General features: G+C 54.8%; 48 protein-coding genes and 1 pseudogene. 14 read left to right on the top strand and 35 right to left on the bottom strand.

Going from position 1 to position 57,671, the window contains the following annotated elements; translation table 11 throughout:
- Positions 1-178: 178 nt before the first annotated feature.
- Together ACKWMY_RS24230 and ACKWMY_RS24225 are read left to right on the top strand one after the other, a co-directional pair.
- A pseudogene (locus ACKWMY_RS24230) lies at positions 179-676 on the top strand (IS1 family transposase).
- A gap of 605 nt (positions 677-1,281) precedes the next feature.
- Positions 1,282-1,407, top strand: coding sequence for a hypothetical protein (locus ACKWMY_RS24225; RefSeq protein ID WP_409487206.1), 126 nt, complete (start codon positions 1,282-1,284; stop codon positions 1,405-1,407).
- Between the two features lie 80 nt (positions 1,408-1,487).
- Here ACKWMY_RS24225 and ACKWMY_RS24220 read toward each other — a convergent pair whose 3' ends face one another.
- Positions 1,488-2,507, bottom strand: a complete 1,020-nt coding sequence (locus ACKWMY_RS24220) for a LacI family DNA-binding transcriptional regulator (RefSeq protein WP_409487205.1) — start codon at positions 2,505-2,507, stop codon at positions 1,488-1,490.
- 198 nt (positions 2,508-2,705) lie between these two features.
- Between ACKWMY_RS24220 and ascF the strand changes: the two genes are divergently transcribed.
- Both ascF and ACKWMY_RS24210 read left to right on the top strand, forming a co-directional pair.
- A complete protein-coding gene (gene ascF, locus ACKWMY_RS24215) occupies positions 2,706-4,145 on the top strand; it encodes a PTS cellobiose/arbutin/salicin transporter subunit IIBC (RefSeq protein WP_161712705.1) in 1,440 nt (479 codons plus the stop codon).
- A gap of 37 nt (positions 4,146-4,182) precedes the next feature.
- Positions 4,183-5,613 carry a 6-phospho-beta-glucosidase gene (locus ACKWMY_RS24210; protein WP_409487204.1) on the top strand — a complete coding sequence of 477 codons (1,431 nt, stop codon included), beginning with the start codon at positions 4,183-4,185 and terminating at the stop codon, positions 5,611-5,613.
- Between the two features lie 75 nt (positions 5,614-5,688).
- Here the strand turns inward: ACKWMY_RS24210 and potE are convergent, their stop codons facing one another.
- The 3 genes from potE to speFL form a co-directional block, all read right to left on the bottom strand.
- A complete protein-coding gene (gene potE, locus ACKWMY_RS24205; protein ID WP_021807501.1) occupies positions 5,689-7,005 on the bottom strand; it encodes a putrescine-ornithine antiporter in 1,317 nt (438 codons plus the stop codon).
- Positions 7,006-7,237: 232 nt separating this feature from the next.
- On the bottom strand, positions 7,238-9,400 hold the full coding sequence (speF, locus tag ACKWMY_RS24200) for an ornithine decarboxylase SpeF (protein ID WP_409487203.1): 2,163 nt from the start codon (positions 9,398-9,400) through the stop codon (positions 7,238-7,240).
- A gap of 288 nt (positions 9,401-9,688) precedes the next feature.
- The gene (gene speFL / locus ACKWMY_RS24195) at positions 9,689-9,793 is read right to left on the bottom strand and encodes a leader peptide SpeFL (protein WP_112363015.1); all 105 of its coding nucleotides are present in this window, start codon (positions 9,791-9,793) and stop codon (positions 9,689-9,691) included.
- 429 nt (positions 9,794-10,222) lie between these two features.
- On the opposite strand from speFL, the gene ACKWMY_RS24190 reads away from it, so the two are divergent.
- The 3 genes from ACKWMY_RS24190 to ACKWMY_RS24180 all read left to right on the top strand — a co-directional run bounded on the left by ACKWMY_RS24190 (position 10,223) and on the right by ACKWMY_RS24180 (position 12,441).
- Positions 10,223-10,654: a YhbP family protein gene (locus ACKWMY_RS24190; RefSeq protein WP_024529039.1), complete on the top strand. Its 432-nt coding sequence runs from the start codon at positions 10,223-10,225 to the stop codon at positions 10,652-10,654.
- Between the two features lie 30 nt (positions 10,655-10,684).
- Positions 10,685-11,740, top strand: coding sequence for a DUF1176 domain-containing protein (locus ACKWMY_RS24185; protein WP_211136501.1), 1,056 nt, complete (start codon positions 10,685-10,687; stop codon positions 11,738-11,740).
- Positions 11,741-11,805: 65 nt separating this feature from the next.
- The gene (locus ACKWMY_RS24180; protein WP_409487202.1) at positions 11,806-12,441 is read left to right on the top strand and encodes an NAD(P)H-binding protein; all 636 of its coding nucleotides are present in this window, start codon (positions 11,806-11,808) and stop codon (positions 12,439-12,441) included.
- Here the strand turns inward: ACKWMY_RS24180 and phnP are convergent.
- The 13 genes from phnP to ACKWMY_RS24115 form a co-directional block, all read right to left on the bottom strand.
- Positions 12,436-13,185 carry a phosphonate metabolism protein PhnP gene (gene phnP / locus ACKWMY_RS24175; protein WP_261160636.1) on the bottom strand — a complete coding sequence of 250 codons (750 nt, stop codon included), beginning with the start codon at positions 13,183-13,185 and terminating at the stop codon, positions 12,436-12,438. The two genes, ACKWMY_RS24180 and phnP, sit on opposite strands and share 6 nt — an antisense overlap.
- A gap of 217 nt (positions 13,186-13,402) precedes the next feature.
- Positions 13,403-13,963 carry a ribose 1,5-bisphosphokinase gene (gene phnN / locus ACKWMY_RS24170; protein ID WP_024529446.1) on the bottom strand — a complete coding sequence of 187 codons (561 nt, stop codon included), beginning with the start codon at positions 13,961-13,963 and terminating at the stop codon, positions 13,403-13,405.
- On the bottom strand, positions 13,963-15,099 hold the full coding sequence (phnM, locus tag ACKWMY_RS24165; RefSeq protein ID WP_199062516.1) for an alpha-D-ribose 1-methylphosphonate 5-triphosphate diphosphatase: 1,137 nt from the start codon (positions 15,097-15,099) through the stop codon (positions 13,963-13,965). The genes phnN and phnM overlap by 1 nt, the downstream gene beginning before the upstream one ends.
- Positions 15,096-15,800, bottom strand: coding sequence for a phosphonate C-P lyase system protein PhnL (gene phnL, locus ACKWMY_RS24160; protein ID WP_409487201.1), 705 nt, complete (start codon positions 15,798-15,800; stop codon positions 15,096-15,098). Before phnL ends, phnM begins: the two co-directional genes overlap by 4 nt.
- A 13-nt stretch (positions 15,801-15,813) precedes the next feature.
- Complete coding sequence (gene phnK / locus ACKWMY_RS24155) at positions 15,814-16,602, bottom strand: phosphonate C-P lyase system protein PhnK (RefSeq protein ID WP_024483394.1); 789 nt, start codon at positions 16,600-16,602, stop codon at positions 15,814-15,816.
- Positions 16,602-17,453, bottom strand: coding sequence for an alpha-D-ribose 1-methylphosphonate 5-phosphate C-P-lyase PhnJ (locus tag ACKWMY_RS24150; protein ID WP_409487200.1), 852 nt, complete (start codon positions 17,451-17,453; stop codon positions 16,602-16,604). Before ACKWMY_RS24150 ends, phnK begins: the two co-directional genes overlap by 1 nt.
- The gene (locus ACKWMY_RS24145) at positions 17,446-18,531 is read right to left on the bottom strand and encodes a carbon-phosphorus lyase complex subunit PhnI (protein ID WP_074028337.1); all 1,086 of its coding nucleotides are present in this window, start codon (positions 18,529-18,531) and stop codon (positions 17,446-17,448) included. Before ACKWMY_RS24145 ends, ACKWMY_RS24150 begins: the two co-directional genes overlap by 8 nt.
- Positions 18,531-19,112: a phosphonate C-P lyase system protein PhnH gene (gene phnH / locus ACKWMY_RS24140; protein ID WP_024529440.1), complete on the bottom strand. Its 582-nt coding sequence runs from the start codon at positions 19,110-19,112 to the stop codon at positions 18,531-18,533. The genes ACKWMY_RS24145 and phnH overlap by 1 nt, the downstream gene beginning before the upstream one ends.
- 3 nt (positions 19,113-19,115) lie before the next feature.
- Positions 19,116-19,559: a phosphonate C-P lyase system protein PhnG gene (phnG, locus tag ACKWMY_RS24135; protein ID WP_074028341.1), complete on the bottom strand. Its 444-nt coding sequence runs from the start codon at positions 19,557-19,559 to the stop codon at positions 19,116-19,118.
- Positions 19,560-20,288, bottom strand: a complete 729-nt coding sequence (phnF, locus tag ACKWMY_RS24130) for a phosphonate metabolism transcriptional regulator PhnF (protein WP_059199562.1) — start codon at positions 20,286-20,288, stop codon at positions 19,560-19,562.
- 242 nt (positions 20,289-20,530) lie between these two features.
- Complete coding sequence (gene nrdG / locus ACKWMY_RS24125; RefSeq protein WP_098928958.1) at positions 20,531-20,995, bottom strand: anaerobic ribonucleoside-triphosphate reductase-activating protein; 465 nt, start codon at positions 20,993-20,995, stop codon at positions 20,531-20,533.
- Between the two features lie 277 nt (positions 20,996-21,272).
- The gene (gene nrdD, locus ACKWMY_RS24120) at positions 21,273-23,411 is read right to left on the bottom strand and encodes an anaerobic ribonucleoside-triphosphate reductase (RefSeq protein ID WP_409487199.1); all 2,139 of its coding nucleotides are present in this window, start codon (positions 23,409-23,411) and stop codon (positions 21,273-21,275) included.
- Between the two features lie 311 nt (positions 23,412-23,722).
- A complete protein-coding gene (locus ACKWMY_RS24115) occupies positions 23,723-24,610 on the bottom strand; it encodes a LysR family transcriptional regulator (RefSeq protein ID WP_409487198.1) in 888 nt (295 codons plus the stop codon).
- Between the two features lie 104 nt (positions 24,611-24,714).
- Here ACKWMY_RS24115 and ACKWMY_RS24110 point away from each other — a divergent pair, with 104 nt between their 5' ends.
- Complete coding sequence (locus ACKWMY_RS24110; RefSeq protein WP_024529432.1) at positions 24,715-25,239, top strand: NAD(P)H-dependent oxidoreductase; 525 nt, start codon at positions 24,715-24,717, stop codon at positions 25,237-25,239.
- A 115-nt stretch (positions 25,240-25,354) separates the two neighbouring features.
- Here the strand turns inward: ACKWMY_RS24110 and ACKWMY_RS24105 are convergent, their stop codons facing one another.
- From ACKWMY_RS24105 to treR, 4 genes are all read right to left on the bottom strand, one after another.
- The gene (locus tag ACKWMY_RS24105; RefSeq protein ID WP_261160632.1) at positions 25,355-27,388 is read right to left on the bottom strand and encodes a glycoside hydrolase family 3 protein; all 2,034 of its coding nucleotides are present in this window, start codon (positions 27,386-27,388) and stop codon (positions 25,355-25,357) included.
- A gap of 500 nt (positions 27,389-27,888) precedes the next feature.
- Positions 27,889-29,553 carry an alpha,alpha-phosphotrehalase gene (gene treC / locus ACKWMY_RS24100; protein ID WP_409487197.1) on the bottom strand — a complete coding sequence of 555 codons (1,665 nt, stop codon included), beginning with the start codon at positions 29,551-29,553 and terminating at the stop codon, positions 27,889-27,891.
- Between the two features lie 18 nt (positions 29,554-29,571).
- On the bottom strand, positions 29,572-30,987 hold the full coding sequence (treB, locus tag ACKWMY_RS24095; protein ID WP_021179093.1) for a PTS trehalose transporter subunit IIBC: 1,416 nt from the start codon (positions 30,985-30,987) through the stop codon (positions 29,572-29,574).
- Positions 30,988-31,190: 203 nt separating this feature from the next.
- Entirely contained in the window at positions 31,191-32,138 is a 948-nt protein-coding gene (treR, locus tag ACKWMY_RS24090) for a trehalose operon repressor TreR (RefSeq protein ID WP_409487196.1), read from the bottom strand.
- Positions 32,139-32,550: 412 nt separating this feature from the next.
- Here treR and mgtA point away from each other — a divergent pair, with 412 nt between their 5' ends.
- Positions 32,551-35,259, top strand: coding sequence for a magnesium-translocating P-type ATPase (gene mgtA, locus ACKWMY_RS24085; protein WP_409487195.1), 2,709 nt, complete (start codon positions 32,551-32,553; stop codon positions 35,257-35,259).
- A gap of 90 nt (positions 35,260-35,349) precedes the next feature.
- Here the strand turns inward: mgtA and ACKWMY_RS24080 are convergent, their stop codons facing one another.
- From ACKWMY_RS24080 to ACKWMY_RS24070, 3 genes are read right to left on the bottom strand one after another with little or no spacing between them, the layout of a single operon-like run.
- A complete protein-coding gene (locus ACKWMY_RS24080) occupies positions 35,350-35,652 on the bottom strand; it encodes a hypothetical protein (RefSeq protein ID WP_098928952.1) in 303 nt (100 codons plus the stop codon).
- Positions 35,649-37,547: an S-type pyocin domain-containing protein gene (locus tag ACKWMY_RS24075; RefSeq protein WP_409487194.1), complete on the bottom strand. Its 1,899-nt coding sequence runs from the start codon at positions 37,545-37,547 to the stop codon at positions 35,649-35,651. Before ACKWMY_RS24075 ends, ACKWMY_RS24080 begins: the two co-directional genes overlap by 4 nt.
- Before the next feature lie 29 nt (positions 37,548-37,576).
- Positions 37,577-38,719, bottom strand: coding sequence for a tail fiber domain-containing protein (locus ACKWMY_RS24070; protein WP_409487193.1), 1,143 nt, complete (start codon positions 38,717-38,719; stop codon positions 37,577-37,579).
- A gap of 405 nt (positions 38,720-39,124) precedes the next feature.
- Here ACKWMY_RS24070 and ACKWMY_RS24065 point away from each other — a divergent pair, with 405 nt between their 5' ends.
- Positions 39,125-41,518 carry a beta-N-acetylhexosaminidase gene (locus tag ACKWMY_RS24065; RefSeq protein WP_409487192.1) on the top strand — a complete coding sequence of 798 codons (2,394 nt, stop codon included), beginning with the start codon at positions 39,125-39,127 and terminating at the stop codon, positions 41,516-41,518.
- Between the two features lie 19 nt (positions 41,519-41,537).
- On the opposite strand, the gene ACKWMY_RS24060 is transcribed toward ACKWMY_RS24065, so the two are convergent.
- Positions 41,538-42,467: a LysR family transcriptional regulator gene (locus tag ACKWMY_RS24060; protein WP_024529425.1), complete on the bottom strand. Its 930-nt coding sequence runs from the start codon at positions 42,465-42,467 to the stop codon at positions 41,538-41,540.
- A gap of 224 nt (positions 42,468-42,691) precedes the next feature.
- On the opposite strand from ACKWMY_RS24060, the gene ACKWMY_RS24055 reads away from it, so the two are divergent.
- Both ACKWMY_RS24055 and metC read left to right on the top strand, forming a co-directional pair.
- Positions 42,692-43,939, top strand: coding sequence for a dicarboxylate/amino acid:cation symporter (locus ACKWMY_RS24055; RefSeq protein ID WP_024529424.1), 1,248 nt, complete (start codon positions 42,692-42,694; stop codon positions 43,937-43,939).
- Between the two features lie 54 nt (positions 43,940-43,993).
- The gene (metC, locus tag ACKWMY_RS24050) at positions 43,994-45,181 is read left to right on the top strand and encodes a cystathionine beta-lyase (RefSeq protein WP_199062502.1); all 1,188 of its coding nucleotides are present in this window, start codon (positions 43,994-43,996) and stop codon (positions 45,179-45,181) included.
- Between the two features lie 395 nt (positions 45,182-45,576).
- Here metC and ridA read toward each other — a convergent pair whose 3' ends face one another.
- The 9 genes from ridA to argF form a co-directional block, all read right to left on the bottom strand.
- Positions 45,577-45,963 carry a 2-iminobutanoate/2-iminopropanoate deaminase gene (gene ridA, locus ACKWMY_RS24045; RefSeq protein ID WP_021179099.1) on the bottom strand — a complete coding sequence of 129 codons (387 nt, stop codon included), beginning with the start codon at positions 45,961-45,963 and terminating at the stop codon, positions 45,577-45,579.
- Positions 45,964-46,111: 148 nt separating this feature from the next.
- Positions 46,112-46,576, bottom strand: coding sequence for an aspartate carbamoyltransferase regulatory subunit (gene pyrI, locus ACKWMY_RS24040; RefSeq protein WP_021807800.1), 465 nt, complete (start codon positions 46,574-46,576; stop codon positions 46,112-46,114).
- 12 nt (positions 46,577-46,588) lie between these two features.
- Positions 46,589-47,524 carry an aspartate carbamoyltransferase gene (gene pyrB, locus ACKWMY_RS24035; RefSeq protein ID WP_024483414.1) on the bottom strand — a complete coding sequence of 312 codons (936 nt, stop codon included), beginning with the start codon at positions 47,522-47,524 and terminating at the stop codon, positions 46,589-46,591.
- Between the two features lie 348 nt (positions 47,525-47,872).
- Positions 47,873-48,589, bottom strand: a complete 717-nt coding sequence (locus ACKWMY_RS24030) for an ABC transporter ATP-binding protein (RefSeq protein WP_029711255.1) — start codon at positions 48,587-48,589, stop codon at positions 47,873-47,875.
- Complete coding sequence (locus ACKWMY_RS24025; RefSeq protein WP_098928944.1) at positions 48,576-49,412, bottom strand: ABC transporter ATP-binding protein; 837 nt, start codon at positions 49,410-49,412, stop codon at positions 48,576-48,578. Before ACKWMY_RS24025 ends, ACKWMY_RS24030 begins: the two co-directional genes overlap by 14 nt.
- A complete protein-coding gene (locus tag ACKWMY_RS24020; protein WP_024483417.1) occupies positions 49,405-50,226 on the bottom strand; it encodes an ABC transporter permease in 822 nt (273 codons plus the stop codon). The genes ACKWMY_RS24025 and ACKWMY_RS24020 overlap by 8 nt, the downstream gene beginning before the upstream one ends.
- Entirely contained in the window at positions 50,223-51,275 is a 1,053-nt protein-coding gene (locus ACKWMY_RS24015; protein WP_409487191.1) for an ABC transporter permease, read from the bottom strand. The genes ACKWMY_RS24020 and ACKWMY_RS24015 overlap by 4 nt, the downstream gene beginning before the upstream one ends.
- An 11-nt stretch (positions 51,276-51,286) precedes the next feature.
- Positions 51,287-52,855, bottom strand: coding sequence for an ABC transporter substrate-binding protein (locus ACKWMY_RS24010; protein WP_409487190.1), 1,569 nt, complete (start codon positions 52,853-52,855; stop codon positions 51,287-51,289).
- Positions 52,856-53,076: 221 nt separating this feature from the next.
- On the bottom strand, positions 53,077-54,096 hold the full coding sequence (argF, locus tag ACKWMY_RS24005) for an ornithine carbamoyltransferase (protein ID WP_024529418.1): 1,020 nt from the start codon (positions 54,094-54,096) through the stop codon (positions 53,077-53,079).
- A gap of 161 nt (positions 54,097-54,257) precedes the next feature.
- On the opposite strand from argF, the gene rraB reads away from it, so the two are divergent.
- Both rraB and miaE read left to right on the top strand, forming a co-directional pair.
- Entirely contained in the window at positions 54,258-54,686 is a 429-nt protein-coding gene (gene rraB, locus ACKWMY_RS24000; protein WP_024529417.1) for a ribonuclease E inhibitor RraB, read from the top strand.
- Between the two features lie 44 nt (positions 54,687-54,730).
- Positions 54,731-55,498: a tRNA isopentenyl-2-thiomethyl-A-37 hydroxylase MiaE gene (gene miaE / locus ACKWMY_RS23995; protein WP_024529416.1), complete on the top strand. Its 768-nt coding sequence runs from the start codon at positions 54,731-54,733 to the stop codon at positions 55,496-55,498.
- A gap of 184 nt (positions 55,499-55,682) precedes the next feature.
- Here miaE and ACKWMY_RS23990 read toward each other — a convergent pair whose 3' ends face one another.
- On the bottom strand, positions 55,683-57,287 hold the full coding sequence (locus ACKWMY_RS23990) for a GMC family oxidoreductase (RefSeq protein WP_409487189.1): 1,605 nt from the start codon (positions 57,285-57,287) through the stop codon (positions 55,683-55,685).
- Positions 57,288-57,671: the final 384 nt, after the last annotated feature.

Here is a 57,671-nt window from a genome sequence, read left to right as displayed (position 1 = left end):
ACCATATTGATTTTTCATGAATTTCGACAAATAGATCCCGTCACAGCATCATGAACGCTGTTTTACTTCTTGGCCGTGATGCAGACTTACTGATCGCGTATGCTCTGCGCTTTGGATGTAAACCATGGCAAAAGTTGATGTGGTCTGCCCTTAGTGCAATAAAACCCATGGTGTAAGAATGTAACGGACATTCAGCATCGGGTGCCCAACGTTACATTTGCAAGCGCTGCCTAAAGCTTTTTCAGCTCAACTTTAGTTATTCCGGTGCTAAACCAGACACTCCAAGCCATTTTTAATATGGCGATGAACGGTTGCCTTACGTGCGGTGCAAAGGCAATCTCCGTTGGTTGTTCTACGTTTATGACCGTATCCGCAAACGTGCTCTGGCCCAATTTTTTGGCCTGAGAAATGCCTAGCCCCGGCAACGATTGTTGGTCCCGTTAAGCAAATTTAATATTGCCATTTATATGACAGATGCTTGGCTGGTTTTTAAGGTACTGTTGAGCGCAACAAGCCACATGGTGAGCAAGAAATATACCCAACGGATAGAACGACATAATCTTAATCTTCGCCACATATCAAACGACCGACCTGCAGAACAATTTGTTTTCCGAATTCAGCGGAAATGCACGGTAAGATCATTGGTTGCTATCTGACTATTCATCACTATCAATAAATCTGAGTCACGACTCGATTCGGTTATTAATAATTGGTGATTAAGTACCAAGCTCGGCGCATAAGATAGTTTGGTTGTTTAATTATGTCAATTACCTTGCTAATACCTTGTGCTCTCTGTTTTTTGCTCCCATTAATATTTCTGGTTTACCTTGGGAATGTAAGTCACTAAGCCTGGGAAAATAAATAACCCAAACACTGAAAAGTCTTAATTTTTTTAAGTAAATTCTTATTTTTATGGGTTGGCGGCACATAGCTCTATAAATACAGGGCTTTAAACTTATTGTTGGGGTTGTTTTTATTTTTCGCACTTAAATATCATAATTTATGGTCATTTGTACTGATGCGGCCGATTTATGGTGTTTTTTTCGTATGAAAAGCAGATTTGCGCTTAAGATCTATACTTTAACTATATAGAAAATAGAATAATTTCACTGAAATTCAATCCGTAACACTTCGGTTTTTCGAGTCTGGATTTTTTTAATCAACTTTATCTGGAGGATTATTGTTATATGTTATTAATTATTAGATTACAATTGCCTCCGTGCTGGTGTTTGTCTGGATAATTGGTGCGTCAAATGCTTTTACGTTTTCGATGATGAGGGCATGTCGCTGAGGCTATTGACCGAGCCGCATACCCACCACGGCATCCTGATGCGGCAGATTGGTCGGGCGGTTGACACAATTTTGCCTTTGCCCAAGACCATTGTGCTGATCAAAGGGGATCAATAAGCGGCGGCAATTACGCTGTTGGTATAGGACGAGGTTGAAATAACCCGTGCGCGTGGGCTCCGGATGCTGTGCCCGCTAGCTCACTGCTCCCAAAAAGGTCCCTTAGCAACAGAATCTCTAACCAGCAGCTCCGAAGTAAAAACGTTGTCCTTCGACAGATAGCCGCCGTCTAGCATTGCAATCAGCCGGTCGATCACTTCGCTCATCATATCGCTCACCGGGTCTTTAACGCTGGATAACGCCGGGGAGAGATAGGGAGCCGTTGGGATATTATCGAAGCCGATCACGGAGACCTCATTGGGGACGGCAATGCCCGCCTCGTTCAATTTCTTGATGGCACCAATGGCCATATCATCATTGCTGGCCAGTACTGCACTAAACGTGATTTTATCCTTGAGCAAGGACTCCATCGCTGCCGCACCGCTGGCTGGTGTCCACTTTCCTTTAAAGATGAGTTTATCATCAAGCTCGATATCATATTGATTCAAGGCTTCTTTATAACCGGATAATCGCTCAATCGCCGTTGGCGAATCCAGTGAGCCGGTAATAAAGGCGATATTCCGGTGGCCCTGCTCAATCAGGTATTTTGTTGCCTTAAAGCTGGCTCCTTTGTGGTCGCAGCAGATGCAGTGGCTGTGATGTTTTCTCAGCCTACGGTTAACCACCATGATGGGTTGTTTGTGCTGCTCAATGATGTCGTCCATCGCTTCGATGGTTAAGAAACGCGGGTAGATGATGATGGCGTCGCAGCGTAAATCGAGCAGGAATTGGATCGCCTCTTGCTCCTCTGCGGCACTGTGTTTGCCGTCCACCAAAATCAACTGGCGACCGTTGTCCTCCAGCTTTTGCGCCGCCTGGGAAAGTATCTCGCTGAAATAACTGCCGTTATAGAGGGTGTTGGTGACCACCAGGCCAATGCACTGGGATTTATTGGTGGCCAGATTTCTCGCCAGTAGATTGGGACGATAACCCGCTTCTTCGATGGCTTTAAACACCTGATCTTTGGTGGCTTCGCTGACGTACCCTTTGCCGGAAAGAACGCGCGAAACAGTGGCTTTTGAGACGCCTGCTTTTTTTGCCACTTCCTGCATGGTAGACATTGGTTTTTCCCGGCTTTTAACAATTATCCCCATTCTACACATTCAATCGCATTAGAGCAGACCCTTTGCAGTTTCTCGAACCCATTCATGTCGATCATTATCACAAAATAGACAATAAAAAAATTTATAGGTTGATCTGCAATCTTAATATCAACACTCTTGTGTGAAACCGGTTACCTATCTATGAGAGTTGTCCTCATGTCTAAGAATTATGCGGCAGTATCAAGATCGATAGTGGATGCAGTTGGGGGAGCGAGTAACGTCGCGGCGGTGACTCATTGCATGACGCGTTTACGCTTTGTGCTCAACGACGACACCCTCGTCGATGCCGCCAGGCTGAAGGCAATTGGTGGCGTACTGGGTGTGGTAAGAAGCGAAAATCAGTGTCAGGTGATCATTGGCAACACCGTTTCACAGGCCTATGCCGAAGTATTGAAACTGTTGCCCGAAGGGGCGGTAGCCCAGCCACCGGCGCCGGAAAAGAGCAAAATCACTCTCAAACGTATCGGTGCGGGGATCCTGGACGCGCTGATTGGCACTATGTCACCGCTGATCCCGGCCATTATCGGCGGCTCGATGGTGAAACTGCTCGCCATGATCCTCGATATGACCGGCGTGTTCGGCAAAGGCTCCTCGACGCTGATTATCCTCAACGTTATTGGCGACGGGGCGTTCTTTTTCCTGCCGGTGATGGTTGCCGCTTCCGCAGCGGTAAAATTCAAAACCAATATGTCGCTGGCGATTGCGATTGCCGGGGTATTGGTTCATCCCGCATTTATCGATCTGATGGCGAAAGCCGCGCAGGGCCAACAGGTTGAATTTATGGGCATACCTGTCACTGCGGTGAAATACACCTACACGGTGATCCCGGCGTTGTTCATGACCTGGTTGCTCTCCTACATTGAAAGATGGGTCGATCGCATCACGCCAGCCGTGACGAAAAACTTCCTCAAACCGATGCTGATCGTGCTGATCTCTGCGCCGATTGCCATCTTGTTGATTGGCCCGCTGGGCATCTGGATTGGTAGTGGCATTTCCGCGCTGGTGTACACCATTCACAGCTACTTGGGGTGGCTATCTGTAGCGATTATGGGGGGGCTTTGGCCGCTGCTGGTCATGACCGGGATGCACCGCGTATTTACGCCAACCATCATTCAAACCATCGCGGAAACCGGCAAAGAAGGCATGGTGATGCCCTCTGAAATTGGTGCCAACCTCTCGCTGGGCGGTTCATCGTTGGCGGTTGCCTGGCGGACCAAAAACCCGGAGCTGCGTCAAACGGCGCTGGCCGCTGCGGCATCGGCGATTGTGGCCGGGATTTCAGAACCCGCGCTTTACGGGGTGGCTATACGCTTGAAGCGTCCGCTTATCGCGGCGCTGATCAGTGGTTTTGTCTGCGGCGGCGTGGCCGGAATTGCCGGATTGGCGAGCCACTCGATGGCCTCTCCGGGCCTGTTTACCAGCGTGCAGTTCTTTGATCCGGCCAACCCAATGACCATTGTCTGGGTGTTTGGCGTGATGATTTTGGCGGTGGTGCTTTCCTTCATCCTTACGCTGTTGCTGGGCTTTGAAGATATCCCGGTCACCGAAGAGGCGGAAAGTGAAAAAGCTAAATCAGCGCCCGCGTTATCCGTATAACCTGTTGTAAAAATGCATATTTGAGAAGAGGTATCTTATGCCAGCATCTGTTTTCCCCGCAGACTTTTTATGGGGTGGTGCACTAGCGGCTAACCAGGCCGAAGGCGCTTATCTTGTGGGCGGCAAAGGGCTGACCACGGTTGATATGATCCCTCATGGCAAAGATCGGCTGGCGGTAAAACTGGGCCAGGAAAAGCGCTTTGAGCTGCGGGAAGACGAGTTCTACCCTAGTCATGTCGGCATTGATTTTTATCATCGCTATAAAGATGACATTGCCCTGATGGCAGAGATGGGGTTCAGCGTATTCCGTACTTCGATCGCCTGGAGCCGTCTTTTCCCTAACGGGGACGAAACGGTGCCGAATGAGGAAGGGATTGCTTTCTACCGCGACGTTTTCACCGAGTGCAAAAAGCACGGCATCGAACCGCTGGTCACGCTGTGCCACTTTGATGTGCCGATGCATCTGGTGCGGGAATACGGTTCGTGGCGCAACAGGAAAATGGTGGAGTTCTTCACGCACTACGCCCGCACCTGTTTTGAGGCCTTTGATGGGCTGGTGAAATACTGGCTGACATTTAATGAAATCAATATTCTGCTGCACAGCCCGTTCTCCGGCGCGGGGCTGGTGTTCGAGCCAGGCGATAATCAGGAGCAGGTGAAATATCAAGCTGCGCATCATGAACTGTTGGCCAGTGCGTTAGCGACCAAAATTGCCCATGAGGTTAACCCGCACAATCAGGTTGGTTGCATGCTGGCGGGGGGCAATTTCTACCCTTGGTCCTGTAAACCCGAAGACGTCTGGGCTGCGCTGGAGAAAGATCGCGAGAACCTGTTCTTCATCGACGTTCAGGCTCGCGGCGCTTACCCGTCATACACCAAGCGCCTGTTTAAGGAAAAGGGTATCACTATAGCAATGGAGCCAGGCGACAGTGAGATCCTCAAAAACAGCGTTGATTTTGTCTCCTTCAGCTATTACGCCTCCCGCTGTGCCTCGGCTGATATGAATGAGCACAACAGCAGCGCGGCCAATATCGTCAAATCGCTGAAAAACCCGCATATCCAGGCCAGTGAATGGGGCTGGGGTATCGATCCACTGGGCCTGCGCATCACCATGAATATGATGTATGACCGTTACCAGAAACCGCTGTTCCTGGTGGAGAACGGCCTGGGAGCGAAGGACGAAATCAACCCGCAGGGCGAGATCGACGACGAATACCGCATCAGCTATTTGCGTGAGCATATCAAAGCCATGGCGGACGCTATTGAGGATGGTATCCCGGTGATGGGTTACACCTCCTGGGGCTGCATCGATCTGGTTTCTGCCTCTACCGGGGAAATGAGTAAGCGCTATGGCTTTGTCTATGTGGACCGCGATGACCAAGGCAATGGCACCTTGGCCAGAACCAGAAAGAAATCGTTTTACTGGTATAAGAAGGTGATCGCCAGCAATGGGGCGGATTTGAGTTAGCAAAATGGGCATCGAAGTGCCCATTTAGACATAAACTTTATGGGCGCTGCATGCAGCGCCCTCTGTTATCAACTCTCACACCTTCTTCTCAGTCATCTCAAAGCGAGGTGAAACCAACCCGTACAAAGTCCAACCGAAGAATGTAGCAATTGCGCCCCACATCATTGCCTCTTCACCGGAACTGTAAAGCGCATAGAAGCTATACAGCGCCCCAATCACGGCAATCACGTTGGCAATACGCGCCTTGTTCTCCGGTACTTTGGCTACTTTCTGGATAATAATCAGCGCGGCCATCGACAGGATATACGGAATAATATTGGTCACTACGGCCAGGTTAACCAGCACGTTAAACTGCTTATTCAGTGACGGGCTGATGGTCATCAGCGACATCACGCTCTGAATAATCACGATGGTCAGCATGCCTTTCACTGGCGCATCTGATTTACTGACTTTAGAGAAGATTTTCGGGAAGAAGCCGCTGTCGGCAGAGGATTTGAATACCTGGGCGATAGTGAACTGCCAGCCCAGCAGCGAACCCACGCAAGACATGATCATCAACGCCATGATGATTTTACCGACCGTTGGGTTGAACATATGTGAGAACGCCAGGCCAAACGGCGCGGTGGAGTTAGCCAGTTCCATATTTGGCACGATACCGGCGATCACGTTGGTGGAAACAATGTAGATCACTGCGGCACCCAGTGTGCCACCGAGTACGGCGATAGGTACGTTACGTTCCGGGTTTTCTACCACATCGGTATTGGCACAGGCAGATTCAAGACCGAGGAAAGCCCACAGAGTCATCGAGATAGAAGACCCGATGGCTTCAAAGGTTGGCACCGCATGCGGGTTCCAGGCCGCGAGATAAGCGGTGCCACTGAACCAATACCAACCGATAATCGAGATACCGACTACCGGAATAATCACCCCCCAGACGGTGATCCCGCTGATCTGCCCGGTGATGCGTGCGCCACCGAAGTTGGCAACCGTAGCCAGCCACAGCACTGCGATAGTGGCAATACAGATGCCCAAGGGTGTCAGGGCAACCCCAAACAGCTCGGTGCCATAACCCACGGCAGAAATGGCGATGGCGATATTGGCGATCAGCAGCGAAACGCCATAGGTGTAGTTGGCCATAAAGTTGCCAGATTTACCGAAAGCGTACTCGGCATAGCCGCCCATCCCGCCGGATTTACGGCTGAACATGCCGCATTTGGCAAACGCATAGGCCAAGGCCATCGAGCCTACGGCAGTCACCAACCAGGAAACGATGGAGATTGTCCCCACTTCGGCCAGCTTGGTTGGCAGCATAATTATGCCGGACCCCATCATATTGACCGCTGTCAGGATCGTTAATTGCACAACCCCCATCTTATTATTGGATTTGCTCATGATTATTCTCGCTCTTATATTCCTCAAATTATACCCGTCGTCTTTCAAGCTGCAGCGTTGTTACCTACGCTATCTCACCCCAGTCACGTACAAAAACGTAAGCTCCTGGGGATGAGATAGCTTGTCGCCTAGCTGCAACTTGATATCCATAGGGTATGGATTCTTTTTGAAATTTGGGGAATAGCTAAATATGTCTGGCGGCAAGGAAATATGCCGCCTCCGGTAAAGTTAATTACGCTTTCATGACATAGCCGTAAGCCCGGTTCCAGCCATCTTCATCCTGCAGGATATACACGCCTTGTAATTCAGGAGCGAATCCAGGTAATAAATTAATCCCTTCTTCCAGTGCCAGGAAATAGCGTTGAGCAGAGCCTCCCCAGATTTCGCCCGGGACTACGCACAGCACGCCCGGTGGGTAAGGTAATGCCCCTTCAGCGGCAATGCGGCCTTCGGCTTTAGCGAGAGAAACCAGTTCCACCTTGCCACGTACGAATTCGGTATTGGCGGTTTGTGGATCCATGGCGACGCGTGGGAAATGGCTCTTACGGAACATTTCCTTCTGCAATTCTTTCACATTGTAGCTGACGTAGAGATCGTGCATCTCTTGGCACAGCTGGCGCAGGGTGTAGTTCTGGTAACGTTTTTCGTTGTTCTTGTACACGGTCGGCAGGACTTCACTCAGCAAGGAGTCTTGTTCGACGTGTTTTTCGAAGCGGGCAATCAGCGCCACCAGATGCTGCATTTTGGCGATATCTTCCGCCGGGGTGAGCAAGAACAGGATGGAGTTCAGGTCGCATTTTTCGGGCACAATACCGTTTTCGCGCAGGTAGTTAGCCAGAATGGTGGCTGGGATACCGAAGCTGCTATACTCGCCGCTGGCGGTATCTATGCCCGGCGTGGTCAACAGCAGTTTGCAGGGATCCACAAAGTATTGTGATTCTTCATAACCCTCGAAGGCATGCCATTTTTCGCCAGGGATAAAGTTGAAGAAGCGTAGGTCGTTGGCCATGGCTTCAGTGCTGTAGGATTGCCAAGGTTTACCGTCGATTTGCTCCGGTACGAAAGGTTTGATCATGGTGCAGGTGTCCAACAGCATTTTGCGCGACTCAATGCCGATGCGCACACACTCTTTCCACAGGCGCTGGCCGCTCTTGCCTTCATGCATTTTAGCGTTCACATCCAGTGCGGCAAACAGCGGGTAGAATGGGCTGGTGGACGCGTGCAACATAAAGGCGTTATTGAAACGTTTATGGTTGCAGTAACGATCTTGTCCTTTGATGTGCTTGTCTTTTTTATGGATCTGCGAAGTTTGTGAGAAGCCGGCCTGCTGTTTGTGTACCGACTGGGTAACGATGATCCCTGGATCGTTTTCGTTCAGCTCCAGCAGCAGTGGCGAGCAGTCTTTCATCATTGGGATGAACTGCTCATAGCCGACCCAGGCAGAGTCAAACAGGATGTAGTCACACAGGTGGCCAATCTTGTCGACGACCTGGCGGGCGTTATAGATCGTGCCGTCGTAGGTACCCAGTTGGATAATCGCGAGGCGGAATGGGCGAGCGTCGTTAGCGCGTTCCGGTGCAGTTTCACGGATTTGCTGGCGCAGATAGTCTTCTTCAAAACAGTGAGCATCGATGCCGCCGATAAAGCCGAATGGGTTACGTGCTGTTTCGAGATATACCGGCGTTGCCCCGGCCTGGATCAGCGCGCCATGGTGGTTGGACTTATGGTTGTTACGGTCGAACAGCACCAGATCGCCACGGCTCAGTAGAGCGTTGGTCACTACTTTGTTGGAAGCCGAAGTCCCATTCAACACGAAATAGGTTTTATCGGCGTTGAACACCTTGGCGGCGTGTTTTTGTGCATCGCAAGGCGCGCCTTCGTGGATTAGCAGATCGCCCAGCTTAACGTCGGCGTTGCACATATCGGAGCGGAACAGCGTTTCGCCATAGAAATCAAAGAACTGGCGGCCAGCGGGATGCTTGCGGAAGAACTCACCGCCCTGATGGCCTGGGCAGGCGAAGGTGGCGTTACCCATCTCTACATATTGGGTCAGGGTATTAAAGAACGGCGGTAGCAGCTCGCTTTCATATTTTACCGCTGCGGCTTCCAGTTGCTTGCCGTAGAACTGGGTGTTCTTACCACAGAGTTCAAAAACGCCGTTCAGCGCCGGTAATACGGCGTTATCCAGTTCTTCTTCACAGCAGACGGCGACAAAGATCGGGATGTTTAAACCGGTTTCTTCCAGCTGTGCCACCAGGCCTTGCTGTACGTCTTGCACGGAAAGCACGATGGCGGCTACGTCATTAAAGTCGCTGTGGTGCACATCGCTAATTTCACGTGTGGTTTCAAAACAAGAGAGAGTTTTTTGGTTCGCTGCAATTTTTAGTTTGTTCATTTTTATCATTCTTCAGGCGAAAATATCCCGCCGGCAAATAAGGTCTTTGCCAGGAAGTATTTTCGTTAAAATAAAGGTATGCGTGAGCATAATCATGTTCATCGAACATAATTAGGTTACGAGTTTATTTTGACGAAATCTTTTTTGGGTTCTTAAACGAGGTTGCAATTATGCCGGATCCACTCTGTTTTGAACAAAAACATAGCGATACCGTCGCCGTCAGGCGCAGGGAATGATCGTTGGCATAGGTCTGACTGCAAGACGCAATAAGAACGCAGAGGAGGGAGTTTATCTGAAGTTAAAAAAGGCAAAGCTAAAGCAGCTGCGGTGAGCCATCATCATAATATGTGTAGTTCGTCGGATGTGAGCCATCTTTCTGTTGTTGTTTTCCATTTTCCATCTACCTATGGGTTTCGGACTTGGCGCTATTTTATCCCCTAAATGCGGAAATAAAGTGATGCAGATCACGTTAATTATGCGATTTATACTTAACTATTCAATTTCTATGCATCGAAGTGAATAGCTATGAATTCTGCAGCGAAGGCATATGTGAAGCAATTGCTACAAATGGAGCCAGCGGACTGGATAAATTTGGCTTAGGCTAACTCAACCCCTGAAAACCGCCTTTAATATAAACAGGTAATAGCAGGAATAGAGCTAGGATGTTTTTTATTTGTTATTACTGCGCTCAGGTTTATCTTGCATAAAGATGCATGGATTGCCAATGAATATGCTAGTTTTATGTTGGGCATAATTTGTCGCTAATTGTGACTGCCTTCAAATCTGCGGGTAAGATGGCGGAGGTGAAAAGGAGAACTTACGTTGAATCAGAGCGAAGATCGGCTGCACATTATCCGTTTTCTCAGTAAGCAGCATGTGCTCACGCTGTGTGCCGGTGATGGCACGGCAATGTGGTGCGCCAACTGCTTTTACGTATTCGATGCCGAGCGCATGGCGCTATGGCTGATGACCGAGCCGCATACCCGCCACGGCGAACTGATGCAAAGGAACAACCGGGTGGTTGGCACTATTGCCCCCCAGCCCAAGACCATTGCGTTGATCAAAGGGGTACAATATGCGGGGGAAATCACTCTGTTGGCGGGAGACGAGGCTGAACTTGCCCGAACACGCTACTGCAAACGCTTCCCGGTGGCCAAGGTGATGAAAGCGCCTATTTGGCAGATCGCGTTGCAGGAAGTGAAGATGACCGATAACACCCTGGGCTTTGGCAAAAAACTGCACTGGGCACGTTGACAAACCAGCTGAATATTAAGGATCGATGGCATGAAAAACACCGAGATAGCCGCATTATCGCTACTGGCGGCATTGGTTTCCCCGGCGATGGCGCAAGACAGCGGCGTTTCCTTTGGCCATAAGAACTGGGAACTGGCCTGTGACAACACCAATACCTGTCGCGCGGCGGGCTACGCTAATGAAGATGAGCCAAGCGATTCGAACGGCTCGGTGCTGCTCACGCGCATTGCTGGCCCTGGCACCGTCCCAACGGGGGAAGTGACCTTGGCGGATTACGAAGGGGGTGACTCAGCCCCGGTGGCAAAGCTGACGTTGTGGATCAACGGCAAGGCGGCGGGGGCGCTCAAACCGACCAAGGATGGAAACTGGAACCTGTCAGCAAGCCAGACTCTGGCACTGATCGGCGCAATCAAAGGCAGCGGCACGGTTGAATTTAAAGGCGGCCCCGCACCTTTCGTGCTGTCAGGCGATGGGGCTTCGGCCACCTTATTGAAGATGGATGATGTGCAGGGGCGTATCGGCACGCCTGGTGCCCTGACTAAAAAAGGCGACAAGCCGGAAAGCAGCGTGCCAGCCGCTATTCCTGCCCCGGTGATCCAGGCAGTGAAGGTGCCCAAGGCGGAAGAACGCCCGCTTACGGCACCCGAGATCGCCGCGCTGACTCCCAAACTGCTGGCGACGCTGAAACCGGATGATTGCGACCGCATGCAGTCCCCACAGGATAATGACGGCGCAAGCGAGGATGGCATCACGCTGACCCCGCTCGGCAATGATCATGCCCTGATAACCGCCGTGTGTTGGCGGGCGGCCTATAACGAAGGTTACGGCTATTGGGTGATCGACAGTGCCCTGAAGCAGGCCCCGGTATTGGTGACCAATTCCGGCTCTGGCTATGATGAAGGGATAATCTCAATGGGGCAAAAGGGGCGTGGATTGGGTGATTGCTGGGCTACCGCCAGTTGGGTATGGGATGGCACGGCGTTCCGTCAAAGCAACGAGGCCACCACCGGCCTGTGCCGTTTAATCCATGCGGGCGGAACCTGGGATTTACCGACGTACGTCGCTGAGGTGAAAGCGGCGCAGTAAGGGACCCAGAGAGTCTCCACGGGCAGTTTTGTGCCTTGAGCATACAGAGGTGAGGGGGAAATCATATGGCACGGGTACTGATCACAGGCGCCAGCGGGCTGGTGGGGAGTGAACTGTTGCGTCTGCTGTTGGCAGATAGTCAGGTCACTTCGGTAATTGCTCCTACGCGTAAGGCGCTGCCGCCACACACCAAATTGCATAACCCGGTCGGGAGCGATCTACACGAGTTGTTGACGCAACTGACACAGCCGGTGGATGCGGTATTCTGCTGCCTGGGTACCACGCGCAGTCAGGCTGGTAGCGCAGAGGCATTCCGCCACGTCGACTATCAGTTAGTGGTTGAAACGGCCCTGACCGGGCAGCGCCTTGGTGCACAGCATTGCCTGGTAGTGAGCGCTATTGGGGCTAATCCAGGCTCTGTATTCTTGTATAACCGCACCAAAGGGCAGATGGAGCAGGCGCTGCGTGAGCAGAACTGGCCACGCCTGACGTTGGTACGCCCTTCAATGTTGTTCGGTTCTCGTGCTGAGCCGCGTTTGCTGGAGCGACTCAGTCAACCGTTGTTTGGCCTGCTGCCAGGCAAATGGAAGGGCGTTGCCGCCAAAGACGTGGCGCAAACGTTGCTGACACAGGCCTTCAGCCCAGGCAGCGGGGTCAAGATTTTAGAATCCGACCAGTTGCACTGCTCGCACCGTTTATAGCTCAACGCAGAGATTATCGAATGCCAGCTCCATGCCGGGCGGCAGTTCGTTGGCCATCAACCATAAATCGAGGTGATGGCTGATGTGCGTCAGCAGCGTACGCCGTGGTTGCAAGCGTTGCTGGATCTCCTGCGCACGGGGCAGATCGTTGTGATTACGCGGTGTCTGTGGCTGCGGCGGCAGGCTGCAATCCAACACCAGTAAATCGAGAGTGACCTGTTGCAGGTAGCGTGTGGTTTCTGGCGGCAGGCCGACGGTGTCGGTCAGGTATGCCAGGGTTTTGCCTGCCGCCTGGATCAGATAGCCGTGGGTGAGTTTGGAGTGGATTAACGGCAACGGCGTGACATTTAGCCCGCCTAGTTCAACCGTTTCAAAGGGATGTAGCGGGGGTTGGAATGCCAGAATACCGGGGTGTTTGAACAAGTCGTCACAGCCCTGTTCATCTGCCGGGCCATAGACCGGGATCGCATTTCCACACCCCCAGCGCAAAGGAAATAACCCCTGAACGTGATCCATGTGGTAATGTGTCAGTAAAAAACGTTGAATTTCCCCCGCCGCAAAACGCCTTTCCAACGAGCTCAATCCCGCGTCCAACAACGTCGTTTCCCCTTCAAATTTGATCATCGCACTGCACGGTCGCCGCCGAAATGCCGGTTCACGCCGCGCCCGTTGGCACACCAGGCATTCGCAGCCAAAGGCGGGCACCTGTTGTGCCCCGCCGGTACCAAGAAAGGTCAGTTGCATGTTGGTTTCCTCTTGTTGACGGTATGGATCTCCCCTCACCCAAAGGGAGAGGGAGCTGGTACGGTGCCGTTTTGGTGCATTGAGCGCTCCATCAATCCCAACCGATACGGAGCTGAAGACAGGTTCGGAAGTTAATTTGTGGCACGTTCTGTCCCCTCTCCTTTTGGGAGAGGGTTAGGGTGAGGGGCGTCACTGTGCTCAAACTTGACTGCTCACCTCATGACAGCGTGTCCTGTGGTTGTTTTTCGGTTAAGGCCAGCAATGCGTCGAGGGTATGTCCGAGATCGCCATTGTTATCCAACAGGTGGCAGCCAATCGGTAGGGTCTGCTGATAGTCAGCCGCCCGCGCCAGCCGTTGCTCGATCTGTATCGCGTTTTCCCGCCCGCGCTGTTCCAGCCTTTTACGCAACACCGGTGGGGATACCTGTAGGCAGACCGGCAGCAGTTGGGCACCGTAGCGTTGTAGCGCCTGTGGCAGATGAGCGCGGGATCCGTTGACCACCACGTCGATCCCTTGCAATAACCACAGATCGACCTCGATACCAAAGGCGTAATGGTGTTCGTGCGCCTGCCAGTCCAGGGCGAATAATCCTTTGGCGCGGCGGCGCAGAAACTCCTGTTCGCTCAGGGCGATATGGTTCTCGCAGCCAGCATTGGCCGGGCGGGTGATGTAACGGTGCGCCACCAGCGGCCCGGCACCGGTGGCGGCCCGTAACCGTTCGAGCAGGCTGTCCTTGCCTGCTCCGGACGGGCCCATCAGGTAGATGAGATAGGCCATCAGAACACCTGCTTGCCCTGGCGCCAGACGTTTTGCACGTAGATATGCTCGCCGTGCGGCCTGGCTAATACCAGATCTGCGCGCAACCCCTCGGCGATCAGGCCACGATCCTTCAAGCCCAACGCCCGTGCAGGGTTGCGGGTGATCAGTTGTACCGCCTGCGGCAGGCTGAACGCGTTGCGATCGTCGTTTGCCAGACGAAACGCCGCATCCAACAGGCTGGCAGGGTAATAATCGGAAGAGAGGATATCCAGCACGCCAAGGGCCGCTAGATGATGTGCCGCAACGTTGCCGGAGTGTGAGCCCCCGCGCACGATATTCGGCGCGCCCATCAGCACCTGCAAACCTTGCTGATGTGAAGCCCGGGCTGCCGCTTCGGTGGTCGGGAATTCGGCAATCACACTGCCTAGCGCACTGGATTCGCTGACGTGTTCGGCGGTGGCGTCGTCGTGGCTGGCCAGGGCGATATTGCGTGCCCGGCAGTGGGCGGCGATCGCCTCGCGGTTCGGTGTGGCCCAGCGTTCGGACAGACCGATCTGCTCTACCTCAAACTCGCTCATCTGCTGGTCATTGAGGTGATATTTTCCCTGGTAGTATTCACGGTATTTCTCACGGGAAGCGAACTGTCGCTGGCCTGGCGAATGGTCCATCAGCGACACCAAGGACACGCCTGGTTTATCCATCAGCTGTTCGAACAGTGGCAGGGTGCTGCTATGGGGCAGCTCGCAGCGCAGGTGGAGCCGGTGTTCGGCCCGGTTCACTCCGGCTCGCTGGCTGTAGATCACCGCGTCGATCATTTTTTGCAGGTTTTCCAGCCGGTGCCCACCGTCGCGCACGTCACCGATCGCCACCGCATCCAGCACCGTGGTGATGCCGTTGGCGACCATCAGCGCGTCGTGGCTGCTCATGGCCGAATGCGCTGGCCAGTCCACGTTGGGGCGCGGAGTGAAAAACTTGTCCAGATTGTCGGTATGCAGTTCAATCAACCCGGGCAGCAACCAGCCGCCTTCACCATCCAGCGCCTGCGGTAGCTGGCTTGGGGTATCGGCAAAGCTGCGGATCACGCCATCGGTCATTTCCAGTGAACCTGCAACGATCTGGTGTTCCAGCACCAGCTTGACGTTATTGATAATCATGGCGTCTCCAGAACCTGTGGGGCCTGCATGGTATGTAAACGGTCTGCCACCTGCTGACGGGTGCCTTCGTCGTGGAAAATACCGACGATGGCTGCGCCACGCTGTTTGGCCTGTTCGATCAGGTTTACCACCGCCGCGCTGTTGCGACTGTCGAGGGAGGCGGTAGGCTCGTCAAGCAGCAGGATGGGGTAATCCTTGATAAAGCCACGGGCGATATTCACCCGCTGTTGCTCACCACCGGAGAAGGTCGAAGGGGCCAATTGCCAGAGGCGCTGTGGCACGTTGAGCTGGCTGAGTAGGGCTTCGGCGCGTTCACGGCATTCGCTACGCTCAACGCCGGATTCCAGCAGCGGCTGCATCACCACTTCCAGCGCGCTGATGCGGGGTATCACCCGTAGAAACTGACTGACCCATCCTATGGTGTGGCGGCGCACCGACAGGATCTGACGAGCTTCGGCCTGAACCAGCTCCAGCCAGTCGTTTTGGTGATGGATCCAGATTTTGCCGCTGTCTGGCAGATAGTTGGCATACAGCGAGCGCAGCAGGGTGGATTTCCCGCTGCCAGAGTGGCCATGCAGCACCACGCATTCGCCGCTGCTGACGGTCAGGTTGGCATCCTGCAAAACCGGCAGGCGGGTGCCGTGCTGTTGGTGCAGGACAAAGGTTTTACTCAGGTGTTCAACCCGGATTTTAATTGTCATTATCTCACCTACGTTACGACAGAACCGAAGAGACCAGCAGTTGGGTGTACGGATGGTGCGGGTCGTCCAGCACCCGATCGGTCAGACCGCTTTCCACCACTTCACCTTCCTTCATCACCAGCAAACGGTGGGCCAGCAGGCGTGCGACCCCCAGATCGTGAGTGACGATCACCGCCGCCAGCTGCATTTCCACCACCAGATTGCGCAGCAGATCCAGCAGGCGCGCCTGCACGGAAACGTCCAGCCCGCCGGTCGGCTCATCCATAAACACCAGCTTGGGATGGGTCACCAGATTGCGGGCGATCTGCAAGCGCTGCTGCATACCGCCGGAGAAGGTGGTGGGCAGATCATCCAGACGAGAAACCGGGATCTCCACGTCTTCCAGCCACTGTTTGGCCTGCTGGCGAATATCACCGTAATGGCGCTGGCCGATCGCCATCAGGCGCTCACCGATGTTGCCACCAGCAGACACCTGTGGCCGCAGACCATCGAGCGGATGCTGATGGACCACTCCCCAGTCGGTGCGCAGCAGACGGCGGCGATCGCTTTCTGCCATCGCGTACAGATCCTGCTGTTGTCCCGGTTGTGGGCGGTAAAGGATCTGCCCCTGTTGCGGGGCCAGCCGGGCGGAGATCGACTTGAGCAGCGTGGTTTTACCCGAGCCGGATTCGCCGACGATGCCCAGCACTTCACCGGGATAAATATCGAATGACACGTTGCTGAAACCCTTGCCCGGCGCGTAAAGGTGGGTGAGGTTGTCGACCGTCAGCAACGGCGTGGCACTCAATGGAGCGGAAGTCATCAGTGCGATACCTCTTGGTTGAGTTGTTGCTGGCAGAAATCGGTGTCTGAACAGACGAACATTCGGCTGCCCTGGTCGTCGAGTACCACCTCATCCAGATAGCTGTGGTGCGAACCGCATAGAGCGCAAGGTTCTTCCCACTGCTGCACGCTGAACGGATGGTCGTCAAAGTCCAGGCTTTCCACCTTGGTAAACGGCGGCAGGGCGTAAATGCGTTTTTCACGCCCGGCCCCGAACAACTGCAATGCGGGCATCATGTGCATCTTCGGGTTATCGAATTTTGGGATCGGCGAAGGGTCCATCACATAGCGATCGTTAACCTTCACCGGATAGGCATAGGTGGTGGCGATATGGCCGTAGCGGGCGATATCTTCATACAGCTTCACCTGCATCACACCGTACTCTTCCAGCGCGTGCATCTTGCGCGTCTCGGTCTCACGCGGTTCGATAAAGCGCAGTGGCTCGGGGATGGGCACCTGATAAATCAGGATTTGATCCGCCTGTAAGGGCGTTTCCGGAATACGGTGGCGGGTCTGGATCAGCGTAGCTTCTGGCGTGCGCTCGGTGGTAGCAACCCCGGCTACGCGCTGGAAGAAACGGCGGATAGAGACCGCGTTGGTGGTGTCGTCGGCACCTTGGTCGATAACCTTCAGCACGTCGGCACGGCCAATGATGCTGGCGGTGATCTGGATGCCACCGGTGCCCCAACCATAAGGCATCGGCATCTCACGGCCACCAAACGGCACCTGATAACCGGGGATCGCCACCGCCTTGAGGATGGCGCGGCGGATCATGCGCTTGGTTTGTTCATCCAGATAACCGAGGTTATAGCCGGTCAATACTTCACTCATGGCGATTCTCCTGAAGAGCGGCAAATTCCTGCTGCAGGCGTTTAAGCAGCTCCAGTTCAGCCTGGAAATCGACGTAGTGCGGCAGCTTGAGGTGGGAGACAAAACCGGCGGCCTCCACGTTATCGGCATGCGCCAGCACAAACTCTTCGTCCTGCGCCGGGCCCGCAACGTCTTCGCCGTACTCGGCGGTTTGCAGGGCGCGATCCACCAGCGCCATCGCCATGGCTTTACGTTCCGAGCGGCCAAATACCAGCCCATAGCCACGGGTGAAGTGCGGTGGCCGGTCCTGCGGGTCGACAAAACCGTTCACCATCTCGCACTCAGTCAGCAGGATCTCGCCGATATCGACGGCGAAACCCAACTCTTCCGGCACGATCTCCACGGTAACGTAACCGCTGCGGATCTCTCCAGCGAACGGATGGTTACGACCATAGCCGCGCTGGGTGGAGTAGCTCAGTGCCAACAGAAAGCCCTCATCGCCACGCACCAATTGCTGTAAGCGCGCCGAGCGGGAGCAGGGATAGACCGGCGGGTTGCGGGTAATATCGTCCGGAGTGCTGCCGTCATCTTCTTCTGCCAGCGCCAACCGTTGCTGATTAAGCAGGTCGAACACGTGGGCGCAGCTCTCTGGTAGCGGCTCATCGGCCTGTGGTGCCGGAGGTGTTTCACCGTTGGCCAACAGCGCAAAATCCAGCAGGCGGTGGGTATAGTCGTAGGTCGGGCCGAGCACCTGGCCGCCAGGCAAGTCTTTGTAAACCGCTGAGATGCGCCGCTCAAGCCGCATGTTCTCGCTAACCAGCGGTTCGCTGACGGCCAGGCGCGGCAGGGTGGTACGATAGGCGCGCAGTAGGAAAATAGCCTCTACCAGATCGCCGCTGGCCTGTTTGATGGCCAGTGCAGCCAGTTGGCGATCGTAAATACCGCCCTCCGTCATTACCCGGTCAACCGCCAGGCCAAGCTGTTCACCGATTTGCTCTGCACTGAGCGCTGGGACAGTTTCGTCACCCCGGCGCAGATTTTCCTGTAATTGATGGGCAGCCTCGATGGCCTTTTCGCCCCCTTTCACCGCAACGTACATCAGCACTCCTCCACGCGGGTGGTTCTTGGTAGCGCCATCAGGCGCTCACCGCAGGTCAAGATAATGTCCAGGCCCAGCGGGAAGCGCTGAGGCCGTTCGAGTAGATAAGCCCGTAGTGCAGCTGGCAACGGCGGGGAGATTTCCCGTTGTTTTTCAATGCCGGGGCCGGAAAGGCGCAGTGTGTGGCTGCCTGCCAATGCGGCAATTTGCACTACCAACGTGGCACCGAACTCCGGTGAGACTTCACTGCCGTGGGGTAAAGCGCTTAGTTCGGCAGGCCGTAACTGGTCATCCCATACCGCAAGTTGGATATCTTCCTGCCGGGTAGCCAGCGGAGCACCGGTATGAAAACGAATGTTAGTTAGCACTTGCTCACTATTTAGTGTGGAGCAGAGCTGAAGCGGGGTTTCCTGATCCGCCAGCGTCAGTATCACGGCGGTGCTGGCGGCGTTCAGCGCACCCCATGTCGGGCAACCAGGCAGTTCAACAATCACGCCAGGTTCACTCAACGCCTTTAAAATCAAACGGAAAGCAGACTGGGATTGCTCAATCGGCTGGTCAAAGCCGGCTAATAACGTCATGGTTTAATCCCCTCGCACCAGCGTAAAGAAGTCTACCCGGCTGGCAGCTACGGCACGGGCGCGCAGTTGGCGCTGCTCCTGTTGCAGTGCGGCCAGGGGCTCGATCAGTTGAAGCTGTAGCAATTCATGGTTGGCGGGTTGTTGTAGCAAGGCGTCGATCAGCGCACAGAGTTCGGCATGCTCTTTGTCACGCCCGGTTACGTAGCTGTAGCCTTGGGCACCGTTTTCCAACTGCACCACGGCGCGGGTTACGGTCATATCGCCCAACACAAAGCGGCGGCCGGTCGCTCCCATCCGTCCTAGCAGCTGTGTCAGGCCAATTTCAGGGGCGCGCAGGCGCTGGTAGCTTGGGTTGAGGTTCAGCGCCTGCCAGTGGCTGCGCAACTGGGCGGGTTGGCTATGCGCCAGGACCGACATCCAGCGTTGTCTCTGCTGTAAGGATTGCATTCAGTGCTCCATCGTCAGTTCGATCATGTCGGCGCGCGCCAGGCTGACGGAGTATTCCGCCACCAAATCGCTGCCGATACAGGTATTTAGGGTGCGCACGCATAGCAAGGGGGCATGGGTGGCGATCTCCAGCAGGCGGCTCTCTTTGGCCTGGGCACGTCGTGCGCTGATGCGGGTTTGGCGGCGTGTCAGCGGCTGGTGGATCTGCTGTTGGATAAACTCATGCAGCGAACCGCTGTGGAACTGTTGTAAGGCGGGCCACCAGTCCAGATCGGGCAGATAGTGGTCGATCACGCTGAGAGGAACGCCGTTCACCCGGCGCAGGGTGCGTAAGTGGATAATAGTTTCCCCCTCTTCACGGTTGAGCGCGCTGGCGATATGCCCATTGCACGGGCGTAAAACAGCAAGTAAGCGCTCACTGGTGGGGTGGCTGCCCTGCTCGAACAGGTTCTGGCTGAAGCGGGTATTGGCGTGCAGCGGATAGTTATACGGGCGTAGCAGCACCAGAATGCCGATGCCGTGGCGGCGCTGCAGCCAACCGCGCTCTACCAGCTCGTCTACGGCGCGGCGCAGCGTGTGGCGATTGACCTCAAAACGCTCGGCAAGCTGTTGTTCTGATGGCAGGTAATCTCCACAGCGATATTGGCTGCACAGCTCCTGCTCCAGCTGGGCGGCGATCTGCTGATATCGGGTGGGATAACTGGTCGGATGTCTAGATAAGTGCGTCATAGCTAATACCTCGGCACTTCGGTTGGGGGAGAAAGCGAAAAAGCGGCGATAGCATTCATGATCGGCACTCGGTAACAAAGTTGGGCTAATGTTGCCGGGGGCAGATGACAATCAGGTGACGCGTAGGTGGCGAACTGATGAACTATTTGGGACAGGGAGATGATGGTGTGTGGGGTTAGGACGGGGTGATATTTTGAAAGGGAAGAAGGGGGCGCAGCGTACGCTGCACCAAACCGGACAAACTAGCGCAGCTTGTGCACCACCTGATTAGCGCTACCGCGCCAGATCAGCGCCGGGTCTTTTAAATCCTGCACAAACTTGCCGTCTATCAACACGTTAATCCGATCGACGATCTGCATCTGCTCGCTATCCAGTTCATCCAGCTTATAACCGGTCCACAGCCAGATATCTTTGCCGGGGCATTCGGCGTGTACTCGCTTGACCAACTGCAATACGGCGGCGACGTTGGCCGGGTGCAGCGGATCGCCACCGGACAGCGACAACCCTTGGCGTGGAATACGCGTGTCATTGAGATCGGAAATGATTTGGTCTTCCATCTGCTGGGTAAACGGCAGGCCGGAGTTCAACCGCCAGGTGCTTTTGTTATAGCAACCGGGGCATTGGTGCACGCAGCCTGCGACAAACAGCGTGCAGCGGGTGCCGGGGCCGTTGACCACGTCGATAGGATAATACTGGTGAAAATTCATAGTATTGCGTTCTTTTATATTGCCCCTCACCCCAACCCTCTCCCACAGGGAGAGGGAGCTGGTACGGTGCGGTGGTCAGGTATGGAAGTCACCTGTGACACATCCACTCATCTCAAGCCTCTCCTTTAGTAAGAGGGAACTGGCCCGATGTTGTGCTTAGATGCAGAAGTTAATCTGTAGCTAGACTATGTTGAGGACGAATGCTGTCGTTAAGAGTGGCACATTCGGTCCCCTCTCCCTGTGGGAGAGGGTTAGGGTGAGGGGTCATTCGCGATAGTTAGCCGATCTGCCCATTGCCCAGGTGTTTCACCCGACGTTTCACCTCTTCCTGCTTACCGGCGTTGAACGGCCGGGCATCCGGGCTGCCCAGATAACCACACACGCGGCGGGTCACCGACACTTTTGCCGAATCATGGTTGCCACATTTCGGGCAGGTGAAGCCCTTGCTGGTGCAGGAGAACTCACCGGTGTAGCCACACTCGTAGCATTCATCGATCGGCGTGTTGGTGCCGTAATAAGGCACGCGGGTGTAGCTGTAATCCCACACGTCTTCCAGCGCCTTCAGGTTGTGCTGCAGGTTTGGGTATTCGCCGTAACAGATGAAACCGCCGTTGGCCAAAGGTGGATACGGTGCCTCGAAGTCCAGCTTGTCGTACGGGTTAACCTTTTTCTCCACGTCGAGGTGGAAACTGTTGGTGTAATAACCCTTGTCTGTCACCCCAGCGACTACGCCAAACTCGCTGGTATCCAGGCGGCAGAAGCGATCGCACAGGTTCTCACTTGGTGTGCTGTATAGGCTGAAGCCGTAGCCGGTTTCTTCTTTCCAGCTTTCGGTGGCGTTTTTCAGGCGCTCAACGATGGCGATAGCTTTGGCGCGCAGTTTCTCGTCGTCGTACACGTGTTTTTCTGCGCCAAACAGTGCGTTGATGGTTTCATGCACGCCGATGTAGCCCAGCGAAATCGAGGCGCGGCCGTTCTTGAAGATCTCCGCGATATTGTCGTCGGCCTTCAACCTTACGCCGCAGGCTCCTTCCATATACAGGATCGGTGCCACGCGGGCCTTGATGCCTTCCAGGCGGGCAATGCGGGTCATCAGGGCTTTCTTGGCCAGCAGTAGACGCTCATCCAGCAACTGCCAGAAGCGCTCTTCGTTACCCTGAGCTTCCAGAGCAATACGCGGCAGGTTCAGGCTGATCACGCCGATATTGTTGCGGCCATCGTGGATCTGCTCGCCGTTCTCTTCATAGGTGCCAAGGAAGCTGCGGCAACCCATCGGCGTTTTAAACGAACCGGTGACCTTGACCACCTGATCGTAATTGAGAATGTCCGGATACATGCGTTTGCTGGCACATTCCAATGCCAACTGTTTGATGTCGTAGTTGGCGTCACCAAATTTGTGATTCAGGCCGTCGCGGATAGCGAAGACCAGTTTCGGGAACACGGCGGTTTTACGGTTTTTACCCAGCCCGGCGATACGATTTTTCAGGATCGACTGCTGGATCATGCGCGATTCCCAACTGGTGCCCAGGCCGAAACCGAAGGTGACAAACGGCGTCTGGCCGTTGGCGGTGTGCAGGGTATTGACTTCGTATTCCAGAGACTGGAAGGCGTCGTAGCACTCTTTCTCGGTGCGGGTCATCGCATAGCCAGCCACGTCCGGGATCTGCCACTGCTGCGCTACCTGCTGATGCTTGTGGAAGCTCTCGGTAACGAAGGGGGCCAGGATCTCATCGATTCGGTTAATGGTGGTGCCGCCATAAATGTGGCTGGCGACCTGGGCGATGATTTGCGCGGTCACGGCAGTGGCGGTGGAGATCGACTTCGGCGGCTCGATCTCGGCGTTACCCATCTTGAAGCCGTTGGTCAGCATGCCTTTCAGATCGATCAGCATACAGTTGAACATCGGGAAGAACGGTGAGTAGTCGAGATCGTGATAGTGGATTTCGCCGCGCTCATGCGCCAGCACCACGTCGCGCGGCAGGATATGCTGTTTGGCGTAGTGCTTGGCAACGATACCAGCCAGCAGATCGCGCTGGGTAGGGATCACCTTGCTGTCTTTATTGGCGTTCTCATTGAGCAGCGCGACGTTGCTTTGTTCCACCAGACCACGAATTTCCTGATTCAACCGCCCGCGCAGCTCACGCGAGACGTCACGATCGTGGCGATATTCGATGTAGGTACGTGCCAGTTGCTTATACGGGCCAGACATCAGCTGGTTTTCTACCGCCTGCTGGATTTCGTGGATGTCGACACGCGGTCGGTTTTCCATCTGTTGAGCGACCACGCGGGCGACGGTAGCACAGTAGTCGGCATCGACAACGTCAGCGGCCAAAGCGGCCCGCTCGATGGCCTGCTTGATCAGCATCTCGTCAAAAGATACCTGGCAACCGTCCCGTTTAATCACTACTGGTTTCACGTTGTAACTCCTGTCCCCATGGGGGAGCGTCGGCTTATCCACAGGGCAAAACCGCAGGGCGCAAGGGCTGCGGAGGGTGTGGATGATATTGTGGATAACTACTACATATAGTTGATTGAATCTCTATGGGCACTATATATGGGTGTGGTGCCGCTTTTTTTGACGTGGGTCAAAGAATGGGGGGAGCAGTTTGAACCCTGTACAGTTACCCGTTACAGGAATATTTGTAACCCTTGCTATCAGCGGCTTGAATGGAAAATGCCGATTATCCGAAAGATCGTTAAAGCGTGATTGCGATCGCATCATGCCGATTAGCGGCGAAAATGCGCCAGTAAAAAATCGACCCAGACGCGCACCCGTGGTGGCAGATCTGCCGAGGCATAGTAGAGCCAGATTTGCGTGGGTTTTGGCCAGTGATCTTGCAGCACTGGCAGTAAGGTTCCCTGGGCAAAATGTTGTTCCACATACCAGCGCGACAGGCAAGCTATGCCCAGCCCGGCCAGCGCGGAATCTAGCAACATCTCCGGGCTGCTGGCAGTCAGGCGGCCATGCAGATCCAGCGTTTTGTGTGCCAGTGGCCATTTTACATTTCGCCCGGTGGCAGGATTGCGGTGCAGCAGGCAGCTATGTTGCAGCAGATCTTCCGACACCTGCGGTGTGCCATGTTGGGCAAGGTAACCGGGGGAGGCGACCAATAGCATCTGCATCGGGTAGAGCGGGCGTGCCACCAGCCGGCTATCGGGATCGACCTGGCTGCCGATGCCCACCTCAAAACCTTCACCGACGAGATTCACCACCCGGGCATCCAGCGACAGATCCAGATCGATCATCGGGTAGCGTTGTAAAAACTCAGGGATCAGCGGCATCAGTACCTGGCGGCCAAAGCCTGGGATCATGCTGACGCGAACGCTACCGGCAGGAGGGAGTTGTGCGCCCCCGGCCAGCTCCAGCGTGGCGGTCAGCGCTTGCCATAGCGGAGCCACCTGCTCCAGCAGGGCTTTGCCTTCGTCAGTCAGTACCACGCTGTGGGTGTTGCGTTGGAACAGCCGCAGCGCCAGCTTCTCTTCCAGCACGCGGATATTTTTGCTGATCGCTGCCGGGGTCACGCCCAGCTGGCGTGCAGCGGCGGAGAAGTTTTGTGTTTGAGCGGCGCTGAGAAACGCCGGCAACAGGCGGTGCACGTCAATCGGCAGCGACATAGTGGTTGATACTTTAGGTTGAAGTTAATGTGACTGTTTACAGACTACACCGGAAACGCAGGAAATGAAAAAATGGCTTACTTTCGATACACAAGGATTTCCCCATGTCGCGTATTTTAGTGTTGGCCGCTCACCGTTTCCCTGACGATTCCCGTATCAATAAGGCGCTGATCGAGGCGCTGCGTCCTTTACCTAACGTCACCGTGCATGAACTGATGCGCGTTTACCCTGACTACCAGATTGATGTGGCCCGCGAGCAGGAACTGTTGCAGGCGCACGATGTGGTGGTGATGCTGTTTCCGTTCTATTGGTACAGCTCACCGGCGATCCTCAGCGAATGGCAGGATGCGGTATTAACCCACGGTTTCGCCTATGGCAGCGAAGGTACCCAACTGCAAGGTAAGCCTTTGCAACTGGTGGTCAGCACCGGGGGCAATGCGCAGGCCTATTCACCGGCAGGGTATAACCGCTATCCGGTGGCCGACCTGCTGCGGCCATTTAACGCCGTCGCTAACCTGACTGGCATGGATTACCTGCCGCCACACCTGGTGCAGGGCGTATTTGATATGAGTGATGAAGTGTTGGCACAGGAAGCGACGAAGGTAGTGAAACTGGTACAGAGTTTTTAAGTTCGGGGACATCGTGAACACTTAACACCGAAGTTTGCTGCTCGGTGGTAGGTGTGGCAACCGAGCTCGGGCTACTCCCTCTCCCTTTGGGAGAGGGTTGGGGTGAGGGGCCGTATTACAGAATACCTGCGCCGATTGGGAACAGCGGATCGACAGAATCGTGCGGCACGTCCTCTTTCTGATCCAGCACCGCCTGCCAGCTGGATGGCAGCTCAAACGGTAACTTACCCTGAGCCTTGCTCTTGCCGGTGATCACATCCAGCACCGCCTCATCGGATGCGCCGAAGTTGGCCAGCAATACGTCGGTTTTATCCACGATGTTGGTCAGGATCGCCGGGCGATCGAGGTAAACGGAAATCACCGTTGGAATGTTGAGCGCCTTCACCTGTTTGATCAACTGATAGTCTTCACTGCCGCTGTAAGTGCCAGCTTTCTGATCCAGCACCACGGTATCGGCATCGTCAAAGCCCAGTTGGCCGAAGTTGACCGAAACGCCAAACGGGTAGTGCGGATCGTTCTGATGCGGTGTATCTACTCGCAGGATGGCGATCTCCGCCTCCTCCGGCGTAGCGACGACTTCCAACCCATAACGTGCCGCCACGGTAGCGTTGACGTTATGCAGGAACACCTTCTTGCCGCTCAGCGCCAATGGCAACAGGGAATTATTATTCTGCAACAGGATCTGCGCACGGCGCTGTGCATCATCCCCTTTCTGCTGGAACTCCGCGTTGCCGACAATGTTCACCGCTTTGGCTTCGTCCACGTAAGGTTTCTCAAACAGCCCTAGCTCAAACTTTTGCTGCAAAATACGTGTGACGGAAGCGTCGATGGTGGCGATCGGCAGCTGTTGCTGGTTGATGGCTTCTATCAGATCGCTGGGATCGCTGGTACCACCGAACTGATCGATCCCGGCTTCCACCGCTTTCACTACACGTTCCTGGCGGGTGAGGTTCTCAACGCCCCACGACATGCCGATCCCGGCAGCCCAAGGCGAGACTCCGGCGGCGATGTCGGCATCGCTGATACCGGTGGCGCATTTACCTTCGCAGCTTTCCAGGATGCCCCAGTCACTCAGCACTACACCGGTGAAACCAAAGCGGCCACGCAGCATCTCGGTCAACACCTGCTTATTAAAGCCAAAACCCACTTCTTCAATCAGCTGATCCTTGTACCACAGGTTGATCGGTTGGCCGTAATAGGGCATCACCGAGGCCACATTGGCGGCAAACGCCCCTTCGAACGGTACCAGGTGGTATTCCAGATTCTCGCCTGGGTAAACCTGCTCTTTGCCAAAGATGTTGTGTGGATCCAACCCGCCAAGCTGTGGACCGCCACCGGCAAAGTGTTTTACCACGGTGATGACGCTGTCTTGGGTCAAGCCTTTATCACCATGCTGGAAGCCTTCGATATAAGCTTGCACCTGGCGTTTGGCGAGTTGGTTATCCTCGCCGAAGGTACCGTTGATACGGCCCCAGCGCGGTTCGGTGGCAAGGTCAGCCTGCGGTGATAACGCCATATGGATGCCAACGGCCCGGTACTCCTGACGGGCAATATCACCAAAGGTTTTGGACAGTGCCGTATCATCGATTGCCGCCAGGCCGAGCGGTTCTGGCCATTGTGAGAAGCTGCCTGCCGCGACGCTGGTGGCATTAGGATCGTTAACGAAGTGGTTGCGCGGGTCGGTACTGATGGTCACCGGGATACCGAGGCGAGACTTCTCGGCCATTTCCTGCAGCGCATTGTTATCGGCGGAAATATGCTGTGGATCGCCCGCCATACGGGTAATGAAGGTGTTGACGAAGCGCTGGTTAACATCTTCTTCGGCGGCGCTGATATCGACGCGGCCAGCACCATTGAGGCCGATGGTGCCATGCATCATGGCACCGGCTTTTTCTTCCACGTTCATGCGGGCGGTCAGGTCGCGGGCGCGGGTGGCGCTATCAAGACGCCAGTCTTCATAAGGGTCTAGCTGGCCGTTTTTATTCAGATCTTTAAATTTCAGCCCGTCGACGGTAAGCGTGGGAATATTTCTGCTCTCCAGCTCCGCCTGATTGCTCGGAGTAATCTTGGTGTCATTATTGTCACAGCCGGTCAATCCGGCGGCTAATAAACCACTGACTATAAATATCGACTTCCTTTTGATGGTCATAAAAGTGCTCCATTTCACGAGAGGTAAAAAGGCAGATGGAAAAAATCAGTCTGGTGATTTAATTAAAATTGTTATATTTATTATGTAGTTATTTTTTTAAGCTAATTTTTTCCTATTATTGCATGTTTTTTTTACAGCGTGAAATAAATCTATTTACGATTTGGGATATCCTTCACATTTTGATCTTGGATGCAGATCATTTTGTGCCTGAAATAGCGTAGTAATGATTCAGGAAGAAATTTAAGGAAGTTAAGTGAAAGCATGAATAATTGTACTGGGTGACTTATTTATACGGGGAATAATAAAGGTCAGTTACTTGGTGTTAAATATATGATTCAACGGCAGAGCGTCGCGGTGTGATCCGCTGCTTGTTGACCCCTGCCTGGCGCTGAGTAACAGAGAAAGTGTTCCCAGCGCCAATTTCATTGTTCGATCCATGCAAAATCATTGTTTTTAAAACAATTATGTATGGATTGTAGCAAACAACTCCCGTCGACCAATCAGGACTCCAGCAGCCACCAACTCGCCTCGAAAGGCCGCAAAACTCCGGCCCGTGGCTGTTCTGCAGCATCCATGTAGTTGCTTATCAGTGGGCGCCACAGTTCAGAAAATTCAACGCCAGCGGCATCCCATGCCAACGGTTCGCGGCTCAGGTTCGCAACGACCAGCAACCGTTGTCCATTCCAGCTACGTTGATAACACCACAATGCCGGGTGAGCCGGGGCCAGATCCTGATAGTCACCGTGAGTCAGCAACGGATACTGCTTGCGCAGGGCGATCAGATGGCGATAAGCGTAAAACACCGAATCCCGATCGGCCAATGCCGCCGTGGCATTAATCTGCGGGTAGTTCTCTGCACAGGCGATCCAAGGCGTACCGGTGGTGAAGCCTGCGTGGGTTGTTGCGTCCCACTGCATCGGCGTACGACCATTGTCCCGTGATTTGCTGGCCAGAATAGCCAACAGTTCGTCTTCGTTTCTTCCCTGAGCCTGCAGTTCGGCGTACATATTCAGGCTTTCCACATCGCGATAGCTTTCGATCTGCTGGAAGCCCGGATTGGTCATGCCGATCTCTTCACCCTGATAGATATACGGCGTGCCCTGCATACCGTGCAGCACCATCGCCAGCATCTTGGCAGAGGTTACTCGCAGCTTGCCCTCGTCGCCAAAGCGCGAAACGATGCGCGGCTGGTCGTGATTACACCAGAACAGCGCGTTCCAGGCACGGTTATGCATGCCTTGCTGCCAGTGGTGGAAAATCTGCTTCAACTCGACGTAATCCGGCTCGGCCAGCGTCCACTTCTGCCCGTTGGCATAGTCGACTTTCAGGTGGTGGAAGTTGAAGGTCATCGACAGTTCGGCACCGCTTTGCGCCGCATACTGTTGGCAGTGCTCCAGGGAAGTTGAAGACATCTCGCCCACGGTCATCAGGCCGCGTGGCTGGAACACGTCGCGGCTCATCTCCTGCAAAAACTCGTGAATGCGCGGGCCGTCGGTGTAGAAACGGCGGCCATCGCCCTGGCTATCGCTTGGGAAGTCCTGCTGCTTGGAGACCAGGTTGATTACGTCAAGGCGCAGCCCATCCACGCCTTTGTCTGCCCAGAACTGGCACACTTTCTTCAACTCTTCGCGCACCGGCGGGTGTTCCCAGTTCAGGTCGGCCTGCTCGGTAGCAAACAGGTGCAGGTAGTATTGGCCGCTGTCGGCGTGCCATTGCCAGGCGTTGCCGCCAAACTTGGAACGCCAGTTGTTGGGTAGGGCATCACCTTCGCCATCGCGCCAGATGTAGAACTGGCGTAGTGGGCTGGCAGGATCCTGCGCGGCCTTAAACCACGGGTGCTCGGTGGAGGTGTGGTTAAACACCATATCCATCACGATACGGATACTGCGCTGGTGGGCCTGCGCCACCAGGTGTTCGAAGTCGGCCATGGTGCCGTAAGCCGGATCGATGGCGCAGTAATCGGCGACGTCGTAGCCATTATCGACCTGGGGTGAGACATAGACCGGCGTTAGCCAAATGGCATCGACACCCAGCTCCTGCAAATAGTCCAGCCGTTGGGTCACCCCGGCCAGATCGCCATAGCCGTTACCGGTGCTGTCCTGGAAGCTCTTCGGATAGATTTGATAAATAACGCCGTTCTGCCACCAGGGAATTACATTGCTCATAAAAAAGTACCTTTCAGTTTAAACCGGTAACTCGCCGCGGCTGGCTTTGCGTTTGTAAACCATCATGGTCAGCAGCAGCGGGATCACCACGGCTACCAGGATAGCTACGGAGTAGATCAGCCAGAACTGCGGTTGGATAGACAGGATACCCGGCAGGCCACCCACGCCGATGCCGTTAGCCATCACGCCGGTCAGGCCACAAATCAAGCCCGCGAAGGCGGAACCGATCATCGCGCACAGCATGGGAAAACGGTATTTCAGGTTGATACCGTACATGGCCGGTTCGGTAACGCCGAGGTAGGCGGAGATGGCGGCCGGTACGGAAATCTCACGTTCGTTGGCCTTGCGGCTAACGATGATGATGCCCAGCACCGCCGAGGCTTGCGCGATATTGGACAGGGCAATCAGTGGCCAGACTGGCGTGCCACCCATGCTTTGGATCATCTGCATATCGATCGCCAGCGTGGTCTGATGCACCCCGGTGATCACCAACGGCGCATACAGGAAGCCAAACAGCGCGGCGCCGATCGGGGCGAAGCTACCGGTCATTACCCACTTCACCGCCCAGGCGACGCCATCACCGATCATGCGGCCAAACGGACCGATCAGCGTGTGTGCCAGGAACACGGCCAGCAGTAAAGAAACCACCGGCACCACCACCAGATACAGATAATCCGGCACGATCTTTTTCAGACGGGTTTCGATCCAACCCAGCGCCATACCGGCGAGGATCGACGGGATCACCTGCGCCTGATAGCCCACTTTCTCAATGGTGAACCAGCCAAAGTTCCATACTTCCGGCACTTGCTGGCCGAGCAGGTAGGAGTTCATCAGTTGGGGAGAGACCAGGGTGATCCCCATCACGATGCCAAGCACCGGGGTACCGCCCATCTTCTTCACCGTTGACCAACAGATGGCCACCGGCAGGAACATAAAGATGGCTTCGCCCAGTAGCCACAGGAAGTCGTAAATGGTTTTCCAGGCTGGGTGCATCTGAGCCAGTGTTTGGCCGCCGGACATCGGGATATCGCCGATCACGTTGCGGAAACCCAGGATCAAACCGCCGCTGATCAGGGCTGGCAGCAGCGGGAAGAAGATCTCGGCGAAGTGGGAGATGCCGCGTTCGAACCAGGTCATGTTCTGGCGGGCGGCCAGTTTGGCCTGTTCTTTATCAGCTTCGTTGATGCCGGTGGCAGCGATTAACGCCTGATAGTAATCACCGACTTCGGGGCCGATCACCACCTGAAATTGCCCGGCGTTGGTGAAGCAGCCTTTGACCATGCGTAACTGCTCAATCTCTTTTGGCTTGGCCTTGGCGGGATCGTTAAGGACGAAACGCAGGCGGGTAATGCAGTGGCTGACGGTGGCGATATTCTCGCGGCCACCCACCAGCACGATCAGGCGATCGATGTCCTGCTGCTGAACTTTGCTCATTATGGCACCTTTGTTATCAGTGAGGCTTAGAGGTATTGATGTTTTTAAGCTTAGCCACTAGGCCGTTTTTATTAAATGGGAACGTTCCCAACTTGCGGTAAGGATCACAAAACGAACAATAAAGCCTCAAGTCGCGTCACAATGAACTCCGGCTACAACACGGGGCAGCCGTACGCTGCCCCGTTCAGAAGTGAGCTTGCCCGTCAGGCAAGTTTGCAGGGGATAATGATTTGGCGGATGCTCAGTTCACCACTCAACTGGCCTAGCAGCTGAAGGGCGGCCTGCTGCCCAGCGGTGCCATAGCCCAATTCAACGGAGAACGTCTCTGGGAACAAGAAGTTGAGCATCGGCGTGTTACCGATGGCGCACACCTGGATTGGCGTAATTTGTTGCTGTTGCAGGTATTTCATCGCGCCTAGTGCGATAGTATCGGAGGCGCAGACCAACGCGGTGGTTTGCGGTTCAATCACGTTGGCGGCCTGTTGGAAACCACTCTGGTAGCTCAGTTCTCCCAGTGCCACGACCGGCGAGATTTTCTGTTCGCGACAGGTATCCAGATAGGCCTGATGGCGACGCATCCCGGTGGTGGCATCGGACTCCTGCACGCCAAGGTAGCTGATATGGCTGTGGCCCTGCTTGCGTAAGCGCTGCATCAGCAACTGCACGGCACCTTCATCGTCATAACAAACCGAGGAGATCCCCGGATATTTGCGGGCGACCACCACCATCTTTTCCTGCCACGGCTTGAGCATGTCGGCAGTCAGACCTGTAAAGCCGAACAGGATCACGCCGTCGACGTTACGCTGACGCAGTACGTTGAGGTGTTCCTCCACCAGCCGAGTTTCAAACTGGCTTTCCATCACGATCGGATCGAACCCCTGCTGATACAGCAGCGGCAGCATGGTGCGCACGGCCTGATTTTCCGAAGGGGAATCCAGACGGGAAACGATAATGGCGACTACTTTATCGCTCTGGCCACGCATGGCGCGCGCCGATTTTGACGGGGTAAAACCCTGGCTGCGGATCACCGCTTCGACCCGTTCACGGGTTTGCGGGCTTACGCTGCCTTCGTTATTCATCACGCGTGAGACGGTAGACTTGCCTACCCCGCTCAGGCGGGCGATATCCTTGATTGTCAGCCGGTTTTGCATGGTTTACTTATCGTTTAGGTTATGAGGCTTAAACTTACAACATCCCACTTATGCTCGCCACCATAGCGCATTTTATCGCGCGGATCTCGGTGCATAGCCTATAGTGATGCGTAGCGGAATGGCCGCAACTGCCGTCCCCACTTTTTGTTAGACCTGAGGTTAATCCCTGAATGGATCCTGATCCGAGCCCCGACACTACTCATTCGGTTTCCCGGTAAAACCTCTCCGCTCTGCGTTGCTGTTTTGCCGGTTTAGGTAAGCAGCGGCACTTGCTCGATAGTTCGCCTCTGTTGTGATTGAAAATCAGTGATCTGCTCCGGCGGATGATTTTTGGCGTGTCTGAAAATCGTGCCAGCGGGCCGATCCGCCGTTCACCCATTGCCGTGAGGCGCTGGGCGACGAGGTGCGAACGATGAAATTTAAACATATCCCCCGTCAGCTGCTGGGTCTGCTCAGCCGCAATTTGCCACGCCGTTTGATTCGGCGCGATGCTTTGTTGGAAAGCGTCAGCGGTGTAGCGCATGAGCTGCCTGTCAGTTTGACGCAACAACGCCTGGAATGTGCCGCCGCCAGCTCTATGCAACTGTATGAGCGTTTTAACAGCCACCCGGAAGGCATCACCGAGCAGGAAGCAGAAACCGCCCGCAGCCAGTTTGGCAGTAACACGATTGAAAACCAGCAGGCTGAAAGCTGGTGGAAGCATCTGTGGCATTGCTACCGCAACCCGTTCAACCTGCTGCTTACCGTGCTGGGGCTGATTTCGTACGCCACCGAGGATCTGATCGGCGCGCTGGTGATCGGCTTGATGGTGCTGATCTCCACGCTGCTGCACTTTATTCAGGAAGCCCGCTCCAACAAGGCGGCGGATGCGCTGAAGGCGATGGTCAGCAACACCGCAACGGTATACCGCAGCGATGCACATACCGGTAAAAGCGAGCACAGTGAACTGCCGATCTCGCAGCTGGTGCCGGGCGATATTATCAAGCTGTCGGCTGGGGATATGATCCCGGCGGATCTGCGGTTGCTGTCTGCCAAAGATCTGTTTATCAGCCAGGCGGCACTGACCGGTGAGTCGCTGCCGGTAGAAAAAGTGGCCGATCTCCGCGATCAGGTGAGCGATCCGTTGGAGTGCCAAAACCTGTGCTTCATGGGGACCAACGTCGTCAGCGGCACTGCGCTGGCCATGGTGATCGGCACCGGTAGCGAAACCTACTTCGGCCAGTTGGCGCAGCGGGTGACCAGCCTGGATGAGCAGCCCAACGCCTTCCAGGCCGGTATCAGCAAAGTGAGCTGGCTGCTGATACGCTTTATGTTGGTGATGACGCCGATCGTGCTGCTGATTAACGGCTACACCAAAGGCGATTGGTGGGAAGCGGCGCTGTTTGCGCTCTCAGTCGCGGTGGGGCTGACGCCGGAAATGCTGCCGATGATCGTCACCTCAACCCTGGCGAAAGGTGCAGTCAAGCTGTCACGGCAGAAAGTGATCGTCAAACGTCTGGATGCGATCCAGAACTTTGGCGCGATGGATATTCTGTGCACCGATAAAACCGGCACGCTGACCCAAGACAAAATTGTGCTGGAACGCCATACCGACGTGTTTGGCGCCAACAGTGATCGGGTGCTGCGCTATGCCTGGCTGAACAGCTTCTACCAGACCGGGTTGAAAAACCTGCTGGATGTGGCGGTGCTGACCTGTGCCGACGAAAGCCAACAGCCGGACGCGTTGCAGCATTACCGCAAAGTGGACGAGATCCCGTTCGATTTCGAACGCCGCCGCATGTCGGTGGTAGTAGCGAAAGAGGCGCAATACCACGAGCTGATCTGCAAGGGCGCACTGGAAGAGATGCTGTCGATCTGTAGCCACGTGCGCCAGGAAGATGAGGTGATCCCGCTCAGCGAAGCGCTACTGGCGCGCATCCGCCGTGTGACCGACGAGCTCAACCAGCAAGGGCTGCGCGTGGTGGCGGTGGCCAACAAGATCCTGCCAGCGACGGATCATGAGTATGGCGTAGCGGATGAGTCGGATCTGATCCTCGAAGGTTATATCGCCTTCCTCGATCCACCGAAGGAGAGCACCGCACCGGCATTGGCTGCGCTGAAAAAGAATGGCGTCACCGTCAAAATCCTCACCGGTGACAACGAGCTGGTCGCCGCCAAGGTGTGTAAGGACGTGGGGCTGGATGCGGAGCATATCCTGCGTGGCAGCGAGATCGAACTGATGGACGACGCCACGCTGGTCGCCGCGGCGGCGCGTACCACGGTGTTTGCCAAGCTGACGCCGCTGCACAAAGAACGCATCGTTCAACTGCTGCGTAAGCAGGGCCACGTGGTGGGCTTTATGGGGGACGGTATCAACGATGCTCCGGCGCTGCGTGCGGCGGATATTGGTATTTCGGTCGATTCTGCGGTGGATATCGCCAAGGAAGCGGCGGATATCATCCTGTTGGAAAAAAGCCTGCTGGTGCTGGAACAGGGGGTCATTGAAGGCCGCCGTACGTTTGCCAACATGCTGAAATACATCAAGATGACGGCCAGCTCCAACTTCGGTAACGTCTTTAGCGTGCTGATCGCCAGCGCCTTTTTACCTTTCCTGCCGATGTTGCCGCTGCATCTGTTGATCCAGAACCTGCTGTACGATATTTCACAGATTGCCATTCCGTTCGACAACGTTGATGACGATCAGATCACTAAGCCACAGCGTTGGAACTCCGGCGATCTGGGGCGCTTTATGGTGTTCTTCGGGCCGATCAGCTCGATCTTCGATGTGCTGACCTTCTGCCTGATGTGGTACGTGTTCAAGGCTAATACGCCGGAAATGCAGACGCTGTTCCAGTCCGGCTGGTTTGTGGAAGGGCTGTTGTCGCAGACGCTGATCGTCCATATGATCCGTACGCGCAAAATTCCGTTTATCCAGAGCCGCCCATCTTGGCCGCTGTGCGTGATGACGTTGGCGGTGATCGCCGTCGGTATCGGCCTGACCTTCTCGCCGCTGGCGGGCTTCCTGCAGTTGCAGGCGTTGCCACTGAGCTACTTCCCTTGGCTGGTGCTGATCCTGGCTGGCTACATGGTGCTGCCCCAGTGTGTGAAAGGCTGGTTTGTACGCCGGTATGGCTGGCAGTAGAGCGTTCTAGAGCTAGCTAAATGCAAATGCCCAACAAACATGTGTTTGTTGGGCATCATTATTTATTGGGACATTACCAAGAAGCCGGGTTTACTTACCTTTGACTGCGATATCAACAGCTTCTTTAATTGAAGCTATTAACCCTATTTTATCATGACGCCCTATGCTTTTTGTGTAAATTGGGTTGTCCCAATCAATACCAGAGATTACATAAACGCTTAAATCATTGCTGCTATCATGGAATGTCACATCGACGAAAAAATTATTAGCATACTCCACTAGCAACACGTCCTGGTCAATATAGCTATTAGGATCATCAAAATTCGTTATGTATAACGTATCATCAGTGACTTTTCCACCTTTGAAATCAATTGTTGAACGGCTGATATTCATTTCATAAGCTCCTTAACTTTATGCTCCGATATTGGGTGGGAGTGGATAACTCCCTGTGATTCTTTAATAACAACCCATTGAGTTTCCTTCCCATCATAAGCGCCAATTATATGGTCATACTGCTTAACTTTCCAATCAGGATGTGTTTTTGTTGTTTGGCCTGTGCTCCATACATCGATATCAATTCTAGGAATATTTACATCGGGCTTAAATTTAGCTTTGCCTTTGTTAGCTGTAGTTCTGACGATATCCTTCCAAGGTACTCCTTTCGGTGGATAGTGCTTGTGATTATGTACAACTGATTTTGGAGGCGCACTCAACATCACATAAATCGGCTCAACACCGCTTCCTGTGGCATCAGGCTGCCAATAGATGAAATCTCGCAGTCCTTTGATATCTTCCGCCGGGAAGGTGGTGGTGACGATACTGTCGGCCTGTTTTATTGTCGTCCCTGTATGCACTGGCGTGACTGGTATTGGTAAACTGTTTCCAGTATTGGAAGGTGCTGTTGGTCCAACTGGAACAGGATTAATCAGGATCGTCCGCGACGGCGCTCCAGCTACAGCCGGAAGCGTGATCTTATCTAGCCCGGTTTTTTCATCACGCACTGCCCTCAATACTGGCACGTTTGCAGATACGCCAGCTATGCCCGTTTTAACCAAACTAACGTTTTGTCGCCCGTTCTCTGTTACCAGTAAACCACGCACGGGCAAGTTGACCGACGTCATTTCAGGAGTAATGTTGACTTTTCCTGCGGCAAACAGTTGGGCCTGAGCAGCAAACAGCTCCATGTCGCGGCCAAGAACCTGATCGCTGCCCAGCCCCACTTCCTTTGGCCAGAATCCGATAACCAGAGTACCAACTGTCGCTCCAAGCGTGCTGACGGTGGCTATCCTACTCAGTTCTGCGGCTCCTCTCCATAAGGCACCAGCGACCGAGCCTGCTAGTTCACTCGCCGTGGTTAGAACTCCCTCTGCGGCAGCTGTCAATTGTAGCATCCCTGGGGCACGATTCAGTACCATACCCCCGGCAGCAACAAGTGAAGCCTGAGCCGATTTAACCATTTCCTGCGTATATGTTGGAGTTGGATTCACACCCGCACGGGTCATTAGTGCCGCTAGTTTCGCCTTGGCCTCTGCTTCTACCTCAGCCCTTGCCTTGGCTTCCTCTGTCAAACGGTTAACATTTTGTTCTTTTACTCGGACGTCACTTTCCAATAGAGGTAAAGCTTGTTTGTCCTTCTCAATTTGTTCTTGAATAGCTCGCTCTTCAGCAAGTTTTTCACCCATTTTTACTCTGTTTTCTTTTTTTTGTTGTGCTACCGACGAGGGCTTTTCGCGAGCATAGAAATGCTCTTCATTATTTAGCTTTAGGTATTCCTCATGAACACGTCTTTTCTTTATTTCATCACATAAAATTTGTTGGTTTTTTTGCTCGAGCTTAAGCTTGGCAAGAGTTAGTTGATATTTACTCTTTTCAAGCTCAGATGATGTGCTTTGCCTTTCTATATTTTGCAATTCAATTTTTCTAATATCTTCCGTGATGGTTTTTAGACCGGATTTAATATCTCTTTCAATGTTTGATAAGTATTGTACTTTCTCATCAGATTCCTTTCGTGAGATGTCTTTTGCTCCTTCACTGACTGGGACGATAACATCATCATCAAATATATCTGTTTTTGATTGGTTCATGTCAGATATTTTCTGATCCCAGAGATGAGGTTTTTCAGTTATCTTAGGAGTCGTTGGAGGTGGCCCGTGCCACGCAGTAACAGTAATGGTATCACCATTAATCTCACCTTTTTGCCATGAACCCTCATCTCGCGTTACCCAACGATATCCCAGAGATTCCATCACCTGCCGCTCAAACGGATCTATTTTGTTGTAGTCGGTCATAAGTAATATACTCAATGTTAGAAGCTATTTTATTTATCAGCTTTTTTGCTGGTAATTTCTTTTTCCAACGACACCAATCGAAATTCCAGTTCACGTCTGGCTTCGCCTTCTTCTTTTAGCGCCTCAATGAGCAGAGCGACTACACCATTGATATTAATTCCACGTGCATCTTTCAGAAAGCTGCCGTCATTTAGTTTCAGTTCTGTCGTAGTCACGGACTGAGGTAAGATACTTTCTACTTCCTGTGCAATTACCCCGGCTTCCGGAACGCCTTGTTTCAAGTAGGTATAGCCGCTGATTTTTTCTAGCTTATCCAGTGCACCATCAATCTTTACGATGTCCGTTTTCATACGGGCATCTGAGCTACTGTGCCAGGCGCCGTTGGTGTAGGCATTACCTTTGTCCCGGAACTCATACCAGCCATCGCCTCCACCATTGGCAACACGAAGCCCCATCAGATGGTGTTGACCAATTCGTTCGTAATGGCAAAGTTCTGCAAATAGGCTCCCTTGCCCTTGAAGACGTAATCCGTAGGTGGTTCGGTCTGCATTGTTATTTACATTCTTATTGCCCTTGGCGACGATCCATCCATCGGGATCACTTTTTTCCAATCGCCCAGCTGACAGTTCGCTATTGGCTCTTACATGAATTTCATTCCAACGCCCCGATAAGTCACGGTAGGAAAGTAACCCGGTATCTTCTTTTCCAGGAATGACACGGGAACCCATCATCATGGTGGTGGTCACATTGCCGGTGTTGAAATTCGTATATACAGCTGGTGCGCCATATGTCTGTCCACTGATTAAGGGGGTAGGACCGGTATTCACTGCGCCAATACCAGCGTTATGAGATACCATTGCGCCACCCGATACATCGACGCCGTTAGACAGAGACACCCTACCGGTCGAGAGATTAAAAGCGAAAGGACGCAGAGTGTTCCACTGCCCGTCCTGAGCCTGACCGCTTGGTGTAGTTAGCACATAAAAAGCTTGCCCGTCATTACGCAGCATCACTCCAGTATTGCCGTTTGCCAGGCGGAAACCATTTGCCGATTTGGTCACGATCTCACCGTCACTGATAACGCGTTTACGGAGTGTGGTCAGTGATTTCAGTTCAGTAATGTCGTCATTAACACCGCCAAGCACTTGAGCATTTTTCTTTTCTTCAGCCATGATTACTTCCTCTTTAACAAGCCTGTATTCTGATAGCTAACAGCACCACTTAGCCCCCCTAACGGGTGGACAAGTATCGGAGTTCTTGTACTGTCGAACCAGGAAACATACAACGATAAACTGTATGTATGACCAGTATTTTACGTTGATAAGCAGGAAGTGCCGATTGTCATTGGTTGTGTGGTGGCTGATACAAAATAGGGGGCATTAGCCGATTAGGCAGAGACAGTTAAACGGGCGCAGCATGCGGCGCCCCTACAAATTGAGCAACATGGTGATTCTCACCAACTCCAACCAATCTGTGATCCATCGCACCGTTTTGCCCCTGCGGTTGGACATCTCTCCCCAGCTCAGTCTTTATCTACTTCCTTGGCTAGATTGATTTTTTCCTCTGAGGAATTTCCGATGCACAAACCCTTCAGTTATACGCTACTGGCTTCTTCTCTATTCTTTTCCCTCAATGCACTAGCTCAACCGGCTGGCGATCTGCCGCTGATGCCCTGGCCGCAGCAGGTTGAGTTAGCTCAGCCGCAGGGCAAGCTGGTGCTGGATTACCGCTTATCGTTCAACGTTCAGGGGGACGATTTGAGCGAAGCGCAGGCTCGCTGGCGCGATCGCCTGGAACGCCAAACCGGCTGGACGTTGGCCCCACAGGACGAGAAAAACCAAGCGGCAACGATCAACATCATCATCAAACATCAGGTTGCAGCCCAGCCGCTGCCGGACAGCGATGAAAGCTACCAGCTCAAGGTCACTCCGCAGGGTGCCACGCTGACGGCCAACACACGCTTCGGTGCATTACGCGGTATGGAAACACTGCTGCAACTGGTGCAGACCGATGGCGAAAACACCTTTATGCCGTTGGTGAACATTACCGACGTTCCGCGTTTTCCTTGGCGAGGCGTGCTGCTGGATTCGGCGCGCCATTTCCTGCCGGTGGAGGATATTCTGCGGCAGCTTGATGGGATGGCGGCGGCCAAACTCAACGTATTCCACTGGCATCTGACCGACGATCAGGGTTGGCGCTTTGCTTCCGAACACTATCCAAAGCTACAGCAACTGGCCAGTGACGGTCATTTCTACACCCGTGAACAGATGAAGCAGGTCGTTGCCTACGCCACGGCGCGGGGCATCCGCGTGGTGCCAGAAATCGATCTGCCGGGTCATGCTTCTACCATTGCCGTGGCGTATCCAGAGCTGCTTAGTGCGCCGGGGCCGTATCAAATGGAACGCCATTGGGGGGTCCACAAGCCGACGCTCGATCCTTCGAACGACAAGGTTTATCAGTTTGTCGACAGCATCATCGGCGAACTGGTGGCGATCTTCCCGGATCCTTATCTGCATATCGGTGGCGATGAGGTGGATGCCACCCAGTGGAAAGCGTCAAAAACCATCCAGGCGTTTATGCAGCAGAACCAGCTGGCGGATGCCCATGCGTTGCAGGCTTTCTTCAACCAGAAGCTGGAAAAAATCCTTGAACAACATCAGCGCCGTATGGTGGGTTGGGATGAGATTTACCATCCTACCTTGCCGCGTACCATCGTGATCCAATCCTGGCGTGGGCCAGATTCTTTGGGGGCCAGTGCACAGGACGGCTACCAAGGCATTCTTTCCACCGGTTTCTATCTCGATCAGCCGCACAGCACCGCCTATCACTATCGCAATGAAATTTTGCCGCAGCCGCTGGGGGTAGATACCAACGTGCAGGCGGGGGAGCAGGCGCAGAGCTGGCAATTCAGCATGCCGCGTTTCAAGGGGAGCCCGGTGGAAGGCACCTTCACGCTGATCGAAGGCAAGCAAGGATGGCGTGGTTTTATCGATTTCAAAGACAAATCGCGGCGTGCAGTGCGGGACATCGAATGGCGCACTCCAGAACAGGTGACCTTCCGCATTGATACCTGGATGGGCGACACGCGTCCGGTATTTACTCTGCAGCAGGATCAACTGAGCGGTTACACGTTGGTGGGCAACGTGCGCTATCCAACCAGCGGCAGCAAATTGACGGCGATCCCGGCGGGTGTGATGCCAGTGGTGCCGGATGAACAGCATCAGGCCAATATTCTGGGGGGCGAAGCCGCCTTCTGGGCGGAAAACATCCGCGCACCGGTGCTCGATCTCAAGCTGTGGCCAAGAACCTTTGCCGTGGCGGAACGTATGTGGTCGGCCAAGGATGTGACCAACGAGGATAATATGTACCAACGCCTGGCAGCGATAGATGCCTGGTCGGTGGTGTCTGTTGGCCTGCAACAGCATGCTGAAACGGCGCGTGAGTTTACCCGTTTGGCTAACAGCGTAGATATCACCCCATTGCAGATCTTGGCCGAAGCGGTGGAGCCGGGGCAGTATTACACCCGTCAGCACCTGAAGTTCAAGGCAGGTAATTACCATCAATTTGAGCCACTTAACCGCTTTGCTGATGCCATTCCCCCGGAAAGTGCGGCGGTACGCGATCTCGATAAGCAAGTGGCGTTGCTGCTTAAAGACAAGAACCATCGGGCGGCGGCGGAGGCGATCCGTGAACGGCTACAACGCTGGCAACGTAACGGTGCACCGGTGAAGCAGGTGATAGCCGGTAACGTGGTGATGAAGGATTTGGCTCCGGTGGCGCAGGATGTCGGCGCGCTGGCCGATCTGGGCTTGATGCTATTGGAACGTTATCAGCAAGGAAAGCCTTTGAGTAAAGCCGAGGCGGAACAGGCCCAGCAACAGCTGGACGCGGCAGCACAGATCCGGGATGAAGTGGTGATTGCGGCGGTATACCCGCTGGAAACGCTGTTGCGCGCAGTGGCGGTGCGGTAACCGGGCAGGGATGGCGTGGTTAAGACTGCGCCAACCAACTATCCCAGATGGGCACCGGCTGTAGTTGCTCCAGCAGGAAATCGATAAAGGCACGCACCTTGGGGTTGCTGTAGCGGCTGGGAAAATACAGGGCATACAGGCCGTGGGTCGGGTGAGTCAGTTTGTCGTCCAGCGCCAGCGGAACCAGGGCACCTTGCTCAATCAAATCGCCCAACAGATAAGTGGGCAGATAGGCAATGCCTTGGTTTTCCAGCACTGATTTCAACAGTACCAGGCTGCTGTTGGCCTGGATCGGGGTACGTGTCTTCAAGTGGTGGGCGACGCCCTGTTCATCAAGGGTTTTCCATACCGGGGTCAAGCCAGGGTAAATCAGGCACTGATGATGGGGTAAATCCTGAATGGAATGCGGCGTACCGTAATTCTCGAGATATTTCGGGCTGGCGCAATAGGCCCAATTAACCGTGGCTAATTTACGCATTGCATAATTAATAGGCGGCTCCGAAGAAATGCGCAATGCGATATCAAAGTTGGTTTCATTAAGGTTAACAAAGTTGTCGTTAAGGTTAATATATAAATCAACATCGGGGCAACGCTCACGAAAATGATTCGCCAACGTTGCCAAATGGGAATAACCAAAAGCCATAGAGCAGGTTATCCGTAATTCACCGTTGGGGTGATTATAGTAACCGGCGGTGGTGTTGAGCGATTCATTAAAGTCCAGCAACAGTTGCGTTGCACGATTGTATAAGTATTGGCCAGGTTCGGTGAGCGTAAAGCTGCGCGTGGTTCTCTTGATTAAGGTGGTGCCCAACTGACTTTCTAGCTGTGACAAGCTCTTGCTGACCGCCGAGGGTGAGACGTTCAGGTGTGCGGCAGCCTCCGACAGCCCACCACATTCCACAATTTTGACCAGAACTTCCAGTTGCTTTAACGACGCTGGGCTGCTCATTTTTTCCTTTAATTCACGAGTGATTTCATTAAACGGTACGAATGCGCTATTACATCGCTGCGAACAAGATGCCATTATTAATAGCAGAATACGCTGTACCGTACCGGATCACAACTAAACACCAAGGGGTGACCTGTCTCACACAAGTCACAAATTACTGTAGAGAAAAATAAAAAAGTGACTTAAGTCACATGAACAAAAAAGATAAAAATAAGGAATTGAATATGTGGAAACGTTTAGAACCCTACAAATCATCATTTATTCTGCTATTTGCCTTAACGCTCGGGGGGATAGTCGGTATTTACGCGCCCGATATTGCGTTGAAATTACAGGCAATCGGTAAGATATTCCTTAACCTGCTGTTTATGATTATCGTGCCGTTGGTCAGTGTCAGCGTCATGTCCTCGATCGCCAGCATGACCGACCTGAAAAAGCTCGGGCGCATCATGGGGGTGATTTTTGCCGTTTCCATTGTGATGGCGCTGATACCTGCGGCCGGTATCGTCGGTTTGGCCACGCTGTTCAACCCCGCGCAGGGGGTCACCATCGAACTGGCGGAGAAGTTTAATGCCGGTGGTGGAGGTATGGATTTTGTCAGCATGGTGACCACCAACGACTTCGTCGGGCTACTGTCGAAATCCAACATCCTGGCGCTGATTATCATGTCCGTGATTGCCGGCATCGCTATCGGCCAGTCGGGTGAGCAGGGCAAGCGGGTGTCCAATTCACTCAACGATCTCAACACCATCATCATGAAGATTGTGTCGATCATCATGAAGGGGGCACCCATCGGGCTGGGCTGCTATTTTGCTTCCACCATGGCCAGCCAAGACTCACAGTTGCTGGTCACCTTTGCCAGAGCCATCGGTCTGTTCTTTGCTGCAACGCTACTGTACTACGTTTTTGGCTCCATTTTTTACTCGTGGATCGGCGGCGGCATGCCTGCGATACGTGCCTTCTGGCGTAACGCCATCGAGCCTTCGGCCACCGCTCTGGGCACCTGTTCCTCTTTGGGCACCTTGCCAGCCAATATCCGCGCTGCCAAAGCGATGGGGATCAATCCGGAAATCGTGGACATCTCCCTGCCACTGCTGGTAAACCTGAATAAGGGCGGCGTGGCGATGATTGCGGCCCTGAAGATCGTGTTTATTTTCGCGGTGCTGGGGCTGGATTTCACGATAGAGACATTCTTCCTGACGATGCTGATTTCCGTGCTGTCGGCGATTATCGTGGGTGGCGTCCCCGGCGGGGCTTTCCTGGGTGAGATTTTCATTGTCACCACGCTGGGGCTGCCGTTAGAAACCATCCCGATGCTGGTGGTTCTGGGCACCATAACCGACGCCCCGGCCACGCTGATCAACGTCATACACGATCTCAATGCCGCACAAATTGTTGAGCGCTTTGCGGGCAAAAAGCCGCAGCCGGTCTCTGAAAACGCAGGTATTACGGATATAGCAGAAAAAATCGCGTAAGGGTTGCTGCATAGCCCTACGCACCTGATTAACGATAAAAGCAGGCAAATTGTTATGACATCTAAAAAAATAGAAACCGCCCTGGTCACCGCTGGCCGTAAGCCTCGATTCACCCAAGGATCGGTCAACCCGGTGATCCAACGCGCCTCTTCCTTAACCTTCGATACGGTGAAGGCCAAAAAGTTTGCCACCGCCAACCGTGCCAAAGGGGAGTTATTCTACGGACGTCGCGGCACCCTGACGCATTTCTCATTCCAGGATGCGATGGCCGAGCTGGAAGGCGGGGTAGGCTGCTCGCTTTACCCTTGTGGGGCGGCGGCTGTCACCAATGCTATCCTGGCGTTTGTTGCCAGTGGCGACCATATCCTGATGACCGGAGCCGCCTATGAGCCGACGCAGGATTTCTGCAACAAAATCCTGAGCAAGCTGGGCGTGGCAACCACCTATTACGACCCGCTGATCGGTGCCGGGATCGCCGAGCTGATCCAGCCCAATACCAAAGTGCTGTTCCTTGAATCTCCAAGCTCGATCACCATGGAGGTCCAGGACGTACCGGCAATGGTGAAGGCGGCCCGGGCGGTGAACCCAGATATCGTCATCATGATTGATAACACCTGGGCGGCGGGCATTCTGTTCAAGGCACTGGATTATGGCGTGGATATCTCTATTCAGGCCGGAACCAAATATATCATCGGCCATTCAGACGCGATGCTGGGTACCGCGGTGTCGAATGCCCGTTGCTGGGACCCACTGCGTGAAAACTCCTACCTGATGGGGCAAATGGCCGACGCGGATACCGCCTATAACGGCAGCCGTGGGCTGAGAACGCTGGGTGTGCGTCTCAAGCAGCACGAGATCAGCAGCATCGCCATTGCCGAATGGCTGGCAGCACGGCCAGAGGTGGAGCGGGTCAACCACCCGGCGCTGCCTTCTTGCAAAGGGCATGAGTTCTTCCAGCGGGATTTCAGCGGTAGCTGCGGGTTATTCTCTTTTGTGCTGAAAGCACGGTTGACGAACGAGCAGGTTGCCCACTATCTGGACCATTTTGAACACTTCAGCATGGCCTATTCGTGGGGTGGGTTTGAATCGCTGATCCTGGCCAACCAGCCGGAAGAACTGAACGAAATTCGTCCGGCGGCCAAGGTGGACTTTACCGGCACGTTAGTGCGCGTTCATATTGGTTTTGAGAATATTGATGACCTGATCGCCGATTTGGAAGCGGGATTTGCGCGTCTGAAGTGACCCCTCACCCTAACCCTCTCCCACAGGGAGAGGGGACCTACCGTGCCACAGATTGGGCTTTGTGCCCGACGATAGCGACAGCTCTAAACGAGCCACAATTTGACTCCCGCACTCGACTACAACACTGACTCACCTTGGGAAGAGGACGGAACATGTCACAGATTGACTCCTACACCTGACAATAGCACTGAACTGGCTCCCTCTCCTTGGGGAGAGGGTTGGGGTGAGGGAGAATGCACCTTGGTCAAGCTAGAACATTTGGCGAGTTGGTAGAACCCATCTAACCCGTGGCTTTGAACGAGAGTGATTTTGCGGATGAATGTTTCAGATTGATGATGACGAAAAAACAAACGGCCAGCAAAGGCTGGCCGCATTCGATCGCACCGGGTTGCCGATTAACGGCGAACGGCGATGGCTTCGATCTCGATTTTCACGTCTTTTGGCAAACGTGCCACTTCAACGCAAGAACGCGCTGGGAACGAGGCGTTGTGCTCGGTGAAGAACGCTTCGTAGGCCGCGTTAACGGTAGCGAAATCGTTGAGATCTTTGACGAAAACGGTGGTTTTAACGATGTCGCCCACTTTCAGGCCTGCGGCTTCCACGATCGCCTTCACGTTGGCCAATGACTGGCGAGCCTGAGCGGCAACGTCATCGGGTACGGCACCGGTTTTTGGATCGACCGGGATCTGGCCGGAGGTGATGATCATGCTGCCCAGGTCAACGCCCTGCACGTAAGGACCAATGGCGGCTGGCGCGAGTTCAGTGCTGATATTACGTGACATTTTTTCTCCTGATATCCTGTTGTTGTTCAAACGGCGAGTCGGCCCGCCGTAAACTCACATGGACGCAGCATGCAGCGCCCCTACGACGCACCATTATAAAGGGTACCCGCCAGATTAACAGCGGCATACCCTGGTAAAACGGAGGATTTTAGTCGGTCTGTAGAACCACCTGATGATCGAACTCTTTCTCGCAGTAACGGCACTTGAGGTGCACTTCCCCTGCATGGGATTTGACGCTGAAACTGGAGGCCACCGGCTCGCTGCGGCTGATGCAGTTGCTGTTCGGGCAGGTCAGCACGCCGTCGATATGATCCGGCAGGCTGAGCGTCAGCTTGCGCACTACTTCATAGTTATCGATACGGTTGACCGTAGCCTTGGGCGCGTACATCGCCAGCTGGTTGGCCTGCTGCTCGGTCAGGAAGGTGTTCTCGATCTTGATCAAATCCTTGCGGCCCAGCTCTTTGGAGGGCAGGTTCAGGCCGATGGTGATGCGCTGATCGGTGGCGGTCAGTTTGAACAGTGAGAGCAGCTTAAAGCCGATTTGCGCCGGAATATGGTCGATCACCGTGCCGCACTTGATCGCTTCAACCTGGAGTTTGTTATCGTGAGTCATGACGGTTCCCCCTTAAAGAGCCAAATCTGCGTTTAAAACCAGTGCCAACAGCGCCTGACGGGCGTAAATACCGTTGCCTGCCTGTTGGAAATAGTGGGCATACGGTGTCTTGTCCACCTCAATGGCAATCTCATCAATGCGCGGCAGCGGATGCAGCACCTTCATGTTGTCCCGAGCACCGGCCAAGTCAGAAGCTCGCAGGATGAACTGCGCCTTCACGTTGGCGTATTCGGACGGGTCCAGGCGCTCTTTCTGTACGCGGGTCATATACAGAATATCCAGTTCCGGCACCACTTCTTCAATGCTGTTGTGGCGGCTGTAGGAGATGCCTTTTTCGTCCAGCATCTTCAGGATATAGCTAGGCATTGCCAAAGCGTCTGGCGCGATGAAGAAGAAGTGGTTTCCTTCATATTTTGCCAGCGCCTGGGTGAGCGAGTGCACGGTGCGGCCATATTTCAGGTCGCCGACCATGGCGATATTGATATTGCTCAGGCGGCCCTGGGTTTCCTGGATGGTGAACAGATCCAGCAGCGTTTGGGTCGGGTGCTGGTTCGAGCCGTCACCGGCGTTCAACACTGGGATACCGCCAGAGAATTCAGCGGCCAGGCGTGATGCGCCTTCCTGCGGATGGCGCATCACGATGGCATCAACGTAGGTGCTGATCACCGAGATGGTATCGGCCAGCGTTTCGCCCTTTTTGCCGAGGGAGGTGTTGCTGCTGTCGGAGAAACCGACCACCGAAGCCCCCAGGCGCTGGATCGCGGTCTCAAACGACAGGCGGGTACGCGTAGACGCTTCAAAGAAGCAGCTGGCGATCACCAGGTGTTTGAGCAGCTCCGGCTGCGGGTTAGCTTTCAGGCTGGCGGCGGTGCTGAGCACCAGCTCCAGATCTTCACGGCTGAGATCGTTAATAGAGATGATGTTCTTGCGATACAGCGGATTGGCCATGTTCACTCTCCTCGACTCGGGCCCTTGGCGCGGGGCTTTTCAATGTAATAGCAATGCTTTGGACAAAAAAAAGCCCCTCAACGAGGGGCTTTAAATGATGGTTCATGCAACAGGGGAAATAACGGCAGTTGCCCGCCGATTGGCTGGCGGTTTTGTCGAGTGTGGCGAACAAAACAAAGGTCGTTTTTCATGCTTTCTCCTGGCAAATTGTCGCGCATTATACTCGCGCTTTTTTTCTCTGCAAGGGTAAAAACACCACTTTTTGCGATTTCGCAATCGATTGGCTTGGCGATTACCGCTGCGAGTGGCACTCGGTGTCTGGTTGTTTGGCCACGTTCCTGCTAGCGCTTAATCCCGCATATGCTCACCGGCCTGTAAGGCAGCCCGGTCGTAATGCTGCACGATGTGGCCGTTCTCCATCAGGGCGGCGCGTTCGGACATGTGGGCAATCACGTCACCGTCATGGCTGACCAGCAAGTAGGTCATGCCATGCTCGCGTTTGAGGTGGTTGAGCAGGTTGAGGATCTCCGCCTGCACCGACATATCCAGCGCCGAGGTGGGTTCATCCAAGAGCAGCAGCTTAGGCCGCAACAGCAGGGCACGGGCGATAGCGACGCGCTGGCGTTGGCCGCCTGAAAGCTGGTGGGGATAGCGCTGTGCCGTGGCCGCGCTCAGCCCTACCTGCCGCAAGGCTTCGTCGATCCGCGCCGTAATGTGTTTCTCACCGTGGATCTTCAACGGCTCACCCAGCGTACGGGCAATCTGATGCTGCGGATGTAACGAAGCATAGGGATCTTGAAACACCATCTGCACGTCGCGGCGTAATTGGCCGGTGAAGCGTTGCTGTGGTTGCAGAGGCTGGCCGAGCAAGCGTATTTCTCCACGCCATTCACGTTGCAAACCTGCCAGCACGCGCAGCACGGTGGATTTGCCACAGCCGGAAGCGCCAATCAGGCTGAAGGTTTCCCCCGCCTCAACGCCAAAGCTCACTGACTCCACGGCGATCTTATGGCCGTTGCCCTGCGGGAAGCTGACCTGCAAATTTTCAATGTCAATCAGCGCCATGTTCGCTCCGGGTAAAATCGATGCTGCGATCCAGCACCGGAAGATCCTGGCCGTAGGTGCTGGCATTGGGGCGGCAGGCCCACAGCGTGCGGGTGTAAGGATGGGTGGCTAGCGGCAGGTTGGCCGCGATCCCCTGATCCACCAGCTTGCCCTGATACATCACCAATACCCGGTCGCAACGTTCAGCCACCAGCGGCAGATCATGGCTGATCAGCAACAGCCCCATGTTACGCCGCGTGGTTTGTTCGACGATCAGATCGAGGATCTGATTACGTAATCTGGCATCCAGCGCCGAGGTTGGCTCATCGGCGATCAGCAGTTGCGGATCGTTGACCAGCGCAATCGCCAACATCGCGCGTTGCCCCATACCGCCGGAAAGCTGGCCGGGGTAGCTGTGATAGAGGCTTTCCGGCAAGCCGACGGCGGCCAGTGAGTTCAGCACTCGCTCATGGCGATCGGCCCGAGTCAGTGCGTTATGCAGCACCAGGGATTCTTCGATCTGCTTACCGATGCTGCGCACCGGATTCAATGCGTAGCGCGGATCTTGCAGCACCATGGCGATTTTGGCGCCGCGTACCTCGTTCCATTGACGTGGCTGAAGCTTTAGTAAATCTGTCTCACGATAGTGCAGCTTATCGGCGGTGACGATGCCCGGCTTACGTACCAGCCCCATCAGGGCGCGGGCGGTCATGGATTTGCCGGAACCTGATTCCCCCACCAGCGCCACTTTCTCCCGGCCAATGCTGAAAGAAAGGCTATCCACCACCTTGTGGCCGTTAAATTCGATATTCAGGTTCTGTGCAGTCAGCAGTGGTTCAGTCATGATGCGGATCCAGTAAGTCGCGCAGGCCGTCGCCCAGCAGGTTAAACGCCAGGCTGCTGATCAGGATCGCACAGCCAGGGATCGCGGCGATCCACCACTGATCGAAGATCACCTGCATCCCGTCGGCTACCATCGATCCCCATTCCGCCATCGGCGGTCGGGCACCCAGCCCCAGGAATCCCAGACCGGCGGCGGCCAGAATAATCCCCGCCAGATCCAATGCTAGCCGGACGACGGCAGAGGGCAGGCACATGGGCAGAATATGGCCCCATAGCAGGCGCGGCCCCTGAATGCCCATCATCTCGGCGGCGGCCAGGTAGTCGCTTTTACGCAGTAGTTGGATCTCGGCTCTGGCCTGGCGGGCATAGGCGGGCCAGGTGGTGAGCGCCAACGCCAGCGCGCCATTAACCAGCCCAGGGCCGAGCATCGCCACAAAGGCGAAGGCCAGGATCAGCCGTGGCATCGACATGACCACGTCGGTAAAGCGCATCAGCACGCGCTCCAGCCAGCCGCCGTAGTAGCCGGATAGCACGCCAATCAGCAGGCCGAGCGGCAGGGTGATTGCGGTGACCAGCAGCACCAGCCCAAGGGTTGGTCGGGTGCCGTAGATCAGGCGGGAAAGGACGTCGCGGCCATAGCTGTCGGTGCCGAGCCAATGGCCAGCTCCCGGCGGCAATAGGCGGTTGGCAGCGTTCTGCCAGTTGGGATCGACCGGTGCCAACCAAGGCGCAAACAGCGCTATCAGCACCAGTAACAGCAGGATGGTGGCTCCGCAGGTGGCGGAAGGTGAGCGTTTAAGCAGCGTCATGGTCATTGGCGCGCCCTCGGATCGAGCAAGCGCACCAGCAGGTCGGTGAGATTGTTGATAATCACAAAGCACAGGCCGATCAGCAGCGTGCCGCCCATGATGGCGGTGGTGTCCCCGGCAAACAGCGCGGTGGTCAGATAGCGGCCAATGCCCGGCCAGGAGAACACGGTTTCGGTCAGAACCGCTCCCTCCAGCATGCTGGTATAGGCAAGCGCGATCACCGTCAGCAGGGTGCCGCTGATGTTGGGCAGCACGTGGTGGAACATGATGCGCATTTCGCTGGCCCCTTTGGCACGCGCCAGGGTGATGTACTCTTTATTCAATTCGCTCAGGCAGGCGGAGCGGGTCAGGCGGGTAATGCTGGCCAACGAATAATAGGCCAGCAGGCAAACCGGCAGCACCAGGTGTGCCAACGCATTGCGCACGGCCCCCGCATCGCCGGAAAGCCAGGTGTCGATCAGCGCGAAGCCGGTTTTGGCCTCGACGGTGTATTGGTAGACATCGTCCAACCGCCCCGGCCCGGCGCTCCACTGTAGCTTGGCGTAGAAAAGCAATAGCATCAGCAGCCCCAGCCAGAAGATGGGCACCGAATTGCCGAGCAGGGTAATAAAGCGCACGCCGATGTCCAGCTTGCTGCCGGCAAAACGCGCGCACAATACGCCAGCCAGCACGCCGAGCGGGGCTCCAATCACCAACGACAGCGTGGCCAATTCCAACGTGGCCGGGAAGGCATGCAGCAGATCCTGCAATACCGGTTGGCCGGTGGCGCTGGCGGTGCCGAGATCGCCATGGGCCAGCCGCTCCAGATAGTGCCAGAACTGCACCGGCAACGAGCGATCCAGGCCAAGCTGCTGTTTTACCTGCTCATAGGTGGCGGCGCTGGCGTGATCGCCGACGATCTGCAACACGCGATCCACCGGCGACAAGGCAGACAGCAGGAAGGTGATCAACAATAGGCCGAACAGGGTCAGCGCCAGCGTGAGCAGCCCCTGCGCCAATCCCCAAAGACGACGCCGGGAACGGCTTCCCGGCGTAGATTTTATTGCTACCGACATGGCAATCCTGATTATTTGCTAACGCGATCGTAATAGACCATATCTGCATTCAGGCCCTGTTGATAGCCTTTGACGTTATCGCGCAGCACCACCTGCGTTTTGGCCTGATCGATAAACACATACGGTGAACTGCGCTGCAATTCCTGTTGCATAGCGGTATAGAGCGCAGTGCGTTTGGCCGGATCGGCCTCTGCGACCGCTGCCAGCGTTTGTTTGCTTAGCTCAGGGATCTGCCAACTGTTCAGCCCGGCCACCGTGCTGCTTTTGCCGTCGTTATAGGCGAAAGCGCTGGCATTGGAGTGCGCATCGAAGTAATCCGGGATCCACAGGCGGATCGCCGCCTGATGCTGCTTGGCGCGTACGCGGGCATAGACCTGGCTACCGGCGGCAGGCAACAGATCGAGCTTCACGCCACCTTGGGCAAAGCTGGCCTGTAACGACTGGGCGATGGTGATAAACGGCGGTTTGTTTTCCACGTCCAGCGTCAGGCTGGCGTTGGTGATCCCGGCTTTTTCCAGGATCGCCTTGGCCTTGGCCGGATCGAAGCTGAACGGGTTATCCTCCAGCGCCCCCGGCAGGCCGACCGGCAGGAAGCTCTGATGGACGAAGTATTGCCCTTTCAGCAGATCTTTGGTGATGCCCTGATAATCCACCAGATAGCGAGCCGCTTCCCAGAAGGCCGGGTTCTTCAGCAGCGGGTTGGCGGTATTACCGGTGTTGAACACCAGATAGTTTTGCTCGGCGGAAGGGATTTCCAGCACCTTCACACCCGCCTGGCTTTTCAGCGCGGCGGTTTGATCCGGGCCGAGTTCACGCGCCACGTCGGCATCCCCTTGCTGGATCAGCAGGCGGCGCGCGCTTGGGTCTGGCACGTTCTTGATGATGATATTGCTCAGCAGTGGCTTATCGCCCGGTGAAGTTGGGTTGGCGTCCAGCACGATCGCCTGATGTGGCTGGTAAACCCGCATCTTGAACGGGCCGCTGCCCGCAGAGTGCATCTTCAACCAGGCGTTGCCGAAGTCATCACCCTTCACGTTAGGCTGCACGGCTTTGCTGTCGACGATTGAGGCGATCGGCGTCGAGAGGATATTCAGGGCAACCGCCGGGCTGACGTCTGCCGTCCAGCTCAGTTGCACGGTATGATCGTCGATCTTTTTCAGCTGTTGTTCGATATTGTCTGGCTGCCAGCCGAGCACGTTGAGGATAAACGCCGGTGACTTGTTCATCTTCACTGCGCGGGTATAAGAAAAAATCACGTCGTCTGCAGTCAACGGGTTACCGGAGGAAAACGCTGCCTGTGGGCGCAGCTTGACCGTCAGGGTCTTGGCGGCGGCATCATCCTGCCAACTTTCCGCCAGCACCGGGATCACCTTGGCCGGATTGTCACGATCGGCCTGCACCAGACGCTGATAGAGGCTTGGGACGGTCTGAATGCTGGAAAGTTCATTGGCCTCCGCCGGATCCAGGCTGACGATATCGTCCAGTGACTGCACCACTACCAGCGTATTTGGCGGCGTGGCAGCCAGTGCGGTCGTGGAGAGGGCGGCAAGAATAAACAGCGGCAAGACTTTGGCTTTCATAGACGTTTTCCCTTAAATGTGCCGGTAAACCAGAACGGAGAAGAGGTTGTTCTCATTAGTTTTTTACGGCATTTCTGCCGCCAGAATGCCACGGTAGAACGTTGGTAAAAAACAGGCAAAGGCCAAGAAGTTATTTGATATGACGAAAAAGACTATAGAACCAGAAGGGGGGATTAACCAGAAGAAACCCTTCTATTAGAAGGGTTTTTTGAGAGGGTGATTTACAAGGTTTTGCTTAACGTGGCGACCATCACCGCCTTAATGGTGTGCAGGCGGTTCTCTGCCTGATCAAACACGATGCTGTGCTCTGACTCGAACACCTCGTTGGTCACTTCCATACCGCCGTGCATGCCGTACTGTTCGGCCATCTGTTTACCCAGCGTGGTTTGATCGTCGTGGAATGCTGGCAGACAGTGCAGGAATTTCACCTGTGGGTTGCCGGTTAGTTTCACCATTGCCATATTCACCTGATACGGCCTGAGCAGCGCAATCCGCTCCTGCCAGACTTCTTTGGCTTCCCCCATGGAAACCCAAACGTCGGTATACAGGAAATCGGCACCCTGTACGCCTTCGGCAATATCTTCCGTCAGGGTGATTTTGCCGCCGGTCTGCTGTGCGAGCGCCTGGCATTCTGCAACCAGCTCGGCCTGCGGCCAACAGGCCTTCGGCGCGACCAACCGCAGATCCATGCCTACCAGTGCGGCGGCTTCCAGCAGGGTATTGCCCATATTGTTACGTGCATCGCCAATGTAGGCGAATTTCACCTCGCTCAACGCTTTCCCTGGCAGGTGTTCACGCACGGTGAGCAGATCTGCCAGCAGCTGGGTGGGGTGGAACTCGTTGGTCAAGCCATTCCACACTGGCACACCAGCGTGTTCTGCCAAGGTTTCCACCAGGCACTGGCCAAAACCACGATATTGAATACCGTCGTACATCCGGCCCAGCACGCGTGCGGTGTCTTTCATCGACTCTTTATGGCCGATCTGGCTGCCGCTTGGGCCAAGGTAGGTCACCTGAGCGCCCTGATCGAATGCGGCAACTTCGAAAGAGCATCGGGTACGGGTAGAGTCTTTTTCGAAGATGAGCGCAATGTTCTTGCCTTGCAGATGGCGGGTTTCCTGGCCTTGCTTCTTGGCCAGCTTCAAATCGGCGGCCAACTGCAACAAGGACTGGATCTCACTGGGGGTAAAATCCATTAATCTCAAAAAGTGACGACTGTAGAACGGGTTCATCTGGCTCATCTCCGTAAATCCCTATCGTTTGATTGAATTTAAATTCACTTTATATGTATGAATATTCAATTTCAACCCCGAAGCAGAAATCTTTCACGTTTATCGTGGCAGCGGTGCCAGCGGTGTGTGAAAATAGAAGTAACGAAGCCCATTTTATTGAGGATAGAGGCATGGCAAACCGCGAATTGCTGGAAGAACAACGTGAAGAAACCCGCCTGATCATCGAAGAACTGCTGGAAGACGGCAGCGATCCGGATGCGCTCTACACTATCGAGCACCATTTCTCTGCCGAAAAGTTTGAAGTTCTGGAGCAGGCCGCCGTGGAAGCCTTCAAGTTGGGCTACGAAGTGACCGATGCCGAAGAGCTGGAAGTGGAAGATGGCTCCATGGTGATGTGTTGTGACGTGATCAGCGAAGTTGCGCTGAATGCCGAGCTGATCGACAGCCAGGTAGAACAACTGGTGGCACTGGCAGAAAAATGCGGTGTCAATTACGACGGTTGGGGCACCTACTATGAAGATCCGAACGGTGAAGAAGGCGACGACGATGAAGAAGACGGCGACTTTATCGATGAAGACGACGACGGCAAACGTCATTAATTAAATCCTGCGGGCTGGCGCAAGCTGGCCCCTGATAGAACCCGATGAAATACCAATCTCTGTTATCCCCGATTTTAAACTTCCTGCACTGTGAAACCCCGGATGGCTGGATCGAAGCGGCCCGCCGCCCGGAAAACCTGCCCCTGTTGCTGACCGACCACCTGGTATGCGAGCTGAAAGCGGCGCAGACCGGCATGTGGCTGATCCGCCGCTACGTGGCCGATAAAGAGAGTGGTGATGCCCTGCTGGCATTGCTCAGGCCCTATGAGGCGTTTGTGCACGAGGCGCAGGAAGTGCCGGAAGAGCTGTTCCGCCAGAGCGCGTTTACCAGGAAGATCCTGCCGAAGAATGGCTCGGCCTATGGCCAGGATTTGGTCGACAAGATGGTGTTGCTGATCAAAGAGGAGTTGCATCACTTCTCGCAGGTGCTGGAGATCATGCAGGCCCGGCAGATCCCTTATAGAAAGATCACCGCCAGCCGCTATGCCAAAAGCATGATCCGCGAGGTGCGTACTCACGATCCGGCCACTCTGATCGATAAGCTGATCTGCGGCGCGTATATCGAGGCCCGCTCCTGCGAACGCTTCGCCAAGCTGGCCCCGTTCCTGGACGATGAGCTGAACCGGTTTTATGTTTCGCTGCTGCGCTCTGAAGCCCGCCATTATCAGGATTACCTGACGCTGGCAGAGCAGATCGCCGGCGGCGATATCAGCGAACGCGTGGCGTTTTTTGGCCAGTTGGAGGCGGAGCTGATCCGCTCACCGGACACCGAGTTCCGCTTCCACAGCGGCGTGCCATCCCCCTCACTTTAGCCCTCTCCCACAGGGCGAGGGGACCGATCGAGTTGGGCTGTAAATGTAGTGATTCTGCATGAGCGCCGGCTAACTCACCTTGGTTGAAGGGGCGATAGCGGTTGCCAAGGTGACTCCTTCATTTCCAAACTGAGCAGGGGCTATCAGCTCCCTCTCCCTGTGGGAGAGGGTCGGGGTGAGGGGCCTATTCGGTTCCCAGTATCAAATCCACCGCCTTCTCGGCCAGCATAATGGTGGGGGCATTGGTGTTACCGCTGGTGACCTGCGGCATCACCGAACAGTCGACCACCCGCAGTCGCTCAAAGCCATGCACTCGTAGCTGCAAGTCGGTCACCGAGTCCTCCGTGTTTTGCCCCATACGGCAACTGCCCACCGGGTGATAGACCGTCTTGCAGAAGTTGCGCACAAACTCCTCCATCTGCGCCTCATCGTTTACCCACGCCGGTTGTGGCATCAGCAGATCTTTAATCAGCGGCTTGAGAGAGGCGGTCTCCAGGAAGCGCAGGCCAAATTTCACCGCGCGAATGCTGCCCGCCAGATCGTCTGGATGACCAAGATAGTTGGCCTGTAGCTTGACGGGATCGGCGGGGTTACGGCTGCGTAACTGCACCTGGCCACGCGCTTTGGGTTGCAGATAACCGACCTTGAGCGACATGCCGTGGATCGCCGGTAGCGGTTCGCCGGGCACGTCGTCCCAACTGTCGAGTATCGGCAGGAAATGTACCTGCACGTCTGGCCTGCCATTGCCTTGGGAATCGGCGAAGGCGGCCCCCTCCAGTACGTTAGAGGTCAAGACGCCGCTGCGAAAGGCTAGCCACTCGGCACCGTGGCGCAGCGCCTGCAAGCCCCGATCGGCACCGAACAGGCTGACAGGTTCGCGGGTGCTGACGTTAATCGACATATGCAGGTGATCGTGGAAGTTTTTGCCCACCGGCAGATCGGCCAGTGGCGTAATGCCCAACTGCTCCAGATGTTCACGCGGGCCGATGCCGGACAACATCAGGAGCTTCGGTGAGCCAACCGCCCCGGCGCTGAGGATCACTTCCTGGCTGGCGTGGGCGACGATCTCATTGCCACCGTTCAGGCTGTAGACTACTCCAGTTGCCACGTTGTTTTCGAAGGTGACGCGGTGTACCAGCGCGTTGAGTTTCACCACTAGCCGCGAGTTATCGCGTACGGCTTGCAGATAGGTGCGGGAGGTGCTGGCGCGTTCACCGTTGTGGGTGGTGGTCTGGTAGAACCCTACGCCGTGCTGGCTTTCACCGTTAAAGTCGTTGCGGTAGGGCAGATCCAACTCCTGACCCGCGCGGATAAACGCCATGCTGAGCGGATGGCGGTAACGGTTCTCGCTGACCGGCAGCAGCCCTTCGTTGCCGTGATACTCATCCGCCAGGCTTTCATTGGCTTCGGCGCGTTTGAAGTAGGGCAGCACGTCCTGATAGCTCCAGCCGGTACAGCCATACTGTTGCGCCCAGTCGTCGTAATCCTGCGGTTGGCCGCGCAGATAGATCATACCGTTTACCGAGCTACTGCCGCCCAGCACTTTGCCCTGGGCGATCTGCATGCGGCGGTTATTGGCGTGCGGCTCTGGCTCGGTTTCATACGGCCAGCTTTTCTTGGCGATGATCTTGGCAACCCCGGCGGGCATTTTGATAAACAGATTATTGTCGTCGCCGCCGGCTTCCAGCAGCAGGATGCGGGCCTGGGTACGGCGGATGAGCTGGGCTGCCAACACGCAACCCGCGGAGCCTGCGCCAACAATGATGTAATCGAAGTTATTTTCTGACATGACCGTTCCCTGTGCGTGATGGTTAGAGACTGTCATGGCAGAGTAACTCAGAGGAATAGTAGGTCAATTTGCGATCGTTAATTTATTAACGAATATCACAATAAATTTACATTCCAGAATTCAGCATCAGTTTAACTGGCTGAAATATAAAAATACCGTGCGTTTTTTTGAATAATGTTGATGTTAATGATTTTTTTGAGGGTGATGTGTTCTCTCCCTCACCCCAACCCTCTCCCCAAGGAGAGGGAGCCAGGTCGGCGTTGCGCTCAGGTAAGGGGATTTTCTGTAACGCAGGAAGAACACTAGACTTGCTGTTTTAGTTTGGTATGCCTTTGAAACATTAGGGAGTTGATGTCAGACGTAGGAGAGAAATCGTGGCACATT

This window comes from Serratia sp. J2, from assembly GCF_046269175.1.
GTDB classification, from domain to species: domain Bacteria; phylum Pseudomonadota; class Gammaproteobacteria; order Enterobacterales; family Enterobacteriaceae; genus Chania; species Chania fonticola_C.
This window is presented reverse-complemented; position numbering and strand designations above follow the sequence as displayed.

Excerpts from the sequence above, each read along its gene's own strand:
- ACKWMY_RS24225 (WP_409487206.1), top strand. The coding sequence starts at position 1,282 with ATGTCGCTGAGGCTATTGACCGAGCCGCATACCCACCACGGCATCCTG.
- ACKWMY_RS24220 (WP_409487205.1), bottom strand. The coding sequence starts at position 2,507 with ATGTCTACCATGCAGGAAGTGGCAAAAAAAGCAGGCGTCTCAAAAGCC.
- ascF (WP_161712705.1), top strand. The coding sequence starts at position 2,706 with ATGTCTAAGAATTATGCGGCAGTATCAAGATCGATAGTGGATGCAGTT.
- ACKWMY_RS24210 (WP_409487204.1), top strand. The coding sequence starts at position 4,183 with ATGCCAGCATCTGTTTTCCCCGCAGACTTTTTATGGGGTGGTGCACTA.
- potE (WP_021807501.1), bottom strand. The coding sequence starts at position 7,005 with ATGAGCAAATCCAATAATAAGATGGGGGTTGTGCAATTAACGATCCTG.
- speF (WP_409487203.1), bottom strand. The coding sequence starts at position 9,400 with ATGAACAAACTAAAAATTGCAGCGAACCAAAAAACTCTCTCTTGTTTT.
- speFL (WP_112363015.1), bottom strand. The coding sequence starts at position 9,793 with ATGGAAAACAACAACAGAAAGATGGCTCACATCCGACGAACTACACAT.
- ACKWMY_RS24185 (WP_211136501.1), top strand. The coding sequence starts at position 10,685 with ATGAAAAACACCGAGATAGCCGCATTATCGCTACTGGCGGCATTGGTT.
- ACKWMY_RS24180 (WP_409487202.1), top strand. The coding sequence starts at position 11,806 with ATGGCACGGGTACTGATCACAGGCGCCAGCGGGCTGGTGGGGAGTGAA.
- phnP (WP_261160636.1), bottom strand. The coding sequence starts at position 13,185 with ATGCAACTGACCTTTCTTGGTACCGGCGGGGCACAACAGGTGCCCGCC.
- phnN (WP_024529446.1), bottom strand. The coding sequence starts at position 13,963 with ATGGCCTATCTCATCTACCTGATGGGCCCGTCCGGAGCAGGCAAGGAC.
- phnM (WP_199062516.1), bottom strand. The coding sequence starts at position 15,099 with ATGATTATCAATAACGTCAAGCTGGTGCTGGAACACCAGATCGTTGCA.
- phnL (WP_409487201.1), bottom strand. The coding sequence starts at position 15,800 with ATGACAATTAAAATCCGGGTTGAACACCTGAGTAAAACCTTTGTCCTG.
- phnK (WP_024483394.1), bottom strand. The coding sequence starts at position 16,602 with ATGACTTCCGCTCCATTGAGTGCCACGCCGTTGCTGACGGTCGACAAC.
- ACKWMY_RS24150 (WP_409487200.1), bottom strand. The coding sequence starts at position 17,453 with ATGAGTGAAGTATTGACCGGCTATAACCTCGGTTATCTGGATGAACAA.
- ACKWMY_RS24145 (WP_074028337.1), bottom strand. The coding sequence starts at position 18,531 with ATGTACGTTGCGGTGAAAGGGGGCGAAAAGGCCATCGAGGCTGCCCAT.
- phnH (WP_024529440.1), bottom strand. The coding sequence starts at position 19,112 with ATGACGTTATTAGCCGGCTTTGACCAGCCGATTGAGCAATCCCAGTCT.
- phnG (WP_074028341.1), bottom strand. The coding sequence starts at position 19,559 with ATGCAATCCTTACAGCAGAGACAACGCTGGATGTCGGTCCTGGCGCAT.
- phnF (WP_059199562.1), bottom strand. The coding sequence starts at position 20,288 with ATGACGCACTTATCTAGACATCCGACCAGTTATCCCACCCGATATCAG.
- nrdG (WP_098928958.1), bottom strand. The coding sequence starts at position 20,995 with ATGAATTTTCACCAGTATTATCCTATCGACGTGGTCAACGGCCCCGGC.
- ACKWMY_RS24115 (WP_409487198.1), bottom strand. The coding sequence starts at position 24,610 with ATGTCGCTGCCGATTGACGTGCACCGCCTGTTGCCGGCGTTTCTCAGC.
- ACKWMY_RS24110 (WP_024529432.1), top strand. The coding sequence starts at position 24,715 with ATGTCGCGTATTTTAGTGTTGGCCGCTCACCGTTTCCCTGACGATTCC.
- ACKWMY_RS24105 (WP_261160632.1), bottom strand. The coding sequence starts at position 27,388 with ATGACCATCAAAAGGAAGTCGATATTTATAGTCAGTGGTTTATTAGCC.
- treC (WP_409487197.1), bottom strand. The coding sequence starts at position 29,553 with ATGAGCAATGTAATTCCCTGGTGGCAGAACGGCGTTATTTATCAAATC.
- treB (WP_021179093.1), bottom strand. The coding sequence starts at position 30,987 with ATGAGCAAAGTTCAGCAGCAGGACATCGATCGCCTGATCGTGCTGGTG.
- treR (WP_409487196.1), bottom strand. The coding sequence starts at position 32,138 with ATGCAAAACCGGCTGACAATCAAGGATATCGCCCGCCTGAGCGGGGTA.
- mgtA (WP_409487195.1), top strand. The coding sequence starts at position 32,551 with ATGAAATTTAAACATATCCCCCGTCAGCTGCTGGGTCTGCTCAGCCGC.
- ACKWMY_RS24080 (WP_098928952.1), bottom strand. The coding sequence starts at position 35,652 with ATGAATATCAGCCGTTCAACAATTGATTTCAAAGGTGGAAAAGTCACT.
- ACKWMY_RS24075 (WP_409487194.1), bottom strand. The coding sequence starts at position 37,547 with ATGACCGACTACAACAAAATAGATCCGTTTGAGCGGCAGGTGATGGAA.
- ACKWMY_RS24070 (WP_409487193.1), bottom strand. The coding sequence starts at position 38,719 with ATGGCTGAAGAAAAGAAAAATGCTCAAGTGCTTGGCGGTGTTAATGAC.
- ACKWMY_RS24065 (WP_409487192.1), top strand. The coding sequence starts at position 39,125 with ATGCACAAACCCTTCAGTTATACGCTACTGGCTTCTTCTCTATTCTTT.
- ACKWMY_RS24060 (WP_024529425.1), bottom strand. The coding sequence starts at position 42,467 with ATGAGCAGCCCAGCGTCGTTAAAGCAACTGGAAGTTCTGGTCAAAATT.
- ACKWMY_RS24055 (WP_024529424.1), top strand. The coding sequence starts at position 42,692 with ATGTGGAAACGTTTAGAACCCTACAAATCATCATTTATTCTGCTATTT.
- metC (WP_199062502.1), top strand. The coding sequence starts at position 43,994 with ATGACATCTAAAAAAATAGAAACCGCCCTGGTCACCGCTGGCCGTAAG.
- ridA (WP_021179099.1), bottom strand. The coding sequence starts at position 45,963 with ATGTCACGTAATATCAGCACTGAACTCGCGCCAGCCGCCATTGGTCCT.
- pyrI (WP_021807800.1), bottom strand. The coding sequence starts at position 46,576 with ATGACTCACGATAACAAACTCCAGGTTGAAGCGATCAAGTGCGGCACG.
- pyrB (WP_024483414.1), bottom strand. The coding sequence starts at position 47,524 with ATGGCCAATCCGCTGTATCGCAAGAACATCATCTCTATTAACGATCTC.
- ACKWMY_RS24030 (WP_029711255.1), bottom strand. The coding sequence starts at position 48,589 with ATGGCGCTGATTGACATTGAAAATTTGCAGGTCAGCTTCCCGCAGGGC.
- ACKWMY_RS24025 (WP_098928944.1), bottom strand. The coding sequence starts at position 49,412 with ATGACTGAACCACTGCTGACTGCACAGAACCTGAATATCGAATTTAAC.
- ACKWMY_RS24020 (WP_024483417.1), bottom strand. The coding sequence starts at position 50,226 with ATGACCATGACGCTGCTTAAACGCTCACCTTCCGCCACCTGCGGAGCC.
- ACKWMY_RS24015 (WP_409487191.1), bottom strand. The coding sequence starts at position 51,275 with ATGTCGGTAGCAATAAAATCTACGCCGGGAAGCCGTTCCCGGCGTCGT.
- ACKWMY_RS24010 (WP_409487190.1), bottom strand. The coding sequence starts at position 52,855 with ATGAAAGCCAAAGTCTTGCCGCTGTTTATTCTTGCCGCCCTCTCCACG.
- argF (WP_024529418.1), bottom strand. The coding sequence starts at position 54,096 with ATGAGCCAGATGAACCCGTTCTACAGTCGTCACTTTTTGAGATTAATG.
- rraB (WP_024529417.1), top strand. The coding sequence starts at position 54,258 with ATGGCAAACCGCGAATTGCTGGAAGAACAACGTGAAGAAACCCGCCTG.
- miaE (WP_024529416.1), top strand. The coding sequence starts at position 54,731 with ATGAAATACCAATCTCTGTTATCCCCGATTTTAAACTTCCTGCACTGT.
- ACKWMY_RS23990 (WP_409487189.1), bottom strand. The coding sequence starts at position 57,287 with ATGTCAGAAAATAACTTCGATTACATCATTGTTGGCGCAGGCTCCGCG.